The organism is Fenollaria massiliensis (assembly GCF_000312505.2).
In the GTDB taxonomy this organism is placed as follows: Bacteria; Bacillota; Clostridia; order Tissierellales; family Peptoniphilaceae; genus Fenollaria; species Fenollaria massiliensis.
The window spans coordinates 288,358-346,028 of record NZ_HG326224.1; the positions used below are offsets into that span (position 1 = coordinate 288,358).

Here is a 57,671-nt window from a genome sequence, read left to right on the forward strand (position 1 = left end):
AAACTTTTGCTTCTTCAATAAATTGTCCAGCATTAACTCTCATGATAGTACCACCTGAGAAGTCGATACCGTAGTTAAAACCATGAATGCAGAATCCTATGATACCTGCGATGATAACTATAAATGGTATTGGAGCAAAAAACTTTTTCAATTTGTTAAAATTAATCATATTTACCTCCTATGCTCCATATGCCTTTTTATTTTCATTAGATGTTATTTGAGCAAAGTTCTTTAGTAAGAATTTTGTCAATACAACTGCTGTCAATAATGAAATTACTATACCTATGATAAGTGTAATACCAAAACCTCTGATTGAACCGATACCATAAACATAAAGTACAACACCAGCTATGATAGTTGTGATGTTTGAGTCCATGATAGTTGCGATGGCTTTCTTAAAGCCTGCATCAACAGCTGATCTTACTGTCTTACCATTGATTAATTCTTCTCTAATTCTTTCATATATAATACAGTTAGCATCTACTGCCATACCTATTGATAATAGTAAACCGCATATGCCTGGTAATGATAACTTGATATGGAATACTATAAATGCTAGTAAAACTAATAGTGTATACGCAATTAATGAAATTGATGCTACTAGACCTGGAATCTTATATACTACGATTAATAGTAAACTTATTAAAAGTATTGATATAAGTATAGCCATCATTGAGTTATGGAAAGCGTCGATACCTAGTGAAGCTCCGATGATTTCTGATCTTACTTCTTTAAGTTCGATAGGAAGTGCACCGGCTCTGATTAGTGTAGCTAATTTTGATGCTTCTTCTACTGAAAATCCCTTTGAACCGCCTTCGATGATTGGCTTACCATCTGTAATTGGTGAATTTTGTACTATAGGTGCAGAAATTACTTCACCGTCTAGAACTATCTTTAAGATTTTCTTTTCAGGAACTGTTTCATTATAAAGCTTTGTTGTTGCTTCAGCGAATTTCTTTGTTCCTTCTTCGTCAAACTCCATTGAAACAACTGGTGTTGACTTACCTAAGTTATCTTGTGTATAAACAACTTTTGATTCTTTAATGTTTTTACCTGTTAAAATTACATTGTTATCTGGATCGATAAATTGTAATTGAGCTGTTTTACCTATTGTTTCGATAGCGTCTTGTGCATTTTTAGCACCAGCTAGTTCGATTGAGATTCTGTTTGAACCTTCGATAGATATGTTTGGTTCAGAAATTCCTAAACCGTCAACTCTTTGTTGAATAATTGCCTTGGATTGTTCCATAGCCTTGCTAAGCTCTTCTCCTGTTTTGTCTGTATCAGCTTCAAGAAGTACATATACCCCACCAGCTAAGTCAAGACCTAAGTTGATAGAATCTTTAGCGCTCTTAATTTGATATCCAGCAAAATCAAAGCCGAATACAGCTACTAATCCGAAGCAGGCAATTAAAATGACTGTTATCACAATCTTAAGTGTGCTTAACTTTTTCATTTTGGCCTCCTAATCTAAATTTGCAATAACTGAGATTGCACATTCTATTCTTTTTCTTTCTAATTCACAGCCTATCTCAAATACACCGTTTATGTCGCCTGTATTGTAGTATGAATTAGCATGACAGCCTCCTGAACAATAGAATTTTGCCCAGCATTCTTGGCAGTCTTTTTTATTAAATACGTTTGATTTTTTAAATTCTTCTCTTAAATCAGTTTTGGTAACGCCTTCAAAAACATTACCAACTTTAAATTGTTCTTCGCCTACAAACTGATGACAAGGATAAAGGTCTCCCTTTGGCGTTACAGCAAGATATTCGCATCCTGCTCCGCATCCTATTGCTCTTTTGATTAAGCATGGTCCTTGATCAAGGTCTATCATAAAATGGAAGAATAGAAAATCATCATCTTTTTTCTTAATCTTGATGTATTCTTTTGATAATTTTTCATACTCTTTCTTAATTCTCTCTACATGTTCTGGTCTTATGGCATAAGGTTCTTTTTGGTCTGTTACAACCGGTTCCATAGATGTCTTTTTAAAACCGTTTCTGTAGAAATCCAATACGTCTTCTGAAAAATCTAAGTTTTCTGATGTAAACGTACCTCTAATGTAATAGTCCTTATCGCCTCTTTTTTTAATAAAGCGTTTAATCTTTGGAACGATTATATCATAAGAACCTTTTCCATTAGTAGTTGGACGCATCTCATCGTTAACAGATTTTCTACCGTCTATACTTAGAACTACGTTTGACATATTTTCATTTAAATAATCAATAATTTCATCGTTTAATAAAACACAGTTTGTAGTTAAAGTGAATCTAAAATTCTTATTGTATTCTTTTTCTAAACTTCTTCCGTAAGTAACAAGCTCCTTAACAACATCAAAGTTCATTAGTGGTTCTCCTCCAAAGAAGTCAACCTCTAAATTTCTTCTATTGCCAGAGTTTTGTACTAAAAACTCTAAAGCTTTCTTACCTACTTCTACGCTCATAAGCTCTCTTTTGCCTTTAAAATCGCCTTGTGACGCAAAACAATACTTGCATCTTAGGTTACAGTCATGTGAAACATGTAGGCAAAGAGCCTTTACTATGTTGTATTTACTCAAGTCCAACTGAGTTGCCTCTATAGGCTCAGTAAATAACAACTCTTCTTTGTGTAATTCTTCTACTTCCTTAAAAGCAGTTTTAATATCACAAGCTTCATACTTAGTAGATAATGCCTTAACAGCTTCATCTAAGCCCTTAGACATGTAATCAACTAAGTCGTATATAATCTCATCTACTACGTGTACAGCACCACTATATATGTCTAAGATTACATACTTATCATTTAGATAGAACTTATGTATTAAATTAGTATCGTACATCAAAGTCTATTTATGATTTTTCTTATTTTCGCACTTTTGGTTACCAACTGTACAAGATGTCTTACAAGCTGATTGACATGAAGTTTGGCATTCGCCGCATCCGCCGTGCTTAGCTGTTTTTAATAAGTTTCTTTTGCTTAAAGTTTTTACAAATTTCATAATATCCTCCCTTTTATATAAAATATACTGTGAGCTAAGGCTCATCACAAGAAAAAACCGATGCTATTTTGCACCGGCTAGATATTCTTTAACAAGATTTGTAACTAATGATCCATCTGCCCTGCCCTTAACTTTTGACATCATAGTCTTCATGACTAAGCCAAAATTTGTTTTATTGTCTCCAAGTTCTTCGCAAGTATCTATAATCATAGTTTTTATCTCTTCTTCAGAAAGTTCCTTTGGTACGTACTCCATAAGAATTTCTATTTCTTTTTTAGTTTGTTCAACTAAATCTGCTCTATGGCCTTGTTCAAACTCAGCTATAGCGCCTTTCTTTTCCTTTATTTGCTTTTGTATTATTGCTATAATGTCTTGGTCACTTAGTTCTTTTCTTTGGTCAACTTCAACTTGCTTTATAGCTGAATTAACCATCATGATAGTGTTTTTAATGATTGTATCTTTATTTTTCATAGATTCTATATATCTACTTTTTAGTTCGTTTTTAAGGGACATCATACACCTTCTATCTTTACAAATAAATTTAAATTAAAACTTTTGATGTTTTTTCCTTCTTGCTGCTTCAGATTTTAGTTTACGTCTTACGCTTGGTTTTTCATAGTGTTCTCTTTTTCTAACTTCTCCTAAGACGCCTGATCTTGCGCATGATCTTTTGAATCTCTTAAGTGCATTATCAAGTGATTCGTCTTCTCTAACTCTTATTTCTGTCATAGTATCCCTCCCCTCATAAAACAGTTACTATCATTTATGACTAAGTTACAAATATTATACAACAAAATTAAAGCTTTTTCAAGGTTTTTTTAATCTTTTTTGCTAATTTTCTTGTTTTTAACCTGCTGGCCAATTAAGCTTTCTGCCGCCAATTAAATGCATGTGTAAATGTTTTACGCTTTGTTGACCGTCTTCACCTGTATTGATGACTAGTCTATAACCATTGTCAAGGCCCATAGTCTTAGCTATATCCTTAACTTTTAGCATCATGTGAGAAATTACTTCTTCATCGCCTTCTTTTAAATCATCAAGGGATGAGATATGCTTTTTGGGTATCATAAGCACATGAACTGGGCATGTTGGGTTGATATCTTTAAAGCAAAGCATCATGTCGTCTTCGTAAATTTTTTCAGAAGGAATGCTTCCTTCTATGATCTTACAAAATAAACAATCCATAAAATCAAATCCTTTCTACTAATATTCCGTCTCTAAATTTTTCTACTGCCTTTACTTTCATTATTTGGTTATGAAGATTTTCATCTGTCTTAAGATAAGCTCTGATGTAATTTGATGTGTAGCCTTCAAAGTATTCATCTTTTTTCTCTTCAAACAAAACTTCAAATTCATCGCCAATAAATTTATTTATAAATATATGTCTCGAGGCTTCTTGATACTCTTCTAAAATTTCTGCTCTGTCTTTTTTTACGCTCTCAGCAATTTGTCCTTTCATATCGTAAGCTTTTGTGCCTTTACGCCTTGAATATCTAAAAACATGAACCTTTAAGAAATTAACTTTTTTCACTATGTCAATGGACTCTTTAAAATCTTCATCATCTTCCTGTGGGAAACCAACGATAATGTCTGTAGTTATGGCAGAGTCCGGCATTGCCTTATATATCTTACTTGTATTTTCAATATAATCTTCTCTCGTGTATTTTCTGTTCATTAGCTTAAGCACTTTATTTGAGCCGCTTTGTAAGGATAAATGGAACTGGTGCTGCAAGTGCTTTAGTTTGGCTAATCTTTCTACTGTTTCATCTTTTAATAATTTTGGCTGAATCGAACCAAGTCTCACTCTTTCAACGCCTGGCACTTCATCTATCATTTCTAATAATTTTATTAGGTCGATGTCATTATCTTCATAATCAGTTATCTGTATGCCTGTGATAACAAATTCTTTGTAGCCATCTTTAGCAAGCGTTTCTATCTCTTTAATGATGCTATCCGCCTTTCTCGAGCGCACTCTTCCTCTTGCATATGGAATTATGCAATATGAGCAAAAATTATTACATCCATCTTCTATTTTAATAAAGGCTCTAGTGCTATCGAAATTTTTATCAAAAAGAAGCTCTTCATAATTTTTGTCAATATTATCCTCAACATAATTTTTCTTTTCGCCAAGGTTTAAATATTCTTCTAAGTAGTCAGCTATCTTGTTTCTACCTTGTGTGCCGACTATGATGTCCGCTATATCCATCTCTTCTATCTCTTTAGAATTAATCTGACTATAGCAGCCACAAATAATTATTATAGCATCTGGATTTTTCTTCTTGACTTTAGATATCATCTGCCTTGACTTTGAATCCGACTTATTTGTCACAGTACAAGTATTTATCACATAGACATCGATATCGTCAAAATCTTCCTTGACCTCATAGCCTCTTTGCTCGAAAGAATTTTTTATCGCTTGAGCTTCATATAAATTTACTTTGCAGCCCAAATTTTGTACATAAACCTTCATCATAAAAGACCACTTCCGTTAAATTCGTAGTAAAGCATAGTAAGCAGCGCAATTGGCGCTGTTTCTGCTCTAAGTATTCTCTTTCCCAGGCTAATGGATTTGTAGCCAAATTTCTTAAGCTCATCTATTTCACCTATATCGAAGCCGCCCTCAGGTCCTACGACGATGGCGATATTCTTTTTGTCTTTGATATCATAATTTTTTATGCTATTATCAAGTTCATATTCATAAGCAATTAAAACTAGATCAAAGCCATCTAAAATTTCTTTTGCTTCGCTAAGCTTCATCGCATCAGATACAGATGGTATAAACTCGCGCTTTGACTGCATCGCCGCTGCCTTTGCAATATTTTTATATCTTTCCAGTTTTTTATCTTTTATATCTTTTTTCTTTACAATTGACCTCTTAGTCTCTATAGGAACTATGCTATAAACACCCATTTCTATAGCTTTTTGTATGATAAAGTCCATCTTATCAGACTTTACCAGACTTTGGAATAAGCTTATTTTTAGCTCAGACTCATATTTTTCTTTTATTACAGAAATTATCTTAAGACTCAGTTCATTCTTTGAATATGAGTTAAGAACAGCGATATAGCCAGCGGCATCAATATAAACTTCAACTTCTTCGTCATCTTTTATTCTCAAGACGTCTTTAAAGTGCTTTATATCTTCCTTTGCTAAATATAAAAGATTTTCAGCTCTTTTTTCTGCGAAAAATCTATGCATGTTTAGCTACGATTGAAGTCCATTCGTTTAGGTCTTCGACGTTTAATATCTCAAATCCATTGGCTTCAAGTGAATCGATAACCATGGCGGACTTAACTTTTAAAATTCCTGAAGAAATGAAAATTCCGTTCTTGTTCAAAAATTTGTGTAAATCACCTGTCATTGTAACTATAACTTCTGCAAGTATATTTGAAACGACTATATCATACTTGTCTTTAACCTTTGAAAGAAGGTCTCCGACTATGAATTCAGCGTTTTTAACTTCATTTAATTTTTTGTTTTCATTGGCGATGTATACGCTCATCGGATCTATATCAACGCCTAAAACTTCGCTAGCGCCTAGCTTTGACGCTGCAATCGATAGTATGCCGCTACCTGTACCTATGTCTAGAACTTTCATTCCTGGCTTCATGTGCTCTTCAAGCTTCTTTATGCAAAGTGATGTTGTCTCGTGTGAGCCAGTTCCAAATGCCATGCCAGGCTCTAGCTTTATGATTTCTTCTCCATCTTTCTTTTCATACTCTTCCCAAGTTGGCACTATGACTATAGTTTTGTTTGGTTTTAAAACCTTGAAGAATTTCTTCCAATTATTCTTCCAATCGCTATCGTCAATTATTTCCTTAGAAAATTCTCCGCCAATTTCTTCAATGTAAGACTTAATTTTGGCTTCTCTTTCATCATTGTCAGAGATATCGTCTAGGTATATGGTAAATCTAATAAAACCTTTTTCTAATTTTATAAGGTCATCATCGTATAGGTCCCAAGCATTTTGTCTTTCTTGGAAAATCTTTAAATCTTCTGGATCTTCAATCGCCATATTGTCAATGCCTAAGTCTGATAAGAAAATTTCGACTCTTTCTTCATTTTCTTTTTTAAATTTTAATTTAATTTCTCTAAAATTCATATTAACTCCTAAAATTTTTCTTTTATTTTTTCAAAAATATTTTTCTTCTTTGGTTCGTAATCAAAATTCATGTCTTTAAAGTGCTTTATTAATGAGTCTTTTTGCTCTTCATTCAAATTCTTTGGCACATCAACCTTGACTACAACGTATAAATCGCATCTATAATTCTTGTGTAGTGGATATAGTCCCTTGCCTGCAATTTTAAACTTCGTATGACTCTGAGTTCCCTCAGGTATAGTTAATTTAACCTTGCCATCAAGCGTATCAACTTCAATTTGGTCACCTAAAACCGCTTGTAAATAATTTATGCTAACGCTTGTGTATAAATTATCGCCGCTTCTTTTGAATTTATTATTCTCTCTAATGTCTACGTAAACGTTTAAATCACCGTTTGGTCCGCCATTCTTACCAACACTTCCTTCGCCTCTTATGCTGATGACGCTATCTTCACGAACGCCCTTTGGCACCTTAACAAGTATTTTTTTCTTTTTCTTTTCAGTTCCATTGCCATGGCAATGTGGGCATTCTTCAGTAATTATCTCGCCTGTACCGTGACAGTCAGGGCAAACTTCAGTTTGAACGAATACGCCAAAAGCTGTTCTTCTCTCTCTTCTAACGCTTCCTCTGCCAAAACAAGTCTTGCAAGTCTTTTTGCTATCCTTATCTTTTGCTCCGCTTCCGTGGCAATGTGAGCACTCTTCGACTCTCTCTATCTCAATCTCTCTTTGAGTTCCATTTAAAACATCTTCTAGATCTATAGTAAGATTATATCTTACGTCCTCGCCATACATTGGACGTTTGCTTTGCGCAGCACCTGATGAAAAGCCGCCAAAACCGCCTCCAAAAATATCAAAGATATCACTAAATATATCCTCAGAAAAACCGCCGTAGCCACCAGCTCCTGTGCCTCCATTTTGAAACATCGATTCGCCGTATGTATCATATTGCTTTCTCTTCTCAGCGTTGCCTAAAACTTCATAAGCGGCAGATATCTCCTTAAATCTTGCTTCAGCCTCTGCATCTCCTGGATTTAGGTCTGGATGATATTTTTTAGCAAGCTTCCTATATTGAGTTTTTATCTCAGCTTCAGTCGCAGTTGATTCTATCTCTAAAACTTCGTATAAATCTTTCAAAACTTACACCCTTTCTAAAATGTAAAATATTTTTCATATACATTATATTATACCAAAAATGTGAGAAAAATAAAAGCCTAATGAAATTCTTTTATTTTATGTAAAAAAAGAAGAATGAAGCTTTTCTCCATTCTTCTTAATCAAAATCTAATAAATTTATTTATCGTCGTCAACTACTTCGTAGTCACCATCAACTACGTCATCGTCACCTTTGTGTTCTTCAGAGCCTTGTGCGCCTGCTTCAGCTCCAGCTGCACCTGCTTCTGCATTTTGTTTATAAAGCTTTTCAGAAACTTTATAGAAGGCTTGTGTTAAATCTTCTGTCTTCTTCTTCATATCGTCATAGTCTGAGCCTTCGCTAGCTTTCTTAAGATCAGCAAGTTTTGCTTCGATGTCTTTCTTTTCATCTTCAGAAATTTTGCCTTCTAGGTCCTTCATAAGTTTTTCTGTTTGATATATCATTTGATCTGCGTTATTCTTTACTTCAATATTTTCTTTTTTCTTCTTATCTTGTTGAGCAAATTCTTCTGCTTCTTTAACTTTTTTATCAATATCTTCTTTTGATAAGTTAGATGAAGCTGTGATAGTAATCTTTTGTTCCTTACCTGTACCTAAATCCTTTGCTGATACATTAACAATACCATTAGCATCGATATCAAATGTTACTTCGATTTGAGGGATTCCTCTTGGTGCTGGTGCTATACCTTCTAGTTGGAAGCGGCCAAGTGTTGTATTGTCGGCTGCCATCTCTCTTTCACCTTGAAGTACATGTATATCAACTGATGTTTGTGAGTCAGAAGCTGTTGTGAATATTTGTGATTTCTTTGTTGGAATAGTTGTGTTTCTTTCGATAAGTCTTGTAGTTACTCCGCCAAGTGTTTCTAGACCAAGTGATAGTGGTGTTACGTCTAGTAATAATAAGTCTTTAACTTCGCCTGTTAATACACCGCCTTGGATTGATGCACCGATGGCAACGCATTCATCTGGGTTGATGTCCTTTTGAGGATCCTTGCCGATGATTTGTTTAACTGCTTCTTGAACAGCTGGGATTCTTGTTGAACCACCAACTAATAATACTTTGTCGATGTCTTTTGCTTCAATACCAGCGTCTTTTATAGCCATTCTAACTGGTTCAGTAGTTTTTTCAACTAAGTCATGAGTTAGTTCATTGAACTTTGCTCTACTTAAGTCCATGTTCAAGTGAAGTGGACCAGCTGCTGTAGCAGAGATGAATGGTAAGTTGATGTTTGTTGTCATTGTAGTAGAAAGCTCTTTCTTAGCCTTTTCTGCTGCTTCTTTTAATCTTTGCAAACTCATCTTGTCTTGAGTTAAGTCTACGCCATTTTCCTTTTTAAAGTTTTCTGCTATATAATTTATAATTCTTTGGTCAAAGTCGTCTCCACCAAGCTTGTTATTACCCCTAGTTGCTAGTACTTCGAAAACGCCGTCACCTACTTCTAGTATTGAAACGTCGAATGTACCTCCGCCTAGGTCATATACCATAATCTTGTGTTGACCATGTTCCTTATCCATACCATAAGCAAGTGCTGCTGCTGTTGGCTCGTTTATGATTCTCTTTACTTCAAGGCCAGCGATCTTACCAGCGTCCTTTGTAGCTTGTCTTTGAGCGTCTGTGAAATATGCAGGAACAGTGATAACTGCTTCTGTAATTTTTTCTCCCAAATAGCTTTCTGCGTCTGATTTTAATTTTTGTAATATCATTGCTGATATATCTTGTGGTGTATAGTCTTTTCCGTCTATGTCAATCTTGTAGTTACTGCCCATCTCTCTTTTAATTGATGATATAGTTCTGTCTGGATTTGTTATAGCTTGTCTTTTAGCTGTTTCTCCTACTAATCTTTCTCCGTCTTTTGTGAAAGCAACTACTGATGGAGTAGTTCTGTTACCTTCAACGTTAGGAATGATTATAGCTTCTCCACCTTCCATTACTGATACACAAGAGTTTGTTGTACCTAAGTCAATACCAATTATTTTTCCCATAATATATTTCCTCCTTAATAATTTTCTTATTTATTTACAATAACCATGGCATGGCGAATAACCTTGCCATTGTATTCATAACCTTTTAATAAAACTTCTATGACTTGATTTTCTTTGTATTCATCGTTGTGGCCCATAGATACCGCTTGATGAAAATCTGGATTGAAGTCCTCGCCTAGTGCTTTTAACTCAACTATGCCCTTTGCTTTGAGAGCATTTTTTTAATCCTTCGTAAATAAGCTCCATGCCTTCCTTAAACGAAGCGCTGTCACCTTCATGCTCCAAGGCTCTTTCAAAGTTATCTACGACAGGAAGTATTTCATTTGCAATACTTACAACGCCTATCGATACTAGGTCGTCCTTTTCTTTTTCTACTCTCTTCTTGTAATTTTGAAAGTCTGCTTGAAGTCTTAAAAGCTTTGTTTGAAGATCATCTATTTCAGATGCTACGCCATCTTGCTCTTCACTTACAGCTTTTTCTTGACTTTCTTCAGCTTCTTCATTTATAAGCTTTTCTTCATCCATATCTATTGTTTTATCTTTTTTCATCTAATCCCTCCTAAAATAAATCATCCATATAAAAATCATCAAATATAGAAAGAACTTTTTTGTAATCAATTCTCATTGGTGCGATTAAACCAAAAGTAACTTCATTATCCAAGATGTTTACATTCTTAAGAACTAAGGCAATATTATCAAATATGTCGATATCATTCTCATTACCTATCTTAATAACAAGATCTTTATCCAAATTTTCGCTCTCAAGTAAATTTAGTAAGCCCTTTTTGTCTTCGAGAAGCTCGATTAATTCTTTTGCCTTATCAAAATTTGAATACTCTGGATAATTTAAAATCTTATTTATTCCTTCTAGGAATATGCTATTCGCATTATTCTTTTCGTCTTTTTGTGAAAACTTTTCTAAAACGCTATCTAAAATGCTTCTGTATTTAAGAAGGCTGTCCTTTTCATATTTAAGTGTGTTGAAATCAACCGAATTTATGGACTTGCCTGCTAAATTCTTATTTAAAATCTCTTTAAAATAATTAAGTTCTTCTTCATTTATATCTTCCTTAAGCGTTATCAACGTCTTGTCAATGGCAAAGTCTTCATATACAAAGATGGCAAGAATTTTATTTTCATCAACTTTTAAAAGCTCCAAGCTCTTTAACTTTGTATCGCCGCTCTTCCTTATATAAGCAAGTGATGTAAAATCAGTTAAGCTTGACAAAACTTTTGACATCTTTCCTATCATACTATCTAAGTTCTTTGACTTGTCCTTTATATCATCTAAGAAAAATTTCTTTTCTGATGAAGATAATTTTTCGAAGTCTTTTTGAAGTACCATGTCAACATACAAGCGATATGCCTTTTGCGATGGCACTCTTCCGCTAGAAAGATGAGTTTTGATTAAGTAGCCCGCTTCTTCAAGGTCTTGCATCTCATTTCTAATAGTTGCTGAGCTAAGGCCAATGGAGTCATCTTTGGCAACAAGTCTTGAGCCAACCGGTTCACCAGTTTCATTGTATGAGCTAATTATAGCTTTTAAAATCTTTAATTTTCTCTCATCCAATTGATCACCTTCCATCGTTTTTGTTAGCACTCTTACTCGGTGAGTGCTAACTCTATTTCTATTATACCCAAAATAATAAAAAAATCAAGCTTTTTTCAAAAATATTTACTTTTTTTTAAAATTTTTGCAAAATTTTTCCTAAAAGCATAAAAAAAGAACGATAAAATCGCCTTTTCTATAGATATTTATTTTTATAGCCAAGCTCATCATTTATTTCTGATAAAAATTCTTTCATAAAGCTATCTCTTTTTTGGGCGAGTCTTTTTGCTTCGTCAGTGTTCATCATGTCTTTTAATAATAATAGCTTTTCATCGAAATGCTTTAATGAGTCTTCTATACCACGTTCATGTTTACCGCTATACATAAAGGTTCTAGCGATGCCTATAGCTCCTATCGCATCAAGCCTATCAGCATCTTGAACTATGCATGCTTCAAGTGTTTTTGGCTTAGTTCCCTTGTTCTTTGTAAATGAAACTGAATTGATTATCTCAACAATATCTTCAATTGCTTCACTATCAAAATCATTTTCAACTAAAAATTTTCTTGCGTTTTCATTATTTTTATTATTAAATAACTTATGATCGTCGACGTCATGAAGCAAAGCGCCAAGATCTACATATAGCTCATTGCATTCATAAGCTTTTCTTATTAAAGATGCATTATTATAAACTCTCAGGCTGTGATCTGCGCCGTGACCGTCTGAGTTGCCATTAAAAATATTTTCTAGGTACTCAATCGCTTTTTTATTTATATCAATCATAGCCTCTCCTTATACAAAAAGTATTTCTACTTGGTTAGCAAGGTCCCTGCCAAGCTCTGTGTAAAAATATCTTCCGCCATCTTTTTTTAATAGTTTTTCATCTGTGGCTTTTTTTAATTCTTCCTTATATATATCTTCAAAATCTATATCGTATTTTTTATTGATCTCGTCTATAATTATGCCTTCATTTGTCCTTAATTTAAAAATTATATACTCAGCTATTTTATCTTCTTTACTTAAAATTTCTTCATCGTGATAAATATTTTTCTTCACATAGTCAAAGTACTCGTTAAATGTGCTCGCATTAAAAAATCTTTTGTTTTTAATAAATGAGTGCGCCGCCATGCCAAGGCCTAGGTACTCATCCATAGACCAGTACTTGTAATTATGCCTTGAGTAGCGATTGTCCTTAGCAAAGTTTGAGATCTCATATTGCTTGTAGCCAAGTTTTTCCAAGTGCTCGCTTGCTTTTCTATATATGAGCCTATCAGTCACTTGATCATTCACTCTATAAACGCCTCTGTCGACCAAAGCACTAAGTTTAGTCCCTTCCTCAAGTATAAGTGAATAAAGCGATATGTGCGAGGCGCCTAGTTCCTTTGCTATGTCAATGGAATCGATTACATCTGATAAAGTTTCTGTTGGCAGTGAAAAAATAAAATCAAGACTAAGATTGTCAAAATATTTTTTTGCTAATTTAATTTTTTCTCTCGCTTCTTCACCTGTATGAAGCCTACCAATAATTCTAAGTAGTCTATCGTTAAAGCTTTGCACCCCTATAGAAATTCTGTTTATTCCTAAATTTTTATAAGCTATTAATTTTTCTTCGCTTATTGAGTTTGGATTTGTTTCTATGGTAAATTCATAATTTTCATCTAGGTTTATAGCCTCACGTAAACTATAAACAAGACGAGTAATTTCACTTGCGCTTAATAAAGATGGCGTGCCTCCACCTATAAATATAGTATCGACAGTATAATTTTTTAATAGCTCTTTATTATTTTTTATCTCTAATAATAAATTTTCTACATAATCCTTCATTCTGTCTTGATTAAAAATAGAAGATGTAAAATCGCAATATTTACATCTTCTTTCACAGAAAGGAATATGTATATATATTCCTAATTTATTCATTATTTCTTTTCCTTGTACTTCAATACTGATAGGAAGGCCTCTTGTGGTAGTTCTACTGAGCCAATTTGGCGCATCCTCTTCTTACCTTCTTTTTGCTTTTCAAGTAATTTTTTCTTTCTTGAAATATCGCCGCCGTAGCACTTCGCAAGAACGTCTTTTCTAAGCGCTTTGATAGTTTCTCTCGCTATAATCTTTGAGCCGATGGCTGCTTGTAAAGGTATTTGGAATTGATGTCTTGGTATAACGTCCTTTAGTCCCTCAACAATTGATCTACTTCTTTCATAAGCGTTTGACTCGTGAAGTATCAAGCTGAAAGCGTCGATAAGGTCTCCGTTGATAAGTATATCGACCTTAACAAGCTCACTTCTTTGATAGCCTGAGATTTCGTAGTCAAGCGATGCATAGCCCTTTGTATTAGATTTAAGTGCATCAAAGAAGTCATATATAACCTCATTTAGTGGCATTTTATAGTGAAGTGTAACCCTTGTTTGATCAAGATATTCCATATTTATAAATTCACCACGCCTATTTTGACAAATATCCATGATGGCGCCGACATATTCCTTTGGAGTCATGATCTCAGCGTTAACAACTGGCTCTTCCATGTAATCAATTTCACTTGGGTCAGGAAGATTGGATGGATTTTGTATAAATATCGTCGAACCATCTTTTTTATGAACTTCATAAATAACTGATGGTGCAGTTGTGATTATATTTAAATTAAATTCTCTTTCAAGTCTTTCAGTAATTATCTCCATGTGAAGTAATCCTAAGAAGCCGCATCTAAAGCCAAAGCCTAAGGCAACTGAATTTTCTGCTTCAAAAACAAGTGATGCATCATTAACTTGAAGTTTTTCAAGAGCCTCTCTAACGCTGTTAAAATCTTCGCCCTCTGCTGGATATATACCGCAGTAAACCATTGGCACAACTTTTTTGTATCCGCTAAGTGGCTCAGCAGTTGGATTATCAAGATAAGTGATAGTATCACCAACTCTTGCGTCCTTCACATTTTTAATCTGTGCAGTGAAATAACCTACTTCGCCTGCTTCAAGAGTTTCTTTCTTTAATAAAGATGTGTTATTTACGCCAACTTCATCAACTTCAAATACAGAGCCTGTCTGCATCATCTTAATCTTTGTGCCTTTTTTAATAACGCCATCGAAAACTCTGATGTAGCAGATAACACCTCTGTAAGCATCATATATTGAGTCAAATATAAGCGCCTTAAGTGGCTTGTTCTTGTCACCATTTGGTGGTGGAACATTTTTAACGATGTCCTCTAAAACATCTTCTATGTTAAGTCCGCTCTTTGCGCTGATTAGAGGCGCTTCAGTCGTGTCAAGGCCTATGATGTCTTCAATCTCTTCCTTAACTTCATCTGGTCTTGCGCTTGGTAAATCCATCTTATTAATAACAGGAAGTATCTCCAAATCTTGGTCTATAGCTAAGTACACGTTTGATAACGTTTGCGCTTCAACGCCTTGAGTTGCGTCAACAACAAGTACTGCGCCTTCACAAGCCTTAAGTGACCTACTTACTTCGTAGTTAAAATCGACGTGGCCAGGAGTGTCTATCAAGTTAAAAATATAGTCCTGTCCATCTTTCGCCTTATAAATCAAGCGTATCGCCTTTAATTTAATTGTTATTCCTCTTTCTCTTTCAAGATCCATGCTATCCAAAACTTGTGATTGCATCTCTCTTTGAGTAAGTAATCCAGTCTTTTCAATGATTCTATCTGCCAAAGTAGATTTACCGTGGTCGATGTGCGCTATGATTGAAAAGTTACGTATATATTTTTGATCCATCTTATCATCCTATCTAAATAATTTTAATTTATTCAAAGGCCAAAATCTAAATAAGGCCTTACCTTGTAAATATGACTTCTTTATCGGTCCGAAGCTTCTTGAGTCGTAGGAGTTACCTCCCTCTCTATTGTCCCCCATAACAAAGTATGAGTCATCCGGTACAACCCAATGATTGCCATTTTGCTCACTAGTTTTTCTGTCTAAATACGGTTCGTCGAGCTTATCGCCATTGACATAAACATCTCCATCAATTATGTCTATAACATCACCTGGAAGACCGATTAATCTCTTGATATAGTGGTCACCGTTAGTTTTTTCGCCCCTAATAACAACAATTTCTTGTCTCTTTGGCTCCTTGAAGTACTTAAATAGCTTCCATTCGAAGACCCTATCGCCTGTATGTAGAGTCGGCTCCATCGATATGCCCTCAACCCTTGTTAGAGCAAAAACAAAGTTTACTAAAAATAAAGTGATGGCGACTGTCACTACTATTGAGAATATCCACGACTTGATGTCATCTTGTTTTGCCTTAGCCATCGCCTCTGCAGCTTCTAATACTTCATTTTCACTAGCTGCTTTTGCTTTTTCATTTATATCAATATTTTCATTTATATCAATATTTTCATTTATATTATTATCATTAAAATTGTTCTCCATAAAAAAACCTCCTTTATAATTATAACATATTTTGACCATGAATTACAAAGAATGATGAAAATTTTTATTATTATGCAAGTAGTCTCAGTTTATGTTATAATATTTATAGATTAGTAATTATAGAAAGAAGTTGATAAATTAGATGTCAATATTAAATTTAAACGATGCAAATGAAATAAAAAGATACGATGAGTTCCTTAAAAACTCTAAATATAGTTTTTTGACTCAAGACAGAGCGTGGGCGAAAATTAAAAATAATTGGTCTGAAGACTATGTTTATTTAGAAAATAATGGTGAGATAGTTGCTGCTATGAGCATACTATCTATCAAGGCAATAGATGGAAAGTGGCTTCTTTATGCCAATCGCGGACCTGTCTGCGATATATATGATAAAGATACTGTATTAGCCTTAGTAGATGAAGCGAAAAAATTAGATAAGTTTAAAGACACATTTTTATTAAGATTTGACCCAGCCATTGCCTATGATGATAAACTTACCCGTTTATATAAGGATACAGAATTAAAAATAAGAACGAGAGGCGCTGATGAACACAGCTTTATTCAGCCAAGAAGGAATGCCATCATAGATATAAGTAAAAGTGAGGACGATGTTTTAGCAGGCTTCCACTCAAAAACGCGCTACAACATACGCCTAAGCTACAGAAAAGGCGTTACTACAAGGATTTCACAAAGTGATGAGGACCTAAATACCTTCTTCGAAGAAACTAAGGTTATGGCTGAGCGTAACGGCATCACATACAGACCAAAGGATTATTTCAAGAGACTTATAGATAATTACGACGCTAAGATATTTTTATCAGACTATGAAGGAACTCCTCTATCGAGCGCAATACTCATTATGTATAAGGAATACGCTTGGTATATGTATGGCGCTTCAAACAATCTTCACAGAAATTTTATGCCAAACTATCAAATGCAGTGGGAAATGATTAAGTATGCGAAGGAGCATGGCGCTAAGAAATATGATTTCGGCGGCATTTTTAAGCTTGACGATGAAGATGGTCTATATAGATTCAAAAGAGGTTTCTTAAACGAAGAAGACTTTACCGAGTTTATAGGTGAGTTTGACTTAGTTTTAGATGAAGAAGCATATAAAAAATATTTAGAAAAATAATTTTTTCATTAAAAAGCTCTTCTCACATCAACATGAGAAGAGCTTTATTTTTATCTAAACAAATATTTTAGCAAGTATGTTCAGAATTTATTAAATAATAAAGTGTCTTAACTGGAACGCCAGTTGAGCCTTTTTTGTATTGAGCAAAGTCCTTTGAAGTATCTGAAGTTCCCGCTATGTCCATGTGTATCCATGGAGTTCCTTCCTTAACAAAGTTTTCAAGGAACATACCAGCTGTGATCATACCAGCGCCGCCAGGTACTGAATTAAGTAAATCAGTCATAGTTCCCTTAACCATGTCTTTGTACTCATCGTCATTAGGCATTACCCATAGCTTTTCATCAGCTTTTTTAGATGCTTCGTTCATTTCATTCATAAACTCATCGTTATTTGTTACAACTCCAGTTCTATATGAACCAAGTGCAACTACACAAGCGCCTGTAAGTGTAGCTAAATCAACTACTCTGTCAGCTTTAAGCTTGTCACATGCATAGTAGATAGCATCAGCAAGAGTAAGTCTACCCTCAGCGTCAGTATTAGCTACTTCTATAGTCTTGCCAGACATTGATCCGATTAAGTCGCCAGTCTTATAAGCTTTGCCAGAAATTAAGTTTTCGCATGAAGCAACGACTGCTACAACGTTCTTCTTAACTTTGTTCTTTGCAATAGCGTGCATTGCGCCTATAACTGCACCTGCTCCGCCCATGTCCATGTGCATTGTAGCCATGCCTTGTGGATGCTTGATGCAATATCCGCCTGAGTCATATGTTAAGCCCTTACCAACAAGTGCAGTAAGTTTATCGCCTGCTTCACCATTCATATATTTCATAACAATTAGCTTAGGCTCTTTGTCTGAACCAACTGCAACTGCTAAGAATGCCTTCATACCAAGTTCTTCTATCTCTTTTTTGCCATAAATTTCAACAGTAACTCCAAGCGGCTCAAGGTCTTCCTTAGCTCTATTAGCTAAAACTTCTGGATACATGTCAATTGCTGGTGTATTGACTAAATCCTTTGTTAGTGAATATCCTTCGGCAATGTTAAGAGCCTCTTCAACAGCTTCCTTAGCCTTATCTTTCTTGTTCTCAATAACTTCTATATTTATAGTTCCAAGCTTTGTTGGCTTATTATCATCAGATAAATATTTATCAAAATCATAGTCAAAGCATGCAAGGCCATCAACTATAGCTTTCATAGTAGTCTTGTAGCAAAGACCATCAAGCTTTTTATTGAAAATGATGTTTGCGTCTTTAATCTTGTACTTTCTAAGTGCCTTAGCTAATTCAAAGAAAGCTACTATAATTTTCTTTGTAGTGATCTCATTCTTTTTACCAAGACCAAGATAAATTATTTCATCTTCGCCAAGCTTTGCAAATACTTCGCTAGCCTTACCTGTAAAGTATTCTTTTTCTACTAGAGCATCAAGCCCTACTGATTTTTCAAAAAAATCTCTTTCATCTTCAAATACTGGTAATACCTTGATACCATTTTTTTCATTTAGTGTAATTTTCATTAAATCATCTCCTCTTTCTTAAATTGACTTTCTACATAATCCAAAACAAAATCATACATTTCGTCTGAATATATCTTTATAGGTGCCATCCTCTTAAGAACGGCTTCCTTTGTTATCTTGTGATCTTGCCAAGAGTGCGAGTTAAATGCAAAATGCATCAAAAGTGGTTGAAACCTATCAAGAGCATTCGCGTATTTTGCTTCATTTGTCTCAGCCGCCTCAAACTCTTCCCAATATTTTCTAAGCTCAGCGCCTAATGAATCAAGCTTTGAATATAATTTATCAGCCGCAGCACTCTCTCTTTGCTTCTTGCTCTCATTGCCCTTAGTGTCGTAGCAATATGTGTCGCCAGCGTATATCTCAATCAAATCATGATACAAAAGTAATACCGCCGTTTTATTTGCATCAACCTCAAACTTGCCCATGTTCTTAAAAACCGGCGCAAGAACTGCCGCATGAAAACTGTGTTCAGCATCATTCTCTCTTCGTGAGCCATCAGCAATCTTATTTACTCTGAAAATATTTTTCATCTCATCAAGCGTCAAAGCAAAGTCTACTTTTTTATATAGTTCCTTATGTTTTTCTTCAAGTAAGATCTTTTCCTTAATATCTTCTAAAGCTCTTTTTCTGTGCGAAAACTTATTTTTCTCTTCAGTACCTATCTCAGCATAAGTCTTGTCATGACCCTTTGGTAAAAAGAGTGGATCGTAGCCAAAACCACCTGTGCCTCTGTATTCATAAAGTATCTCACCATCGACATTGCCATGTCCATAAAAAACTTTATTGTCTTCATCTATAAAACAGATGACACTCTTGAAGTGAGCTGTTCTGTCTCTTCCCTCAAGATTTTTGAGTAAAAGATCGTTGTTCTTATGGTCATCACCGTGCTCGCCAGCGTAACGAGCCGAATAAATGCCTGGCTCGCCATAAAGTCCATCGCAGAAAAGGCCTGAGTCGTCGCTAATAACAGCGCAGTCCACCATATCACGAAGAGCCTTCGCCTTGATGTAGGCATTCTCCTCTAATGTAGTGCCTGTCTCATCGACATCGAAATCATCTATGCCAGCCTCTTTTTTAGAAAGAACTTCGTAACCTAGCTCGTGAAATATTAATTTAATCTCTTTTAATTTGTTTTGATTGTTTGTTGAAACAATAACTTTTTTCATAAATAACCTCTAATAATAATTGTTCAAATAATCTACGATGCCGTTAAATAAACCATCAACCATCTTATCAAGGTAGGCTTGGCTCTTTAAAAGTGCTAGCCCCTTCTTACTCGATAAGAATTCCATCTCAAGCAGAGCCGCCGGCATGTTCGTATTTCTTGTAACAACGTAGGCGCCTTCTTTAAGACCGCGTCCCTTGTTGCCAACAAGTTCGCCAACAGCATTTAAAATGCAATTTGCAAATTCAGTTTGCTTTCTAGTCTTGTTCTTATGCTTTGCTTCACTCGAGTAAAGAACCTCAAAGCCAGATGCAGCTGGTGAATCAGCAACATTCGCATGAATACTTATAAATACATCTGCGTTAACACTATTAGCCATCTTGGCTCTTTCGAAAATATCAACATATTCATCGATAGTATCATTAGTTTTCATGACATTGTAGCCTGCAGCCTTAAGTTTTGCCTCCAAAGCTCTAGCAACTATCGGAATAAAGTCAACTTCACTAGAACCATCAATCTTTGATACTCCTCCTGGGTCCTTTCCTCCATGACCCGGGTCAATCATGATTAGATAATCAGATGGCTTGCTATTAACTATCCTACTTAGTCTTAGACTATAGTCAGCGTCCCTGTCATCACTTTTTTCTACAAGTGCATTTCTCACTAGATTTATGGTGAATGTATATCCATTGGCCGCTTTTTCAATCACAAGCGAGCTTATAAATGGATCCTTAAATTTCTCAGTGCCAGTCTCTATATCTTTATTAGTCTCAACGCTCATGGTAATAGTTTTTCTTAAATCATCATAAGTATGCTCAGAGACCCTTCCCTCAGTATTTTTTATAGCAAAATTTCTGCCATCGTATGAATAAAAGCTCTTCATCGATTTTTTGATATAAAATACAAGTCCATCGTTCGTTTCATCAATTTGATAATCTATGGCGCTATCTTCAAGATCCATAACTATCCTAACATTCTTATCAGACTTAGATGTGTCATTGTCAGCGAATTGACTCGCTCTAATGCCTTTGATGCCATTCATTACAATACTGTATTCCCTATAAAGCTCTGGATCATCAAAGATTGCTTTTTCAAAATCAAGTACAAGCCTATCTGGATTATCAAGCTTAGTCACTTTGTACTTGCCCTTTAAGCCTTGGAATAAGACCGCGTCTTTGTCATTATATCTAGTTAAAACTACATTCGTTAGATGAGCATAGCCATCCGGATTTGGTTTTATGCTTGGATTGCCATTTGCATTAGGATTTGGTTTTATCGCATCATTGTCAGGCTTGATTTGATCAGGCTCTTCCTCGCCGCTCGGTAAGATAATAACATCATTTGTATCCTCTTCTATAATCGTATTTGTATTGATTATGGCAGTTTGAGATTTATTGTTCCATGATACATCATAGCCAAAAAGCTCAGATATAAGTCTTAGAGGAACATAAGTTCTTGCACTCCCACCACTAACTCTAACAAGTCTTGGTGTATAAGCCTTTTCAATAGCTTTTTCAGCGCCGTTAATAGTCGCCACAGCCTTGTCTATAGTCAAGACTATGCTCTTATCAGCCAAAGATATAGTAGCCGCTTGATTTTTGCTGTTCCAATCAACACTCGCGCCAAAAGTTTCAGATAAGAATCTGATTGGAACAAGAGTCCTCTTTTGATAGATAAAACTTGGCATCTCCTTACTTACCTTGTTTTCTCCATCTACCTTTACATTGATTAATGTTGCCTTATAATTTTTATTTGATATCTTTATATTAACGTTTTTTGCATAAGCACTTTTTGTAGTAAAAACGCAAAAAATAAAAATCAGTCCTAAAATAATTTTTTTCATAGCTATGCCTCCTATTAATATGTTAACATCAATGAGAGTAAATTGCAAGCATTTACGTATACTGTTACATAAATTTAATAAATTAAATTGCTTATATTAAATAATTTTAAATTATTATCCTCTTGCAATTATTTTTCTTTCAAAATTATCAATCACAAGGCATAAAAAAGACACATCTTCCAATGTGCCTTTCATGTTATACTATTAATTTAGTTTTTTATTTAATAATTCGTTTATGATTTGTGGATTGCCCTTGCCCTTCATCTCTTTCATTACTTGACCAACTAAGAAACCAAAGGCTCTCGACTTGCCATTCTTAAAGTCTTCGATTGATTGTGGGTTTGCTTCAAGAACTTTATCAACTACTGCTTCTATAGCTCCTTCGTCTGTTACTTGAACTAATCCAAGTCTCTTTACGATTGCTTCAGGATCTTCTGGCGCCTTGAACATCTCTTGTAAAACTTTCTTTCCAGCGTTATTATTAATCTTATTTGTCTTAACAAGTGTAAGTAGTTTTTCAAGGTCATTTATTGCAAATGGCATTTGATCTATGCTCTTGTTATCTTCTTTAAGTCTTCTTAGTACATCGCCTAATAGCCAGTTAAGCGCTATAGCGTTGTCGCCAACTTTCTTTGCAAGCTCTTCGTAATAATTTGCAAGGCTCACATCAAGGCTAAGTGTCTTAGCATCGTCTTTGCTAATGCCATAGTCTTTCATTAGTCTAGTGATTTTTTCATCTGGAAGCTCTGGCATTTCTTTTCTAACTGCGTCTATCATTTCGTCAGGTATATCCATTGGCGGAATATCGCCATCTGGTGCGTATCTATAGTCATTTGCCTTAATTTTTTCTCTCATCAAGATGGATTCGCCCTTAAGTTCATCCCATCTCCTTGTTTCTTTCTTAGTGTTTTCGCCTTTTTCAAGAAGTGCGATATGTCTTGATACTTCAAATTCTATGGCTTTTTCAACACCTCTGAATGAACCGATATTTTTAATTTCTGAAATATTTGTCTTAACTCCAGTTTCTGTGTCGGCCACATTGACATTAACATCGCATCTTAGTGAACCTTCTTCCATCTTACCATCAGAAACGCCTAGATAAATAACTGTTGCCTTAAGTTTTTCCAAAAATTCTCTCGCTTCTTTAGCTGAGTTCATGTCTGGATAAGTAACTATCTCTATAAGAGGGACGCCGCTTCTGTTGTAGTCAAGAAGTGTTTCGCCTTTATCAGTGTGAAGTGACTTACCTGTATCTTCTTCGACGTGTATTCTGATTAATCTAATCTTTTTGTCATTGCCATCTTCATCCTCGATATTTATATTACCTTCGTAGCATAAAGGAAGCTCATCTTGTGTTATTTGGTAGCCTTTAACAAGGTCTGCGTAGAAATAGCTCTTTCTATCGAATCTAGTGTGCTGATGAATTTTGCAGTTCATAGCAAGTCCTGCCTTGATTGCGAAATTGATTGCCTCTTTATTAACTTGTGGCAAAGCTCCTGGAAGTCCTAGACATATAGGACAAACATTGGTGTTTGCTTCTTCACCAAATTCATTCTTACAATGACAGAACATCTTTGTCTTTGTCTTTAGCTCGACGTGTATCTCAAGCCCGATTATAGTTTTATAAGCCATCTACTTCACCAACCCTTCATAAGCATAAGCAATCTTGATAAGTTTGTTGTCTTCTAAGTTATCGCATATAAATTCCATGCCTGAATTTAATATATGTTCTTTAGTGCTTGGAACGGATATGCCGCAGTTGCCTGCTATATTAACTGGCACTGTGTATTTGTCTGCGTTATACATCTTGATTGGATCGTTGATATTTGTTCCAATTTCAAATGGCATTACAGGTGATGTAGGTACCAAGATGGTATCAACCATTTTAAATGCTTGTTTAAAATCATTTATAAGAAGTGTTCTTGCCTTTAATGCGTTTTGGAAGTAGTCTCTGTCCTTATCTTGGCTAAGTATATATGTTCCAAATAATATTCTTCTCTTAACTTCAGGGCCAAAACCTTCGGCTCTAGTCTTAATATACATCTCTTCAAGGCTTTCTGCATCAAAGTCTCTAAGACCATATTTAACGCCATCAAATCTTGAAAGATTTGAACTTGCTTCTGCATTCATGATTATATAGTATGTTGCAACCGCATATTTAAGATCTTTTAAGTCAATTTCAACGATCTCTACACCATTATTCTTTAATAAATTGATACTATCTCTATATGCTTTTTCAACTTGATCATCTTTTTCATCTGCTAATACTTCTTTTGGCACGCCAACTTTAAGTGTTTTTAAATATTTTATAGCATCATCATAAGTGTAATCAATCTCATTTATAGGATTGGAAAGACTTGTTAGGTCTCTGTGATCCTTATGAGCGATGGCACTTGTGATAAGAGAAACGTCTTTTACATCGTTTGCAAATGTTGATACTTGGTCAAGTGTGTTTGATAAAGATACTACCCCGTTTCTTGAAACTGTTCCATAGCTTGGCTTAAATCCAACACACGCGCAATAACTAGCTGGTTGTCTAACTGATCCACCTGTGTCTGTGCCTAAACTTAGAGGTACTTGTCTTGATGAAACTGCTGCAGCTGAACCGCCTGATGAGCCGCCTGGAACTCTCTTTAAGTCAAGTGGATTATGAACTGGACCAAAGTATGATGTTTCGTTTGAACCTCCCATAGCAAATTGATCCATGTTTAATTTACCTATGATAATACCATTCTCTTCATTGATATGTTCAATGCAATTCGCATCAAAAACAGCTTCGTAATTTTCAAGTATCTTCGATGCACAAGTGTTTTTCATACCTTTAACAGAGATATTGTCCTTAATACCTATAGGAAGGCCAAATAATTTGCCGCTTGGATCTTTATCATCTAAAGATTTTGCTTTTTCAAGCGCTCCTTCATAATCATGCGATACGAATGAGTTGATGTCTTTATCAATCTCTTTGCTTCTATTGATAAAACTTTCTGCAATTTCAGATACTTTTAGCTCTTTATTTGCAATTTTTTCTTTTAATTGCCATGCCTTTAAATTCGTTATATCCATAAATATCTCCTATACTACGCTTCTACTACTCTTTTTAGCTTGAAGAAGCCAAATTTTTCTTCAGGCGCATTCTTTAGCGCATCCTCTTTTGATAATGAGTATTCGCTGTCAACTTCATCCTCGCTTAATAAGCACTCTTTGTACTCATTAACTTGATAAGTCTTGTCTATGTCCTTATCGTCAAGCTCATTAACAATGGATATCATCTTGATTATATCGTTAAATTTTTTGGTGAATGCATCCATGTCTGACTCGTCTATAGCAAGTCTTGCTGTATAACATAGATTTTCAATATCTTTTCTCTCCATCATATCAACTCCTTCAAATCATTTTCATGTAGTATCTTTATATTTAAAGTTTTTGCTTTTTCAAATTTTGAACCAGGATTTTCTCCAACAACTACATAGTCTGTCTTTGATGAGACAGAGCCTTGCACTTTGGCGCCTTTATTTTCAAGAATGTTTTTTAATTCATCTCTAGTGTAATTTTCAAGTGTTCCTGTCAAAACAAATTTAAGTCCTTCGAGTGATTTATCGCCGCTATCTTCTACGTCTAAAACTTTTATTCCGTGGTCAAATAGACTTTGTATAGATTTTTTACTAGTTTCGTCTGTTAAGAATGAAACTATCTCATTAGCAGTTATATCGCCCACGTCTTCGATAGCCACTAAATCATCAAAGCTTGCATTTAAGAAATTATCTATAGTTTTATAATGCTCTGCTAAATCACGGCTCGTCTTAACACCAACATTGGCGATGGATAAAGCGTAAATAAAATTTTTAAGCTCTACTGTCTTTGAATTTTGAATAGAACTAATAATATTATTTGCTTTTTTCTCTTTAAAACCTTCTAGCTTTAGTAAATCTTCTACTTTAAGGTCATATAGCATTGAAACCTGATCAATATTTAGCTTTTCTAAGAACAATTCTGCAGTTTTTTCACTGAAGCCATCTATGTTCATGGCCTCTTTCGAAGCAAAGTGAACGATGGTCTTGACTAGTTGCGGTTTGCATCCCAAAGTATTCGGACAGAAATAATGAACGCCCTCTTTATAAAGTTTGCTGTGACAATATGGGCAATATTTTGGCTGCTCTATCTCATAAACTTCCTCGTCTGTCTTTAATGGACCCATAATCTCAGGAATAACGTCATTTGATCTTCTAATCAAAACTCTTTCGTTTAAATGAAGTTTTTTCCTCTTGATGTCATCCAAATTATTAAGTGTCGCTCTCTTTATAGTAACGCCGCCTATATCAACCGGCTCAAGTAGCGCAGTTGGCGTAACTTTCGCGCTTCTACCAACATTCCACTCAACACCAATGATTCTAGTAGATGTTTCAAGTGCCTCAAATTTATATGCAATCGCAAATCTTGGGAATTTATTAGTGTAGCCCATAAGTTTTTGCGTTTTAACATCGTTTATCTTGATTACCATGCCGTCAGTAAGAAAATCTTGTTTAAGTCTTTCTTCTTTTTGCACTTCTATCTCTTTTAATAAATCTTCCATATTAGAGAATTTTTTGTGATATTTTGAAACTGGCAGTGCATTATCTTTTATAAAAGCGACTATCTCTTCCTGCGTTTTAAATTCTTTGCCTTCTATGTAAGCAATATTGTAAAGATAAGTGATTAAGTGCCTTTTTTCAGTCTCTTTTACATCAAGGTTACGAAGCGCACCAGCCGCCGCATTTCTTGCATTTTTTAACTGAACTTCGTTGTTTTCGTTATATTCTTTAAGTTTTGATAATGGCATAAGGCCCTCGCCTTGAACTTCAAACTTGCCTTTGTATTTAACCCTTAGTGGTATTGACTTAATTGTAAGGACTTGCTCATAAATCTCTTCGCCGACTTCGCCAGTGCCTCTCGTTGCCCCCATCTTCAAAATGCCTTCATCATAAGTTAGATTAATAGTAAGACCGTCGAATTTATATTCAAGTATATACTCAGGTTTTGGAAGTTTATCGCTATGCGTTTCGTTGTATCCTTCTATAAAACGAAGATTCTTCTCGTGCCAATCTCTGAGCGCATCAAAACTTTGTGCTTTATCAAGGCTCCAAAGCCTTCCAAGATGAGTATGCTTAACAAATTTATCAAGAACAGCGCCCCCTACTCTTTGTGTCGGAGAGTATGGTAAGTGAGTTCCTGTCTCGTTTTCAAGCTTCACTAGCTCATCATATAACTTGTCATATTCTTTATCAGAAACTATCGGGTCATCAAGTACATAGTAGTGGTAGTTGTATTCCTCAAGCTTCTTGATTAATTCTTCCATCCTATTCATATCAATCTATCCTTTTTATTGGTGCAAAATCAATATTCAAAATTTTAATACCCTTATTTGGAAAACTTATAGTTAAGTTCTTGCCATTGACAGAAACAACCATACCTTCGCCAAAAGCTTTGTGCTTAATCTTGTCTCCTGCCTTGATGTCTTTTTTATCGCTCGGTGCACTATCTGTGCCTACATATGATTTAAAGCGTGAAACAGTTTTATCAAAGCCTCTTTCCTTATAAACGCTCTTATTTAGGCTAGCATTTTCAAGTATAGGTCTTTCGTCAAATTTATCTGATCTGTAGCTCACTACTTTGATTGCGTCCTCTGCCTCATCTATGAACCTCGATGGTTTTGAGATAATACTTTGACCATAAACCCTTCTTTCCTTTGCTAAACTTAAGAATAGTTTTTTCATTGCTCTAGTTAAAGCAACGTAGCAAAGTCTTCTCTCTTCTTCTAGACTACCTTCTTCTATGGCTCTTTCGCTTGGGAAGAGGCCATCTTCCATGCCAACTATGAAGACTATATTATATTCAAGACCCTTGGCGCTGTGCATAGTAATCATGGTTACTGCATCGCCGCCTTTGTCCTCAGTCTTGTCAAGGTCAGTTAAAAGTGATATCTCTCCTAAAAAGTCCTTAAGAGTGATATTATCATAATTATCTTCATAATCAAGTAATAGGCTTCTAAACTCATCTAAGTTTTCTATCCTAGTTCTTGCTTCAACAGTATTTTCTCTCTCTAGTGCGTTTAAATAATCAGTCCTATCAAGAACTAAATCATATAGCTCCGACAGAGTAACATTGTCCTTAAGCTTTTTGATTGACTCAATCACTTCAAAGAATTCTTTTATCTTTTTATTCGTGCTAATCGATAGTGCATCATAAAGGCTGATATTTTTACTAATCATATCACCCGTGATGCTCTCAATGCTTTTATCACCAATACCTCTCTTTGGTGTATTGATAATTCTTTTAAGAGAGATAAAATCATTTGTATTATCTAAAAATTTAAAATAGGCAAGTATGTCCTTAATTTCTTTTCTGTCATAGAACTTTACTCCGCCAACAATATTATATTTTATTCCAAATTTTAAGAACATATCTTCAAAGGATCTTGACTGAGCGTTTGTTCTATAAAGAATGGCAAAATCGCTCTCTTTGTATCCCTCATCCAATAGCTCTTTTATTTTTTGTGCTACAAAGTAACTCTCTTCAACATTGCTTTGTGTTATGTAGCAGTAAACATCGTCTCCGTCTTGATTGTCAGTCCAAAGATTCTTCTCTTTTCTCTCGTCATTGTTCTTGATAATCTTGTTTGCTGCCTTTAAAATATTCTTAGTAGATCTATAATTTTGTTCAAGTAGTATGGTCTTGACATTCTTATAATCTTTTTCAAAATTTAAGATGTTTCTTATGTCAGCGCCTCTCCAGCCATATATACTTTGGTCAGCATCGCCAACCACGCAGATGTTTTTGTACATATCTGAAAATAACTTTGCCATCTTATATTGCATAAAATTTGTATCTTGATACTCATCGACAAAAACGTATTTAAATCTTTCTTGATAGATTTGTCTTACGTCTTCATTTTCTTCTAAAAGTCTTACACAATTTACTATCATATCGTCAAAGTCCATCGCATCGTATTCAAGCATCTTCTTTTGATAACGTCTATAAACTTCTGCATCAGTTTTCTTTCTATAGCTATCAGAAACGCTTTCATATTCGTCAGCATCCATATTTTGCATCTTTAAATTAGATATAAGCGCTATGAAATATGATGGGACATAAGTCTTAGGATCTAATTCAAGCTCCTTTAGTATGTCCTTAATAAGTGTTATTTGATTGTCTCTATCATAAATAGTGAAGCTGTTTGTGTATCCAACAAGGTTTGCGTGGCGTCTAAGTAGTCTTAGCGCTATCGAGTGAAAAGTACCTATCCACATTGGGCTTACATCCTTATTTAAAAATGATGCCACTCTATCTTTCATCTCTTTTGCCGCTTTGTTCGTAAATGTTATCGCAAGTATTTCATTTTCACTCGCAAAACCATTCTCAATAAGATAAGCTATCTTATATGTTACAACTCTTGTTTTTCCCGATCCAGCTCCAGCCATGATTAATAAGGGACCACTGTTATATAAAACAGCTTCCCTTTGGCTCGCGTTTAGTCTGTCTAAAATATTATTCATTACCTTTATTAACTAATTCCTTTATTTTATCAAATGTAACTTGGCTTATAACGTGCTCAACCCTACAAGCATCATCATTTGCAGTCTCATGGTCAACGCCAATATTTTCAAAGAAAGTTCTAAGTGTACAGTGCCTATCATAAACAAGTTTTGCTAGCTTTTCGCCTTCCTTTGTAAATGTTAGTTCGCCATCGTCTTGAACTTCGATATAACCATCTTCTTTTAATATACCAACTGCTCTACTAACGCTTGGCTTAGAAAAATCAAGGGCCTTCGCAACGTCTGTACTTCTAACCTTAATGCCTTTGTTTTGTAGCATTAGTATCATCTCTAAATAATTTTCTCTTGATTCGCCGATTTCCATTTGCTTACCTCCTAGATTTTATACTTTCTATCAATACTTCTTTTAATGTCTTTTTCTCTTTGGCTCTCTCTTTTGTCATAAAGTTTTTTACCTTTAGCAAGTGCTATCTCAAGCTTGGCTCTGCCATTCTTAAAATATAGTCTAAGCGGAACTACCGTAGCTCCAGCTAGTTTCACCTCTTGAGAGATTCTTCTAATTTCACTTTTATTTAACAATAGCTTTCTCGTTCTTAATGGGTCTTCGTTAAATATGTTTCCTTCTTTATAAGGACTCACATGCATACCAAATACAAAGATTTCGCCATCTTTCACTATGACATAGCTTTCTTTTAAATTCACTCTGCCTTGTCTTATGGATTTAACCTCTGTTCCCTTAAGAACTAAGCCTGCCTCATATATCTTTTCAATAAAATAATCGTGTCTTGCTTTTTTATTATTAGCTACAACTTTTAAATCTTCGTCTTTCATTCAACCACTCCAAGAATTTTAAAATCAATAGTTCTTGTCTCTTTTGATGCGTCAACGACTGCCACCCTAACTTTCATGCCTATCTTGTATTCATTTAAAGAGTCCTTGCCGATAACTTTGTATTCTGTTTCATCAAAATAATAAAAATCATCGTCCATATTTGAAAAGTGACAAAGTCCTTCTATAGTGTTTTCAAGCATTACATAGACGCCAAATGATGTTAGTGAAGATATTTCTCCGACATATACATTGCCAATTTTATCTTGCATATACTCAGCGCACTTCATTTGAACTATATCGCGCTCTGCCTTTTCTTGAACTAATTCAGTCTCAGATATATGTTTTGTCATTTGATCAAGATTTTTCTCGTAATAAACGATTTTACTTTCCTTAAGTCTACCATTGATAAAATCTTTGATAATTCTATGAATAATAAGGTCTGAGTATCTTCTGATAGGCGATGTAAAATGCGAGTAATATTTTGATGCAAGACCAAAGTGTCCAAGCTCTTCATAAGTGTATCTTGCCTTTTGCATAGTTCTTAGAACGATATTTGATATAAGTGCCGACTCTTTTTTTCCCTTAAGCTGATTTAATACGTTTGCTATATCAGCTGGACTAACATTATCTGGATTAATGTATAAATCGAAGCGCTTCAAAAACTCAGCTAAGTAGAACATCTTCTCTCTCTTTGGCTTTTCATGCACTCTGTATACGAATGGCAAATCTTTCATAAAATATTCTTTAGCCACAGTTTCATTAGCAGCTATCATAAACTCTTCGATAATCTTGTTAGCAACACGTCTTTCTTCTGGTTTTATATCAATAACTTTGCCTTTTTCATCTAAAATAACTTTTGTCTCAACTATATCAAAATCAATGTTGCCTCTTTTATTTCTTTTTTCATTGAGAATATTCATTAGCTCTTGCATATTCTTAAGAGTCTCTTCTAAACCTTCAAGTCCAAGCTCCTCAGCCTTCTTCTTGCCTTCTAAAAAGTCAGAAACTTGTGGGTAATTAAGCCTATGATCAGAATTAATTATTGCTTCCGTAATCTTATGGCTAAGGACTTCACCGTTTTCATCAAAGTCTATCCTAACTGAAAGAGTTAATCTATCTTCATTTGGATTAAGTGAGCAAATTCCGTTCGAAAGCTCTTTTGGTAGCATTGGTAAGACCCTATCAAGCAAGTAGTAGGAATTGCCTCTTAAGTAAGCTTCCTTGTCTAAATAAGTGCGCTCTTTGACATAGTTTGCTACGTCAGCGATATGCACATACAAAGTATATTTATCATCATTTTTCACTAAGCTGATGGCATCATCTAAATCTTTTGAGTCAACGCCGTCTATAGTAATAGTTAATAAGTCTCTGTAATCGACTCTGCGGGCTATCTCATCTGAATTTATCTCATAATTTATTTCATCTAATTCATCTTTTACTCTATTTGGAAAATATTCTCTAAGGTCATAAGACTTAATTATCGAAGTTATGTCAATGCCTGGATCATCTTCTTTGCCGATGATTTCAACGACTCTTCCTTCTGGATTTTTATTTTTGTCTGGATACTTAATAATCTCGGCAACTACTTTATCGCCATTCTTGGCGTTTTTCGATGCGCTTTTATTGATAAAGACATCATAAATTATCTTTACATCGTCACATCTAATAAAACCAAAGCTATCATTATCTTGATAAGTACCGACAACTCTCTTAGTTGCTCTATTAAGTATCTTAATGATTTTGCCTTCGAAATTGCCATCTGGCTTTTTATCCGTAATTATCGCGCATACCTCATCAGAGTCCATGGCGTACATTGAATTTTCAAATCTAATAAATACATCAAATTCATCGCCAATAACAAAACCAAATCCACGCTTATTAGCCTCATACTTTCCTGTAATAATACGGGAACTATTGTAAGTGTAATATTTATTGTTGCTGCAAATAATTTTTTTATCTTTTTCTAATGATTTAAGTAATTTTTCAAATATTTTTTTATCTTTCTTCGTAATCTTAAAAGTTCTTAATAAATCCTTCTTGCTTTGTGGAACGTAGTCCTCTCTGCTAAAATAATTCATTACAAGTTCCCTAATTTTCATTTTATCACCTATAATTTCTTTCCATATTGGATACGTTTAAAGAGCTCTGCATCGTAAGAGTAAACAGTTTCCTTCTTCATAGTGTCAACTGCTTGAGCTATCTCTAGCATCTTTGTTATAAGATCCTTAAACGAATATCCTTTTGGCTCCCATAGATAAAAGGCAACTGAACCAGGTATTGTGTTTATTTCATTGATATAAACTTTTCCAGTATCCTTAGATACAAGTAAATCAACTCTTGCATTACCTGATGCATCAATGGAAGTAAATGCCTTAGTAGCTAGTCTTTCTAGCTCTTCTCTTAGCGGTTCATCCTTTTTAAGTAAATTTCTGTTTACCTTTGTGCCAGGAGTCTTTTTATTTGATACATATTTATCATCAAATGTTAATAGTTCTTTAAAATCTAATGGCTCTTCCAATTCTGATGTTTCTACATTTTCTTCGTAGCCCATTACAGCACAGTTAATTTCTCTTGCGTTTTCAACTGATTCTTCAACTATAACTTTTTTGTCATAGCTAAAGGCTATCATCAAAGCTTCTTCAAGATTGTCCTTGTTCTTAACCTTCGATATACCGATTGAAGAGCCAAGGTTTGATGGCTTTATAAATAATGGATAATTTAAATTCTTTTCAATATCTGCCATAACTTCTTCTTTTGAGCTTCTCCACTTGCTTCTATAGTAGTATTTGTAATTAACTACAGGAAGGCCATTGGCTCTATAAACGTCCTTCATTATAACCTTATCCATGCCAACTGATGAGCTTAAAACATTTGTTCCTGTATATGGAAGTCCAACTGTTTCAATAAGTCCTTGGCATGATCCGTCCTCACCATTGGTTCCATGAAGAGCAAAGAAAACCATATCTAATGTTTCATAAACTTTTTTATCAAACATAGACTTTGATTCTGGATTTATATAAAGATTAAAATCGCCATAGTCACAGCCAAGCATAACGTTCTTAGCTGAAGAAAAGTCTCCATCTTTAAAAGTTTTAAAATTTTTGAAGGATTCGGAGCTTAGCCACTTACCTTCTTTTGTAATATAAATTGGAATTGGAAGAAATTTTTCTTTATCCATGTTCTCAATAACTTGCATTCCTGTAATTACTGAGACTTCATGTTCTACGCTTCTCCCGCCAAATATAACGCCTACTTTTAGCATTCTATCAACTCCTAATAATTATCAGGCAAATCGTTTTCGAATAAAATCACGTCGCCTGCTTGACATATTTTTTGTAAAATTAATTGTGCATCACTTAAACTTGCTGCCTCATGTATAAATCTTTCATCGAGGCCACCATCTATAAGGCCGTCTTTAATTGCTTTTTTATTTACTTCTGCAACTATGATGAAGTGATCTACAACAGCTGCTGCATTATTTCCAAATTTTTTATTCTCTTCATATTGTAAATCTCCTAGCTCAACCATGCCAGGCGATATAACAATCTTTTTACCCTCTTTAAACTCACTAAGTACATCGAGAGCCGCTTGGGCACCGCTTGGGTTACTGTTAAACGCATCGTCAATGATTATGAGATTATTTGGATTTTCTACTAAAGATAGTCTATGCTCAACTTGATTAACATCAAGAACCGCCTTAACTATCTCTTCCATGGACATACCTAATTCGTGAGCTGCAGCCACGGATAAAAGTACATTGTAAATATTGTGCTTACCAAGTAATTTTGTCTTTAATTTATAATCATTATTTTTGTAAATAAGAGTAAATTCAGTACCAAATTCGCCTACGCTTATATCTTTAGCAAAATAATCACAAGCGTCGTCTTCAAGTGAGATGTAAACCTTTCTAGTCTTGACCTCAGCCGCTTTTTCTTTAATATATGGATTATCGTAGTTAAATATCGCTAGACCGCCTTCTTTAAGCGAATCGATAAGCTCAAACTTAGTCTTGACAATGTTTTCCATAGAGCCAAAAGTTTCTATATGACATGGACCGATGTTTGTGATGATGGCGATGTCTGGCATAACAAGATCAGCTACTTCCTTAATCTCACCCACATATCTTGCTCCAAGCTCAGATATAAAAACTTCAGTTCCGCTCTCAAGCTCATTGTTAATTACTTTTGAAATACCCATAGGTGTATTGAAAGAACTTGGTGTTGCATATGTCTTTAAACTATTCTTCACTATGTCATTTAAAACAAGTTTTGTCGATGTCTTGCCATAGCTGCCAGTTATTCCAACAACTTTTAATTTATTTTCTTTTTCTTTTTTAATTTTATTTTGTGCCTCGACGTAAAAACCGTGATTAATTTTATTTTCAATTGGAAGTGCTAGTATATTTGCACATTTAACGCTTCTTGCTCTTATGATATATAAAAGAAAGGCAAGTACTAGTAAATATGCTAACGCTATTTTTTCTCCAAATATTAGATAAGCGATGATTGATGTATACATGATAATTACATTAAATAAAGCAAATATCTTCATCATCCTCTTCATCCTATCAGTAAAGACTAAAGGCTTTTTATCGCCAGGTTTTAATTTTTTTAAAGCGTTCTTTAGCCAGCCAAAATTTTTAAGCCAAGCTTCGTATTCGCTTGAAATATACATATTTAATTGCATTATTTGGAAAAATGCTAAAGAGTGTATATATATTAAAACTGTTAATAAAATTGGCAAGAATATAAATATAGCTATCATAGTTCCTCCTTACTAAGATAAGATCTAATTACTCGTGAAAATATTTGATAATCATCTGCATAAGAGAAGTGTCCACCCTCAAGTTCAACCAGAGCAGAATTTTTTATCTTCTCATTCATAATTTTACCCATATATAATGGAGTTGTATCATCATCTTTGCCCCACAATATAAGGGTATCATTCTTGATAGAATCCAGCCTATCAAGAAGAGACTCGTTAACGACCTTGACAAAAGTCTTCCTCATGATGCCACTTGTATTTTTGTAATCGTCAGAGCCAAATTTCTTTGAAAGCTTTTTCATAAGCTCTTCTTCACTCTTGTAAAAAAAGATTAGCCTATAAAGCTTTTTAAAGAATTTATATGTATAAACTTTTAAATAATATGAAAGACTTCTCTTAGGAAGTATCCCTGAAGCGTCTATAAGAACCATCTTATCAAGTCTTTCATAGCCTTCAGAAGCGATTTGTATCAAAGTTTTGCCGCCAAAGCTGTGACCGATGGCGTCAAATTTTTTAATACCAAGCTTCTCAACAAAGGCCTTAACAATGTTTGCATAGTCTTCTCCGCCAAAAACTCTATCTGGTTCAGATGACTTGCCATGACCTGGTAAATCTATGGCGATAACTCTTCTTGTGTCCTTCAAAGCGTTCACTATGCCCATGACTGCTTCGATTGAAGCGCCCCAGCCATGAAGTATAATTACAGGCTTTTCTGATTCACCTTCTATTATGTAATTTATTTTAATATTGTCAATTGTTATTTCCATAAAATCACCCATATTATAAATGAAGCTCCCCTTATTTAATAGCATCGCTCATTAAAATCAAGGGGAGTCCAATTACAATTTTATCTTATTTTATAATAAGTCCACCGTAGCTAACAAATACTTGTGCAAATACTAATGCTACTATTGTCATTAATTTAATTAGTATATTTAGAGATGGTCCTGATGTATCTTTGAATGGGTCACCAACAGTGTCTCCTGTTACTGCTGCCTTGTGAGCATCTGATCCTTTTCCACCATGAACTCCTGATTCAATATACTTTTTAGCATTGTCCCAAGCTCCGCCTGCGTTTGACATGAAGATTGCCATTAGAACGCCTGTTACTAATGAACCAGCAAGTAGACCGCCTAGAGCTTCTGTTCCTAGAAGTACACCAACAAGTACTGGACATACAACAGCTAGAAGACCAGGGATAACCATTTCTCTAAGAGCTGCCTTAGTAGAAATGTCTACGCACTTGCCATAATCAGGTTTTGCAGTTCCTTCCATGATACCAGGAATTGATTTAAATTGTCTTCTAACTTCTTCAATCATTTGGTTAGCAGCTTTACCAACTGCATCCATAGTTAATGATGAGAATAAGAATGGTAGCATACCACCGATGAATACACCTGCTATTGTTAATGGATTTGTTAAGTCAATCTTTTCAAGTCCAACTGCTTGTGTATATGAAGCGAATAATGCTAGAGCTGTAAGTGCAGCTGAAGCGATAGCAAAACCTTTACCAACTGCTGCTGTTGTGTTACCAACTGAGTCTAGCTTATCTGTGATATCTCTTACGCTTTCTGGAAGACCGCACATTTCAGCGATACCACCAGCGTTGTCAGCAACTGGGCCGTAAGCGTCAACTGCGATAGTTGTAGCAGCTGTTGCTAATAGACCTATAGCTGCTAGTGAAATTCCGTAAAGACCATTTACTGGGCTTGCTGCGCCGCCTGCTAGGAAGAATGCAACTAGTATACCTATTGAAATAACTATCATAGGGATAGCTGTTGACATCATACCTACTGATAAACCAGCGATAATGTTTGTTGAAGCACCTGTTTCTGATTCTTCAGCAACTTTTTGAACTGGCTTATATTCAGCAGCTGTATAATATTCTGTTACTTTTGCTATGATTAATCCAACAACAACACCTGCTACTATAGCATAGAATGGTTGGATTGAGCCTAATATCTTTGTAGATAAGAAGTAAGAAGCGATTATAGTGATTAATGAACTTCCCCAAGTTGCCATATCAAGAGCTTTTTGAGGGTTCTTATCGCCTTTTACAAATAATGTACCGATGATTGATGCAACGATACCAACTGAGCATAGTGCTAATGCGAATGAAATACCATTGTCGCTAAATGCTAGTGCACCTAAAGTAATAGCTGAAATAATTGCTCCAACATATGATTCAAATAAGTCAGCGCCCATACCAGCAACGTCACCAACGTTATCACCAACGTTATCAGCGATAACAGCTGGGTTTCTTGGGTCGTCTTCTGGTATACCAGCTTCAACCTTACCAACTAAGTCAGCACCAACGTCTGCAGCCTTTGTATAGATACCGCCACCAACTCTTGCGAATAATGCGATTGATGAAGCACCTAAACCAAAACCTGTAACGATGTTTGCATCTTTGAATATCATCCAAACAATGCTAGTACCTAGTAAACCTAAACCTACAACGCACATACCCATAACAGTACCGCCTGAGAAAGCAACGTTTAGAGCCTTGCCCATACCGCTTTCCTTAGCTGCGTTTGCAGTTCTTACGTTAGCTTTAGTAGCTACTGTCATGCCGATGTATCCAGCACAGATTGAGAATACAGCACCTATTAAATAACATACAGCTGTACCGATGTTGATTAATAGAGCTAGAATTACAAATAATACAACGATAAATATTGCTAAATATTTGTATTCTCTTGTTAAAAATGCAAGAGCGCCTTCTTGAATGTAACCAGCAATCTCTTTCATTCTTTCGTTACCAGCTTCTTGCTTAGTAACAAATAGAGCTTTAACTAAAGCAAATAATAGTGCTATAGCTCCGACTATAGGAGCTATGATTAAAATTTTGTCCATTTCTTCCTCCTATTTTATTATTATAAAGCTGCTAATATCAAAGTTGTTACCATGAACACAACTGATGAAACTGTTGTTATTCTTTTTAAAACAACATTTCTTGTAGGATTTTTAGAGCCCCAAATACTTTCAGAACCGCCTAATGCTTGTAAGCCTTGATCATCCCCTTCAGTAGCTGCTACTGATATAGTTAATACTAAAGCTGAAATTGCAACTAGTGCATACAATACGTAATTCATACACACACCTCCATTCTCTCTTATAACATATTTATTTTACCACAAGAGCATTTATTTTGCAATGCTTTTTTCTTATTTAATATGATTTATAATGAATTCATTTTTTATTATTTTATGCTGAAGTGAATATCGTATTACGCGTAAAACGACTTTTGTAAAATTTATAAAAAATGGCATTAGCATTCATCACTTTCTGCAATATCTCCTGGAATTTCAATGTAATCTGCTATTACGGTATTTATCGCGCTAAAAAACGGCATCGTGAAAATCACGAATGCCGTTATATGACTCTATATTAAATTCACTCCTTTTTAATTTGCTAATGATGCACTATAATAATTTCCAATTGATAACGTTTTGCAATTATACTTTACACTATTTGACTTTTCTTTAATTGATATATCAGGTATATCTATAAAGTATACTCCACTAGCTTTTGAAATCATAACTTTATCTATTATAAAGTCCCCATATTTTTTTGTATATTCCTTTGCATCTAGCCAATCTATAATAGCTCCATCCTTAGTTATATAGTATGCAGGGTCATAGGAAAAAATTAGATTTTTACCAGTCTCATGATTAAAGTATCCTATTACAGATATGTTTAGTGATCCAGTTGCATCATATATCTTATCCATAGACTTACATAAAAAGTCTGCCTCATATAAGCCATTTTTACTTGATTTTTTTCTATTTAAATTCTTATGTTGTTTTTTATACTCTTCTTTACTTATTTCAGTATATTGATTTTTATATTCATTAATAATATTATCATTTAAAGAAAATATACTAGAATAATCTCCATTTAAGCACAGTCTTTCCATTTTTTCCATTTCTTTATCATATTCAGGATGTCCTTTAGTTACAATAGCAGTTCCAACTCTGGTATCGTTTTTATTTGAGGTAAATATACTCCAATTAGATGGTCTTGGTCCTATATTATCAACTTTTTTAAAAGGCGCTTGCGTTGTATACTCAAGTACAGTTCCTTTAAAATATGTTAAAGAGCCATCCGGATTGTGTGTTAAATCTGCTGCTTTCGGAAATATTTTATACAAACTATTAGGGTCAAGTGTTTTATCTTTTCCATACTTAGTTTTTGGTAGCTCTTCTGGTTTTGGTATTTTTTGTCCACTTGCTGTTACCCATGCTAAATTACTTTGTTCAGCTTTTTCTTCATTAAGAGTTCCTGCTGTTAAAACTACTTCCTTTGCCTTATTGTCCCAATCAACTTTGAAACCCAATGTCTCTGCTATGTTTCTTATAGGTAAGAACGTTTTTGATATTGCTGGGTCGATTTGTGCTGGAACATCTATCGTTACTGCTTTGCCATCTGCCCACATAAGTGGTTTGCCAACTGGGTATGATATTGTCTTGCCAGCATATGTGATGTCGACTATGTGGTTAGTGCCGTCCCACTCAACTTTTGCTTCTTCGATTGCGTTTACAAGGTCTCTTACTCCTACGCATGTTCTTCCACCCACAACTCTTAAGCCGTCTGTCATCTTTTGATCGACTCTTTGTTTTTCTCCATCTTTCATTATGAATATTTTAACTTCATCTTTAAATTTTTTTACTTCTTGTTTAAGTGATGGTGCTTTTTTAAACTCTTCTATCGCTTCATCTGTCGCTGCAAGAGCTGTTGCTGTTAATATTTGTGAAGCAATTAAAGCTCCTAAAAGTACTTTTTTAAGTTTCATACTACTACATCCCCCTTTGATATTGTTCTTTATCTTAATTATACAATATATTTGTATAATTTTCTAGCTATTTTAAATAAAAAATAGGATGAGCATAAAGTGCCCATCCCATGTAAAATATTTTATTAAATTATTTTTTTAGTATGCTCTTGCCAGCGTAAACTGCTGTATCATCAAGCATATACTCAATTCTTAGAAGTTGATTGTATTTAGCAACTCTTTCTGATCTAGCTGGTGCACCTGTTTTGATTTGTCCTGTGTTTAGTGCAACTGAAAGGTCTGCGATTGTTGTGTCTTCTGTTTCGCCTGATCTGTGTGAAATAACTGCTGTGTAATGATTTCTGTGAGCCATTTCGATTGCTTCGATAGTTTCAGTTAATGTGCCGATTTGGTTAAGCTTGATCAAAACTGAATTTGCTGTGTGTGTTTCAATACCTTTTTTGATTCTCTTTGTGTTTGTAACATAAAGGTCGTCACCAACTAATTGAATCTTATCTCCTAATCTTTCAGTTAATTTCTTCCAGCCGTCCCAGTCATTTTCATCTAAGCCGTCTTCGATTGAGTAAAGTGGATACTTATTAACTAATTTTTCGTAGTAATTAATCATTTCTTCGTCTGTTAGCTCTGCGTTATCGCTCTTTAGATAATATTTTTTAGTATCTGCGTTATATAATTCGCTCGCAGCAACGTCAAGAGCTAGATAGATGTCCTTGCCTGCTTCATAACCAGCTTTTTCAATAGCTTCGATTATAGTTTCGATTGCTTCTTCATTGCTTGATAAGTCTGGTGCATAACCACCTTCATCACCAACGCCTGTAGCTAATTTTCTTTCTTTAAGAACATTCTTTAAGCTGTGATAAACTTCTGATCCCATTCTAAGCGCATCTCTAAATGTTTCTGCGCCTATTGGCATAATCATAAACTCTTGTATGTCTACGTTATTATCAGCGTGTTGACCGCCGTTTAAAATGTTCATCATAGGTACTGGTAAAACTTTTGCGTTAGTTCCGCCGATATATCTATAAAGCGGCATATTTAGTTCATTTGCAGCGCACTTAGCAACTGCTAGTGATACGCCAAGCATAGCGTTTGCACCAAGTTTGCCTTTATTTTCTGTTCCGTCAAGATTTATCATCAATTTATCTATTGATACTTGATCTGTTACTTCCATATCAAAAATTTCAGGTGCGATAACGTTGTTTACGTTGTCAACTGCCTTCAATACGCCTTTTTTGGCGTATCTCTTTGGGTCTCCATCTCTAAGTTCTACGGCTTCGTGTTCGCCAGTAGATGCTCCTGATGGGACTATAGCTGATCCGATTGCTCCTGATTCAGCTAAAACTGTTACTTCTACAGTTGGGTTAGATCTTGAATCTAAGACTTCCATAGCAAATACATCAATAATTCTACTCATTTTATTCCTCCGATACCAATAGGCTCTCGCCTGTCATTTCTTTTGGCTTTTCTATATTTAATATATCTAATAGTGATGGTGCTAGGTCAGCTAGTACGCCATCTTTAAGCTTATGCTTTCCGTCGTTAAAAAGTATTACAGGGACAGGATTTGTCGTATGTGATGTGATTGGTTTACCATCTTCATCAAACATTGCCTCGCAGTTGCCGTGATCAGCTGTGATTATGGCTGTAAAACCACATTCCTTTGCCTTTGCTAACAGTTTTGCAAGGCATGTATCAACTGTTTCTACCGCTTTGATTATGGCTGGAACAACTCCTGTGTGTCCGACCATGTCTGTGTTTGCATAGTTTAATATAATTAAATCATAATCTGCCATAACGCTCACTAATTTATCTGTAAGCTCATAAGCGCTCATCTCAGGTTTTAAATCGTATGTCGCTACCTTTGGTGAATTTATCAAAATTCTGTCTTCATCAGCAAATTTTTCTTCGCGGCCGCCATTGAAAAAGTATGTTACATGAGCGTATTTCTCTGTTTCGGCTATACGAAGCTGTTTTAAGCCATGTTTTGAAACAACTTCTCCAAGTGTGTTCACTATCTCTTCATCTTTATAAGCGATATGAACATTTTTAAAGCTTGAGTCATAATTTGTCATGCACACATAATAAATGTCATCCAAAAACTTTCTTTCAAATCCAGAAAAATCTTTATTAGTGAAAGCATCTGTAATCTGTCTTGCTCTATCCGGTCTAAAATTAATAAAGATAATGCTGTCTCCTGATTTTATTTCATTCACTTCACCAGCATTTTTAATTGCGCATGGCAAAATGAATTCATCTGTGACATCTTTTTCGTAAGATTTTTTAATCGTATCTATAGCATCATCCGAAACAAGTTCAGGCGTCTTAGATGTGACAGCTTTGTAATATTTTTCTGTTCTGTCATAGCGCTTATCTCTGTCCATAGCATAGTATCTGCCGCTGATTGATGCAAGGTGAGCGCATGAATTATTTTTCATGTAAGCAATAATTTCGCTCACATCGTTCTCACCTGAGTGTATGCCTACATCTCTTCCATCTAAGATCGCGTGTAGATAAGTTCTATCGCCCACGCCCTCTTTTTTGCATAAATCAAGAAGCGCCTTTATATGATCGATGTGCGAGTGAACTCCCCCATAGCTTAGTAGACCCATCAAATGAAGATTTGTATTATTTTTCTTTGCGTGCTCAATCGCCTTAAGAAATTCTTCTTTTTTAAAGAAATCTCCGTTCTTAATGTCTCTATTGATCATAGAAAGATCTTGATAAACAACTCTTCCTGAACCTATGTTTAAGTGACCAACCTCGGAGTTACCCATCTGTCCAGCGGGTAGGCCTACATATTCGCCGCTCGCTTGTAATTTTGCATGAGGACAATCTTTAAATAATTTATCGATTGTCGGCGTATTGGCTCTATATACAGCGTTTGCGTCGTTATCTTTACCGATTCCGAAACCATCTAATATTATTAATATAGCCTTTGACATCTTATATCTCCTTAGCAATGGCTTCAAAAGACTCAGTCTTTAGTGAAGCGCCACCGATTAAGAATCCATCGATATTTTCTTCTTTAGATAAATCGGCTGCGTTTGCCTCTTTTACGCTGCCGCCATAAAGCACTCTAAGCTTTGCTTCAAGATTTGGATTCATTTCCTTAACTTTTTCTCTAACGAAGCGGCACATTTCCTCAGCATCTTCCTTAGAAGCGCTCTTGCCTGTGCCTATTGCCCAGATTGGCTCGTAGGCGATGGCGAAGTTATCTAATTTAGCTGCGTCCACACCAACAAGATCAGCCTTTAATTGTTTTTCAATCTTTTCAAAGTGCTTTCCGTCTTCTCTTTCAGACAAAGTCTCTCCAACGCATAGAATCACTTCTACACCATCTTCAATCGCCTTAAGAACTTTTTTATAATCATCTCATCGCACTCTGCAAAAATTTCTCTTCTTTCAGAGTGACCGATGATGACAAAATCCGCTCCGCATGATTTAATCATAGAAGTACTAATTTCGCCAGTAAAAGCTCCCTTGTCTTCAAAGTAGATGTTTTGAGCACCTATCTTTATTTCATTAAATTTTTTTGTTTTATTTGCTAAATAAATATCTGTAAATGGAACTGCGACATAAACGTCATAAGAGTCATTTGGCTTTAGGCTCAAATCCTTGAAAAAGCTTTCTGTCTCTTTTACGTCCATATTCATCTTCCAGTTTGCAGCAAGTAAAAATTTTTTCAAATTTGTCTCCTTATTTATCATTAATAGCAGCTATGCCAGGAAGCACTTTTCCTTCCATTAGCTCAAGTGAAGCGCCTCCGCCAGTTGAAACATGTGTAATTTTTTCTTCGTAGCCAGCTTTTTGAACAGCGCTCGCACTATCTCCTCCGCCGACTATGGTAGTAGCATCAGAGTTTGCAAGTGCCTTAGCGATAGCATTAGTGCCGTTTTTAAATTTATCCATTTCAAATACGCCCATAGGTCCATTCCAAACTATAGTTTTTGCTCCCAATAATTTTTTAGTAAAAACATCGATAGTTTCTGGTCCTATGTCAAGGCCCATCATATCATCTGGTATATGATTTACTTCATAGCATTCAGCTTCAGCATCTTCTTTTATCTCTTTAGCGCATAAAGCATCAACTGGTAAAACCAAATCAACTTTCTTTGCATCAGCCTTTTCTAATAGTTCAAGTGCAAGATCTAACTTGTCGTCTTCAACTAAGCTCTTGCCAACGTTCATGCCCTTTGCCTTTAAGAATGTAAATGCCATAGCGCCGCCAATAAGTATCTTATCAGCCTTATTTAATAAATTTTCTATTACGCCAATCTTATCAGATACCTTTGATCCGCCAAGTATAGCGATAAATGGATGCTTAGGCTCGTCAAGCTCTTTCGCCATGATATTCATTTCTTTTTCAACTAAAAAGCCTAGTGCTGATGGTAAAAATTTACTTACACCAACGTTTGATGCGTGAGCTCTGTGTGAAGTGCCGAAAGCATCATTAACATAGATATCCGCAAGGTCTGCTAGCTCTTTAGAAAAAGCTTCGTCGCATTTTTCTTCTTCTTTTCTAAATCTAGTATTTTCTAGTAAAAGAAGCTCTCCTTTTTTAAGATTTTTAGCTGCTTCTCTAACTTCGTCATTAACTACTTCAGGGCAAGAGATGAATTTTACATCTCTTCCAAGAAGTTTTTCAATCTCGTCCCTAACTGGCTCTAAAGTATATTTTAAATTATATTCGCCCTTTGGTCTACCCAAGTGGCTCATCATAATTACTTTTGCGCCATGATCAAGAAGGTGCTTGATTGTAGGAAGAGACTCAAATATACGTTTATTGTCAGTGATAACGCCATCCTTCATTGGTACGTTAAAATCACATCTCAATAAAACTGTTTTATCATCAAAATTATAATCTTTTAATGTTTTTTTCATTATTTTATCCTTTTATAATAATTATTCTTGATCAGCAATGTATTTTGCTAGGTCAACTACTCTGTGGCTGTAACCATATTCATTGTCATACCATGAAACTACCTTAACTAAGTTGCCATCTATAACTAAAGTTAAGAATGGATCAAAGATTGATGAGTGTCTGTCGCCAACGTAGTCAACAGAAACAAGTTCTTCTTCGGCGTATTCAAGTATGCCCTTTAATTCGTTTTCGCTCGCTTTTTTAACAGCTTCGTTGATTTCTTCCTTAGTAACGTTTTTGTTTAATTCGAAAACAACGTCTGTAAGAGAAACTGTTGGAACTGGCACTCTAACAGCGTATCCTGTTAATTTATCCTTTAGTGAAGGGATAACTAATGCAACTGCCTTTGCTGCCCCTGTTGTTGTAGGAACCATAGACATAGCTGCTGCTCTTGCTCTTCTGATGTCTTTGTGCTTGTGGTCAAGTAAAACTTGGTCAGAAGTATAAGCGTGGATAGTTGTCATAAGACCTCTCTTAATACCAAAATTATCTTCTATAACCTTTGTTAATGGTGCAAGACAGTTAGTTGTACAAGATGCATTACTGATAACATTGTGTTTAGTCTTGTCATATTCTTTTTCGTTTACACCCATAACGATAGTTTTATCGATTTCGCCCTTTGCAGGTGCAGTTAAAATAACTTTCTTTGCTCCGCCCTTTTCGATGTGTTTGTAAAGAGTTTCGTTGTTTTTAAATGCTCCAGTAGAGTCGATAACTATGTCTACACCATAGTCCTTCCAAGGAATTTCTGCCGGATCTCTAAATTGAGTGTTTGTAACCTTCTTGCCGTCTATCATGAAACCATCTTCACAAGCTTCACAAGAAACTGATAGTCTACCATATAGAGAATCATTTCTAAATAGATGAGCATGTGTTTTTAAATCACCTGAGGCATTGATGTGAACTAATTCTAAGCCGTTGTTCTCTTCAACAAGAATTCTAGCTACATCTCTACCAATCCTACCAAAACCATTAATACCAACTTTCATTTGTTGACCTCCTTAATTATTATTAAAATATTTTTTATCTTCTAAACCTTCAGGCAAATAATTTTGCTCAGGCTTTTTATCCTTATAATTGTGCGGATATTTGTAGTCCGCGTGATCGCCAAAAACCTTCTTGTCGTTGTTGTGCGCATCTCTTATGTGCAGAGGAATTTGGAATTCTTTGATCTTATCGACGTCCGCCATAGCCTTGTTAATGGCGACATAGGTCGAGTTATTCTTTTTGGCCAGTGCCATGTATATGGCTGCGTTACTCAAAATGATGCGCGCTTCTGGCATGCCAATGGCTTTAACCGCATAAAATGCTGACGTCGCTAGCGTTTGTGCATTTGGATCTGCAAGACCAATGTCTTCTGAAGCAAATATCACTATGCGTCTTGCTATGAATAAAGGATCTTCGCCATTGTTTAACATGTGAGCTAAATAAAAAACTGTCGCATCTGGATCTGAGCCTCTCATGCTCTTGATAAAGGCTGAGATTGTGTCGTAATGCATGGTCGAGCTTTTATCATACGAGTGAGCTCTTTCAAAAACTAAGCCCTTGACGTCCTCGTACATTATATGACGAGTTAAATCAGCCTCTGGATCTTGGCTTAAAACAGCTATCTCTAAAAAATTTAGCATGTTTCTCGCATCACCATTAGAAATTCTAACTAAATACTCAAGTGCGTCGTCATCTATGCTTGCCTTTAATGAAGCAAGTCCACTCAGCTCATCTCCTAGAGCTTTCTTAGCAAGCTTAATTAAATTTTCTTCGCTCATTTTTTCTAGTCTAATTATGAAGCATCTTGATATAAGTGCGCTATTGACCTCAAAATATGGATTTTCAGTCGTTGCACCTATGAGAGTCACGGTCGAATCTTCAATGTATGGAAGCAAAAAATCCTGCTGAGCCTTGTTAAACCTGTGTATTTCATCAACAAAGAGTATGGTTTTTTTATTCTCCTCTAAAAGTCTCTTGGCTTCTTCAACTGCCTTCTTTAAATCGCTCACCCCACTACCCACAGCACTAATTTTGATAAAATTCGATTTGCTCGTGTTAGCAATAACGTTCGCAAGTGAAGTTTTACCAGTGCCTGCCGGTCCATATAGTATAAGCGATGGAAGTCTATCGGCCTTGATAGCTTTGTATAGAAAAGAGTTTTTATTAAGTACCTTCTCCTGACCAATATAGTCATCAAGACTCTTCGGCCTAAATCTTTCAGCTAAATTTTGACCCAGTTTTAAATTTTTTTCTCTTTCCATGTCAAACAAATTCATTTTCTCACCTTTTTTATTATATCAAATAAGCTTCAATATGTCCACTCTTAAATTATTTAATTTTAAACTTAATAATTTTAAGTAAAATATAAATATTTTTAAAATATTTTAAAAAATATATTGACATAATTAATTTATAGATGTATAATCTTAATAAAGGAGGACCTTATGATTAATAAAGCATTAAATGAATGTCCTGTTTGCGGTTCAAAACTATACATAGAAAGGCTAGTTTGTGACAATTGCAACACGACTATAGAAGGAAGATTTGAAAATAATTCATTTTACAAGCTCAGCAGCGAGCAAATTGACTTTATCAAAACTTTCTTATTAAAGAGAGGCAATATTAAAGAGATTGAAAGAGCCTTGGGTATTTCCTACCCTACTGTAATTAAAAAACTCGATCAAATCAACGAGATTATCTCTGATCAAAAGAGTTCTACTAGCGAGAAAGAAATTCTTGAGCTCTTAAATAGCGGTACAATTACAAGTAGTGAAGCTGAAAAGATGCTTCTAGATTTAAAGGAGGTTTAAAATGTCTGAAGAAAAAATTATGATCCTTAAGATGTTAAAGGACGGCAAGATTAGTGAAGAAGAGGCGCTAAAACTTCTTAACGCTGTTGGTGAAAAGAAAGGCGAAAAAGCTTATAAGCCAAATAAAAAAAGAAATGAAATTCATATCGAAGCAGATGACTACGATGTCTTCGATGCATCGGATAAATTTGCTAGCAAAATCTCAAACTTTGTTAATAAGATAGTAAGTAAATCTTTACAAACTGCTGAAGAAGGTATGAGAAATGGCCGTGTATACGCAAACTTTAGCTTTGATGATAGCAAGAGCTTTAAAAATAAAAAATTTGCTACACTTAAGCTAGACTTAGATAAAAATAAAAAATACAATTTAATTATAAATAATACAAATGAAAAGATAGAGATACTTCCATCAAGCTCTGATCAAATTGAAGTCTATGGCAAAATTTATTATACAAATAAAAAAGATATTCCAGAAAATTATGAGTTTATTAACTGCTTTATCGATGATAAAGAAATACTTATCGAACCAAACTACTCAGAGCTAACAAAAAAAGATTTTGCTGTTAGTCTAAAAGTTTTAGTGCCTGCACAAGACTTTGCCACTGTAAAAGCAAGCACAAGCAACGATAAAATTAAACTTGACTCAATTATCTGCGATGAGCTTTATTTAACAACAAGTAACGACTATATCAAAATTGAAGACTCCATCATTGGAAAATCAGAGCTAAAAACTACTAATGATTCAGTAAAAATTAAAGACTCAAAGTTTAGTGACTTGCTTATAAATACAACAAATGCTGAAATAACTTTAAATAACACTCCATTCGTTAATTTAGAAGCGCATACAACAAACGCTTATGTCGATGTTAAAGACATTTTTAACTCTGCTGAAAATATCATAGTTACTAATAGCAATGGACCTGTTACACTTGAATTAGAAAGCGTAAGTAAAAATGTTAAATTAAATTTAAGAGGCCTTAATAAATACACATGTCCAGTCATCTTTGATGACGACAGATTCAAGCTTGACAAAGACAATGACGAGCTTACAACTGCCTCACTAAATAACGATTCAGAACTTACTCTATTTGGTGATATAAAAACAAGTAACGGACCTATCATTATAGAGTAGGTCAAATATTCCCATCATTATCCTGGCCATAAATTGGTCAGGATTTTTCTTTATAAATCATTTCAAATCTGTTAAATCTCTTGTAAATCTAAATCTTTTAATGTATAATTATAATGTTAAAATTAAAAAGATATAAAATATATAGGAGTAAAATGATGAAGATAAAAAGAATAACAAAAATTAATATATTTGTGCTTTTACTAGTCTTAAGCGTGCTAACACTTGTTTTAAGCTTTAAAAATACAGCTTATGCAGAGGAAACTAAGGAAACTGAGGAAACTAAAAAATCCGAGGAAACTAAAGAGACTAAAGACGATGGCTTTGAATTTAATGGTGCCAAACTTAAATTTATCACAGGCACTTTTGATGGCAAAGACAGTTTAGATATTGATTTTCCAATTGAAATAAAAGATGCAAACGCTGAATATATCGATGAAAAAGCAAAAATAATCAATACAGAAAAAAAAGCTTTTACTCTTAAAAATCCAAACATACTTGTTTTAAATAACGGCGAAAAATACTATGTAATCACAGCCATCAACGCATATAAAGATGTTCAAGACAATATTATTGATAAAGTAAATATTGATAGTGAAATTTTATATGACAAATCAAAGCTACAAATAAAATTAAAGCTAAAAGATATAAAAGATGAACAAAAAAATATTAAATATAGCATTTGTTACTCTAGCATGGATGAAAAAGCTTTTCAAACGCCTGAAGCATTTAAGCTTGTTGATTCGAAATTTAGAATTTCTAAGCACTGTATAACACCTGATGGATACTTCTACCAAATGAATCCGCGCTCAGTGCCATACAAAGAAAGCTATTTCTTTATGCAAGGCGCTATATACATTGCAAACACTCTTTTAGATGTTATTGATAGTAAATTTGCTCAAGTGATAACAGCAAAACTTGTTGACGACACAGCAAAAAAGCTAAATGAAGACGGCTACTATCCTATCCCTTATAGAAGCGAGTGGCTAAAGGCTGACTACAACATCGGCAAAGGCTACTTCGACACGAGATGGAACCTTGATTACGCTTACATTTGCTTAAGAATGTATAGTATGTTTAAGGATGAAAAATATATAAATATCGCGGACAAAGTTTTAACGTATTATAAGAAATATGCTGAACAAAATGCGATTAAAGTCCCATATATCGATGATGCATTTCTAGTTATGGACTACGGCGCTGAATATTACATCGGCATGACGCACTCATCACTAAACCATCACTTAATGGGTCTAAAGGCTTTAATGTATGAAGATATTCTTAAAAAAGAAAATAATAACAGCGCATTTATTAAAAAGATGATAAAAGGTGTTGAGGCAACTTGCGATATGTGGATTAAAAAAGATGGCAATCTTGAATATGCAAGATTTGTTGATGGTACTTATGGACTTAAAGATTATCCAGATTTAACTCTAAATGATTTAAAGGACTGTCAAGCACTTCATGAAAATCTTTATAAGTGCAAAAATGCAGTTTTCGAAAAACTGATAAATTCAAAACAAAAATGGTACGACAATGTATATCTAAAAAATAAATAAATTAAATAAATATTATTATAAATAGAAAATGCCTTTCCTGGAAACCCAAGAAAGGCATTTATTATTTAATTATTTTGTTCGTCTATTATCTTTTGGAGCTCTTTCATAAATGATTGAGTATCTTTAAACTCTCTATATACTGAAGCAAATCTTACATAAGCTACTTGGTCTATCTCTTTAAGGCCTTGCATAATAAGCTCGCCTACTTCGTTAGATGAAACTTCTTTTTTCATAGTACTCATAAGCTTTTCTTCAACACTATCTGCCAAGCCTTCAATTTGGCTTAAGCTAACAGGTCTTTTTTCGCAAGATTTGATTACGCCCTTTAATATCTTACTTCTGTCAAATGTCTCTCTGTCTCCGTTTTTCTTGACAACTATTAAAGGTGTTTCTTCAATTTTTTCGTATGTTGTAAATCTTTTTTTACAGCGAAGACACTCTCTACGTCTCCTAATCGCAGTACCCTCATTAGTAGGTCTTGAATCTAGTACTTTTGAATCTTCGTAAGAACAAAAAGGACACTTCATAATTAATTATTCTTTAAAAAATCAGGTACTAATAAAGAATCGTCGAAGCTTGAAGTATTTTCACTTCTCTTTTCTTCGTGCTTTTCTTCTACTTCTTCAGAATCCTTGTTTGAATCTTTTTTAGCAGGTTTAGATCCATCTTCAAATTCTGTAGCGATAACAGTTATCTTAATAGAATCGCCAAGGCTTTCATCGATACCAGCACCGAAGATGATGTTTGCATCGTCAGCAACCGATTGTCTGATTAAGTCTGCAGCTTCATTTACTTCGAACATACCAAGGTCAGTACCACCAGTGATATTTAATAGAACAGACTTAGATCCTTCTATAGATGTTTCTAGTAATGGTGACTTGATTGCAAGCTTAGCTGCATCTGTTGCTCTGTTGTCTCCTTGAGCAAAACCTATACCCATGTGAGCAATACCCTTTTGTTCCATGATAGTCTTAACGTCAGCAAAGTCAAGGTTAATTAGGTTTGGTACACTAATTAAATCAGATATACCTTGTATACCTTGTTTTAATACTTCGTCAGCCATGATGAATGCATCTTTTAATGATGTTTTCTTGTCAGCTATTTGAAGAAGTCTATCGTTTGGTATAGTTACTAGTGTATCAACTACTTCTAGTAATTGGCTAATACCTTGAGATGCGTTTTTAGCTCTCTTCATACCTTCAAAACCAAATGGTCTTGTAACAACGCCTACAGTTAATATGCCTTGTTCCTTAGCTAATTGCGCAATGATAGGTGCAGCACCAGTACCTGTTCCACCGCCCATACCAGCTGTGATAAATACCATGTCTGTGCCTTTAAGCATTTCAGTAATGCCTTCTTTATCTTCAAGAGCTGCTTGTGAACCAACTTCTGGATTTGCTCCAGCGCCTAAGCCCTTTGTAACCTTATCTCCTATTTGAATCTTATTTTGTGCCTTTGATGATGCTAAAGCTTGTCTATCTGTGTTAACAGCTATAAACTCAACGCCTTTTACGCCTGCATCAACCATTCTGTTAACAGCGTTGTTTCCTGCTCCACCAACACCTATAACTTTAATTTTGGCAAATTGGTCAATTTCTACATCAAAATCAATCATTTACGAATCCTCCTTTTATACTAAGTATTTAATTATTTACTCTATTATTTATATTCTACCACAAAAATTACATTTTGTTTAGTATTTTTCTTCTAATTGTTGCAAAATTGTTAAAAATTCTTCCTCCGAAGACGAAAATCGCTGCATAATATATAGGTATACTAAGAATATCTCCAAGCCAGGTTAATAATGCAGCTATAATTGAGTTACCTATAAGGCCTGATAAAAATAGTTTATTGTTAAAATTGTTATCCATATAAGCATTTAGTCCGCCAAAGACTGAGTCAATTGCAGCAAGCAGTGCCATGGATATATATAATGAATAATATGGATTGTAGCTATATGGAACAACATAGCCAATAATTATCCCAATTATTATACCTATGATTGCAATAATCATTTTTTATCATCTCCTGTTATGTTCTGTGAGTATATAATTTTATCGTCGTCTATCTTTTTCTTCACTAAAACTTTTTCGCTTTGCTTTATATCTAGCGTAATAGGATTTATGGTCTCTAGGATGCTAGCAAAAGTGCCTGGCGACTTAAGTGCTGAATAAAGCTTATCGCCATTACCTATAGCGTTGATAACAAAAGGCGCTCCCTTTGTTCTGCCATTGAGCCTAACAACTGGTCCGTTGCACTTAACACCAGTCCTCGAATAAACTCTCAAATCGTTTATAGATATAGCCTCAGCACCAGATGCTCTTAGATCGTTGATTATCCTTAATAGGTCACTATCATGAATAACATCAGTCCTCTTAACTGGTCTATCTACAATATCTTCAGTGATTGTCACTACTATGCCTGGTCCTTCAAGATCAACGTCACCCGATATCATCTTATAAAAAAGCATTTCGCCTTTTAAAAATTCTAGAAAATCGCTGTCATTTTTAACAAGTTTATCCAAAGTTTCAAGCTTTTTATTTTGTTTATCAAGCTCATCGTTTATGCTTTTTATCTCAGCCTTTAAATTTTTTATCTTTATGCTCGTCTCTTTCATTTTATTTATACTTAGAGGCTCGAAAAATTCTTTGTCTGTCTTTAAGTATAAGCCTAGAAACACACCTATAATCAAGTAAATAATGACAAGCACTACTTTTTTAATCTTATGCATCATTCTTGCACTTCATAAACAGGTTTTGCATATAGAAAATCTATGCTCTTCTTATATCTTGGTATAACTATGTCATCTCTAACAGTTAAAACGACTTGATAATTATAGTTTTGCAATTCATCCTTAATTCCGCCTTTAAACTCAATAGCTGATTGCATTGTGCCTGCGTCTCCTATAGCCTTTATAACAATAGGTGCAGATGTGCTAACTCCGCCAACTTCTATGTGTTTACCTGCGCTAACTATCTCAGTAAATGATGTGTATCTCACTTCGTTTATAGATATAGCCTCAGCTCCAGCACTATTTAAAATGCTTATTGCACTTAAAAGCAAATCTATATCGTTTTGTATACCAAAGCTCACTTCTCCATCGGCAAGTTTTGGTTCATCAATAGTTAGTATTATGCCCTTGCCTTTTAAATCAGTGTAGCCAGCTATCATTTTATATTTTTCAGTTTCTTCGTATAATTTTTTTGCTACCTCGTTATTACTCGATCCAGGTTTTTCATACTCTCTAAGCTTATCCTCTGCATTGTCAAGCTTTTGCATTAGGCCGTCTCTTTCCTCTTCAAGCGATTTTACTCTTTGAGCAAGCTCTTGAACCCTCTTTACATTGAGAGGATTACCAACAGTTTTTTTCACTGTTTTAAGCTGCATAGTTATTGCAAGACCTATAAGTATACAAGAAACAAATAATAATATCTTTTTCTTATCAATTTTCATCTATTCACCCACTACAACAGGCGCCTTGCCCTTGTTAAACATAATCATCTTAGGTACTATTCCTTTGTCTTGAAGCTTGATCATAAGCTCATTTAAGACCTTCATCTTGTATCTAATATCCTTTAATTCGCCTAGCTGAACAACAAGCCCACTCCTATAGTTCATAGAAACTTCTAAATCAGCATTCTTTTCTATAGTCTTGATATCTTTAACTAAATTATTCGCGCTTATCTCAGTTATGAGCTCTTCAAGTGTAGCGCCAACCTCAGTATTATAAAAGTTTTCGCCTTGTTCAAGATGAGTCTTGTCAAAATTCTTTATAAGCGGATAGCCTTCCTTATAAGATGTGCTATTCTCAAGAACTGTGCCTTTATCGTCAATATAGATATATTTTAAATCGCTAAAAAATTCTGCCGCTATCAATCTTTCCTTAACCTCAATCGTTACAGTATCCTTTGAAGATCTAGATAGATGAACATCATCTACATAAGGATTTGTCTTGATTTTAGCTTTTGCTTCAGTTAAGCTTTGCTTAAGAATGTTCTCGCCAATTTCAAGTTCACTCGCCTTAATAATGTTATCAGCAGATAAGTTTTTATTGCCAACAACTTTTATATGCTTTAGCCCAAAGAGTTTTGTATTGAATATAAATAGAATAAACGCAAAAACAATAACACTTATTACGAAAAATCTCATCAGACTTCTCCTTCTTTGTCTTTGTCTTCTTATTCTGTTTCTCCTTATATCCTTTTTACTCATTGGTTCCATAATTTCACCTTTAAACAGTTTTTATAATTATATCATATATTTCATCAATTGCGTTTTTGTGAAATATCTTTTTAAGTCCTTCTTGCATTGATTTGTAAATATCGTCGTTATGAAGTATTTTATTGACCTCATCAAAAAGCACTTCTTCGTTAAGATCTTTTTCTAAAATCATCTTCGCAGCGCCCATATCTTCAAAATAGCGTGCATTGTACTCTTGGTGATTTTCAACAACATAAGCCTTTGGAATGATTATGACTGGTTTAGCTACGCATGAAACTTCATTAAGAGTAAGTGCTCCAGCGCTTGTGATAACCATATCAGCGTCGATTAAAGCCTTAGGCATGTCATATAAATACTCGCCAACACGAACATTTGATTTTGTATAATCAATCCCGTCCTTTTCTAGTTCTTCCTTAAACCAGCTGTACGAATATGTTCCGCTCACGTGGAAAATGTTGAAATCCATATCTTTGTAATGCTTCTTGATCATATCAAGAACATTTTCATTAATGGATTTTTGTCCACCGCTTCCGCCGAAGGATAAAACTACTTTTTTATCATTGTCAAAATCATAATAAGACTCATGACTAGCTTTACTATGAATGTCATCAAATTCTTCTCTAATCGGTATGCCAACTATATTTGTAATATCTTCTTTATTAAGAAGCTTTTTTGTATTTTCGTTAGTAACAAGTATTCTACTCGCTCTCTTCTTTAAAAGCCTTGTAGTTATACCTGCATGAACGTTTAGTTCAAATATCATTGATTTTATCTTTTTCTTTTGTGCAGCATAAACAAGCGGACCTGAAACGTATCCACCTGTTCCTATTACAAGGTCGGGCTTAAAATCTTTGATTATCTTTTTACATTCGCCAAGAGATTTGAAAAGCAGTCTCAAAAACCTAAAAGCATCCTTTGGATTTTTCTTAGGTATTTTAACTATGTCAATGCCTTTAAACTCAATATTCTCTTTAGCTACAAGTCTTTCCTCAAGACTTCCCTTTCTGCCAACGTATATAACATCATGATTATTTTCAATTAATTTCTTTGCTATGGTCATGGCTGGGTATATGTGTCCACCAGTGCCACCACCAGTTACGATAAATCGCATTATTTCACCTCTGAATTTGCATTCTTAGAAATATTTAACAGTACCGCTGTTAATACCATGTAAATGATTAGTGATGTGCCTCCATAGCTTATGAACGGAAGTGTTATTCCTTTTGAAGGAACTAAATTTACTGATACTGCTGCATTGATCCAAAATTGTATCGCTATCAAAGAGCTGATACCACTTGCTAGCATTAAGCCATATCTATCTTTTGTTCTAGCAGCTGTTAAATATCCTTTAATAATTATAACAGAAAATAGGGCAACAATGCAAATCATTCCTAAAAATCCTAATTCTTCGCCGCAAACAGCCAAGATATAGTCATTATAAACTTCTGGTATATAAAAGAATTTTTGTGTGCTATGACCGATGCCAACACCCGATAGACCGCCATTGGCATAAGCAAATAAACTTTGCGCTGGCTGCCAACCAGTATCTTTGATGTTTTTAATTGGATCTAGATAAGCAAAAAATCTATTTCTTCTAAATTCATTTCTATATATCGCTAAATATATACCAATACCAGCAAGTCCAAGTGCTGGTGGTATTATTCCTAGTGGCGCTCCGCCTATGAAGTACATAATTGATAAGGCTCCAGCAACTGTAACAGCCGTGCCCAAATCTTTTTGTATGTATATTAATAAAGTAAAGAATAATATGATAGCTACTGGTACTACGACGATGTTTTGTAAATTTCTTCTGCGTAAATTAATTTTGCTCATGTATGATGCCATGCAAAATACTGCCGCTACTTTGATTATATCGGATGGCATAAATGAAAAACCGCCTAAATTAATCCATCTTCTTGATCCTTTACCAAAGTCTGTACCTAGTGGTGTAAACTTTAGTAGTAATACTAAGACTATACTCGATATAATCATAAAACTAACAAAAAATCTTGTATCATACTTTTTGTAGTCAATCCTATAAGCAATTAAAGATAGTATTGCCCCTGCCAAAACAAAGACTAAGTGCCTTGTAAGGAAGTATACGCCGCCATATTTACCGCCTTCAAGCTTGTAGCTGTAAGGGTATGAGCTTGTATACACAAGTATGATACCTAAAATTATTAGGCATACTACAGATATTAAAATGTGATAATCAGGTGCATTACTTTTTTTCATTTATTTCAACTCATTTACTAATTTTTTAAATTCTATTCCACGTTCTTTATAATTTTTATATATTCCCCAGCTAGCGCATAAAGGTGATAGTAAAACTATATCTCCTTTTTGTGCGTGTGATCTAGCTACTTCTACAGCTTCACTCATATTTTTAACCATAGTTATATTGTCATAGCCTACATTTGTGAAGGCTTCTTTAATTTTGTCCTTAGTTTGTCCAAATAAAATTAGGCTTCTAAGTTTATTTTTTGTTTTAAAGGCAAAATCTTCAAACGGTATGTTTTTGTCATAACCGCCTGCGATTAAAACTATGCTTTTATCAAAGGCTTCAACCGCCTTAAGCGAAGCATCAGGATTAGTTCCCTTGGAGTCATTGTAATAACTTATTCCATCAAGTTCCCTAACAAATTCAATTCTATGTTCAACGCCTTTAAAATCTTTTATCTCTTTAACAATATCTTCTCTTTTTACTCCAAAAACTTCTAGCGCAAGTGTCGCTGCCATGAGATTCTCATAGTTATGGCGTCCCTTTATAAATATATCGTCCTTGTTTATAACAATGTTTTTATCTTTATCTACAATGTTTGGTGCGATATAATTCATATCCACTATATCTTTTTCTTTTGATGAGAAATATAGTATATTTGTATCTTGCTCTACCTTATTTAAGGCGATATCGTCATAATTAAGTATCAAATATGAAGATTTGTCCATATTTTGATAAATTTTCTTTTTTGCTTCTTCATAAGCCTTGAATGAGCCGTGCCAATCCAAGTGATCTGGTGTGATATTTAGTATGATGGCGATATTTGGCTTAAAATCTTTTGTGTACTCTAGTTGGAAACTTGATGCTTCTATGACATGTGTATCATAATTAGCTGCCTCAAGTAAAGGTGAAACGCCGATGTTGCCTATAACATTGACATTGTATCCAAGGTCTTTTAAAACTTTTCCAATAAAGGTCGTTGTAGTTGTCTTGCCATTGGTTCCAGTAATAACTATAAACTTATGATTTTTAAAATCTCTGTATAAAATTTCTATATCAGAGACTATCTCAACGTTTTTGTCTACAAGGTAGCGAATTATATCTG

At 34.7% G+C, this 57,671-nt stretch carries 54 protein-coding genes and 1 pseudogene (2 of these 55 only partly in view); 4 read left to right on the forward strand and 51 right to left on the reverse strand.

Annotated elements, in window-relative coordinates:
* The 19 genes from secF to lepB all read right to left on the reverse strand — a co-directional run.
* Positions 1-169, reverse strand: the beginning of a protein-coding gene (gene secF / locus BN30_RS01420) for a protein translocase subunit SecF (RefSeq protein WP_019213749.1). It extends 713 nt beyond the left edge of the window; 169 of the gene's 882 nt are visible here — the first part of the coding sequence; its start codon is at positions 167-169; its stop codon lies beyond the left edge, outside the window.
* A 9-nt stretch (positions 170-178) separates the two neighbouring features.
* Entirely contained in the window at positions 179-1,456 is a 1,278-nt protein-coding gene (gene secD, locus BN30_RS01425; protein ID WP_019213750.1) for a protein translocase subunit SecD, read from the reverse strand.
* A 9-nt stretch (positions 1,457-1,465) separates the two neighbouring features.
* Positions 1,466-2,821 carry a thioether cross-link-forming SCIFF peptide maturase gene (scfB, locus tag BN30_RS01430; RefSeq protein WP_019213751.1) on the reverse strand — a complete coding sequence of 452 codons (1,356 nt, stop codon included), beginning with the start codon at positions 2,819-2,821 and terminating at the stop codon, positions 1,466-1,468.
* Between the two features lie 6 nt (positions 2,822-2,827).
* Positions 2,828-2,980, reverse strand: a complete 153-nt coding sequence (gene scfA / locus BN30_RS08685; RefSeq protein WP_019213752.1) for a six-cysteine ranthipeptide SCIFF — start codon at positions 2,978-2,980, stop codon at positions 2,828-2,830.
* A 63-nt stretch (positions 2,981-3,043) separates the two neighbouring features.
* A complete protein-coding gene (locus BN30_RS01440; RefSeq protein WP_019213753.1) occupies positions 3,044-3,493 on the reverse strand; it encodes a GatB/YqeY domain-containing protein in 450 nt (149 codons plus the stop codon).
* Positions 3,494-3,526: 33 nt separating this feature from the next.
* Entirely contained in the window at positions 3,527-3,709 is a 183-nt protein-coding gene (rpsU, locus tag BN30_RS01445) for a 30S ribosomal protein S21 (RefSeq protein WP_019213754.1), read from the reverse strand.
* Between the two features lie 117 nt (positions 3,710-3,826).
* Complete coding sequence (locus BN30_RS01450) at positions 3,827-4,165, reverse strand: histidine triad nucleotide-binding protein (RefSeq protein ID WP_019213755.1); 339 nt, start codon at positions 4,163-4,165, stop codon at positions 3,827-3,829.
* 4 nt (positions 4,166-4,169) lie between these two features.
* Positions 4,170-5,453 (reverse strand): tRNA (N(6)-L-threonylcarbamoyladenosine(37)-C(2))-methylthiotransferase MtaB, encoded by a 1,284-nt coding sequence (gene mtaB, locus BN30_RS01455; protein ID WP_019213756.1) that lies wholly within the window; start codon positions 5,451-5,453, stop codon positions 4,170-4,172.
* Positions 5,450-6,178 (reverse strand): RsmE family RNA methyltransferase, encoded by a 729-nt coding sequence (locus BN30_RS01460; protein WP_019213757.1) that lies wholly within the window; start codon positions 6,176-6,178, stop codon positions 5,450-5,452. The genes mtaB and BN30_RS01460 overlap by 4 nt, the downstream gene beginning before the upstream one ends.
* Positions 6,171-7,082 (reverse strand): 50S ribosomal protein L11 methyltransferase, encoded by a 912-nt coding sequence (prmA, locus tag BN30_RS01465; RefSeq protein ID WP_019213758.1) that lies wholly within the window; start codon positions 7,080-7,082, stop codon positions 6,171-6,173. The genes BN30_RS01460 and prmA overlap by 8 nt, the downstream gene beginning before the upstream one ends.
* Before the next feature lie 8 nt (positions 7,083-7,090).
* Entirely contained in the window at positions 7,091-8,215 is a 1,125-nt protein-coding gene (gene dnaJ, locus BN30_RS01470) for a molecular chaperone DnaJ (RefSeq protein WP_019213759.1), read from the reverse strand.
* 156 nt (positions 8,216-8,371) lie between these two features.
* Entirely contained in the window at positions 8,372-10,216 is a 1,845-nt protein-coding gene (dnaK, locus tag BN30_RS01475) for a molecular chaperone DnaK (protein WP_019213760.1), read from the reverse strand.
* A gap of 26 nt (positions 10,217-10,242) precedes the next feature.
* Entirely contained in the window at positions 10,243-10,413 is a 171-nt protein-coding gene (locus BN30_RS09780) for a nucleotide exchange factor GrpE (protein ID WP_084691340.1), read from the reverse strand.
* Positions 10,406-10,765: a nucleotide exchange factor GrpE gene (locus BN30_RS08690; RefSeq protein WP_019213762.1), complete on the reverse strand. Its 360-nt coding sequence runs from the start codon at positions 10,763-10,765 to the stop codon at positions 10,406-10,408. Before BN30_RS08690 ends, BN30_RS09780 begins: the two co-directional genes overlap by 8 nt.
* A 10-nt stretch (positions 10,766-10,775) precedes the next feature.
* The gene (gene hrcA, locus BN30_RS01490) at positions 10,776-11,786 is read right to left on the reverse strand and encodes a heat-inducible transcriptional repressor HrcA (RefSeq protein ID WP_195890964.1); all 1,011 of its coding nucleotides are present in this window, start codon (positions 11,784-11,786) and stop codon (positions 10,776-10,778) included.
* Positions 11,787-11,961: 175 nt separating this feature from the next.
* The gene (locus BN30_RS01495) at positions 11,962-12,546 is read right to left on the reverse strand and encodes an HD domain-containing protein (RefSeq protein ID WP_019213764.1); all 585 of its coding nucleotides are present in this window, start codon (positions 12,544-12,546) and stop codon (positions 11,962-11,964) included.
* A 9-nt stretch (positions 12,547-12,555) separates the two neighbouring features.
* Positions 12,556-13,680: a radical SAM family heme chaperone HemW gene (gene hemW / locus BN30_RS01500; protein WP_019213765.1), complete on the reverse strand. Its 1,125-nt coding sequence runs from the start codon at positions 13,678-13,680 to the stop codon at positions 12,556-12,558.
* Entirely contained in the window at positions 13,680-15,485 is a 1,806-nt protein-coding gene (lepA, locus tag BN30_RS01505) for a translation elongation factor 4 (protein WP_019213766.1), read from the reverse strand. Before lepA ends, hemW begins: the two co-directional genes overlap by 1 nt.
* A gap of 9 nt (positions 15,486-15,494) precedes the next feature.
* The gene (gene lepB, locus BN30_RS01510; RefSeq protein ID WP_019213767.1) at positions 15,495-16,142 is read right to left on the reverse strand and encodes a signal peptidase I; all 648 of its coding nucleotides are present in this window, start codon (positions 16,140-16,142) and stop codon (positions 15,495-15,497) included.
* 142 nt (positions 16,143-16,284) lie between these two features.
* Here lepB and BN30_RS01515 point away from each other — a divergent pair, with 142 nt between their 5' ends.
* Positions 16,285-17,277: a lipid II:glycine glycyltransferase FemX gene (locus BN30_RS01515; protein WP_019213768.1), complete on the forward strand. Its 993-nt coding sequence runs from the start codon at positions 16,285-16,287 to the stop codon at positions 17,275-17,277.
* 67 nt (positions 17,278-17,344) lie between these two features.
* Here the strand turns inward: BN30_RS01515 and BN30_RS01520 are convergent, their stop codons facing one another.
* The 23 genes and pseudogenes from BN30_RS01520 to BN30_RS08705 all read right to left on the reverse strand — a co-directional run bounded on the left by BN30_RS01520 (position 17,345) and on the right by BN30_RS08705 (position 46,902).
* Positions 17,345-18,790 carry a leucyl aminopeptidase gene (locus tag BN30_RS01520; protein ID WP_019213769.1) on the reverse strand — a complete coding sequence of 482 codons (1,446 nt, stop codon included), beginning with the start codon at positions 18,788-18,790 and terminating at the stop codon, positions 17,345-17,347.
* On the reverse strand, positions 18,790-19,956 hold the full coding sequence (gene rdgB / locus BN30_RS10445; RefSeq protein ID WP_019213770.1) for an RdgB/HAM1 family non-canonical purine NTP pyrophosphatase: 1,167 nt from the start codon (positions 19,954-19,956) through the stop codon (positions 18,790-18,792). Before rdgB ends, BN30_RS01520 begins: the two co-directional genes overlap by 1 nt.
* A 9-nt stretch (positions 19,957-19,965) precedes the next feature.
* Positions 19,966-21,798: an N-acetylmuramoyl-L-alanine amidase gene (locus tag BN30_RS01535; protein WP_019213771.1), complete on the reverse strand. Its 1,833-nt coding sequence runs from the start codon at positions 21,796-21,798 to the stop codon at positions 19,966-19,968.
* Positions 21,799-22,002: 204 nt separating this feature from the next.
* Positions 22,003-23,430, reverse strand: coding sequence for an Asp-tRNA(Asn)/Glu-tRNA(Gln) amidotransferase subunit GatB (gene gatB, locus BN30_RS01540; protein WP_019213772.1), 1,428 nt, complete (start codon positions 23,428-23,430; stop codon positions 22,003-22,005).
* Positions 23,431-24,861, reverse strand: a complete 1,431-nt coding sequence (gene gatA, locus BN30_RS01545; protein WP_019213773.1) for an Asp-tRNA(Asn)/Glu-tRNA(Gln) amidotransferase subunit GatA — start codon at positions 24,859-24,861, stop codon at positions 23,431-23,433.
* 14 nt (positions 24,862-24,875) lie between these two features.
* Positions 24,876-25,169 (reverse strand): Asp-tRNA(Asn)/Glu-tRNA(Gln) amidotransferase subunit GatC, encoded by a 294-nt coding sequence (gene gatC / locus BN30_RS01550; protein WP_019213774.1) that lies wholly within the window; start codon positions 25,167-25,169, stop codon positions 24,876-24,878.
* The gene (ligA, locus tag BN30_RS01555; RefSeq protein WP_019213775.1) at positions 25,169-27,139 is read right to left on the reverse strand and encodes an NAD-dependent DNA ligase LigA; all 1,971 of its coding nucleotides are present in this window, start codon (positions 27,137-27,139) and stop codon (positions 25,169-25,171) included. The genes gatC and ligA overlap by 1 nt, the downstream gene beginning before the upstream one ends.
* A 1-nt stretch (position 27,140) precedes the next feature.
* Positions 27,141-29,327, reverse strand: a complete 2,187-nt coding sequence (locus BN30_RS01560) for an ATP-dependent helicase (RefSeq protein WP_019213776.1) — start codon at positions 29,325-29,327, stop codon at positions 27,141-27,143.
* The gene (locus BN30_RS01565; protein WP_019213777.1) at positions 29,320-29,691 is read right to left on the reverse strand and encodes a metal-dependent transcriptional regulator; all 372 of its coding nucleotides are present in this window, start codon (positions 29,689-29,691) and stop codon (positions 29,320-29,322) included. The genes BN30_RS01560 and BN30_RS01565 overlap by 8 nt, the downstream gene beginning before the upstream one ends.
* Before the next feature lie 11 nt (positions 29,692-29,702).
* Positions 29,703-30,158, reverse strand: coding sequence for an SsrA-binding protein SmpB (smpB, locus tag BN30_RS01570; protein ID WP_019213778.1), 456 nt, complete (start codon positions 30,156-30,158; stop codon positions 29,703-29,705).
* The gene (gene rnr, locus BN30_RS01575; protein ID WP_019213779.1) at positions 30,155-32,257 is read right to left on the reverse strand and encodes a ribonuclease R; all 2,103 of its coding nucleotides are present in this window, start codon (positions 32,255-32,257) and stop codon (positions 30,155-30,157) included. The genes smpB and rnr overlap by 4 nt, the downstream gene beginning before the upstream one ends.
* Positions 32,258-32,265: 8 nt before the next feature.
* Positions 32,266-33,420 carry a D-alanine--D-alanine ligase family protein gene (locus tag BN30_RS01580; protein WP_019213780.1) on the reverse strand — a complete coding sequence of 385 codons (1,155 nt, stop codon included), beginning with the start codon at positions 33,418-33,420 and terminating at the stop codon, positions 32,266-32,268.
* An 11-nt stretch (positions 33,421-33,431) separates the two neighbouring features.
* Entirely contained in the window at positions 33,432-34,922 is a 1,491-nt protein-coding gene (locus tag BN30_RS01585; RefSeq protein WP_019213781.1) for a UDP-N-acetylmuramoyl-tripeptide--D-alanyl-D-alanine ligase, read from the reverse strand.
* A complete protein-coding gene (locus BN30_RS01590) occupies positions 34,919-35,689 on the reverse strand; it encodes an alpha/beta fold hydrolase (protein WP_034450212.1) in 771 nt (256 codons plus the stop codon). Before BN30_RS01590 ends, BN30_RS01585 begins: the two co-directional genes overlap by 4 nt.
* Positions 35,690-35,774: 85 nt before the next feature.
* Complete coding sequence (locus BN30_RS01595; protein WP_019213783.1) at positions 35,775-37,778, reverse strand: sodium-translocating pyrophosphatase; 2,004 nt, start codon at positions 37,776-37,778, stop codon at positions 35,775-35,777.
* Positions 37,779-37,798: 20 nt separating this feature from the next.
* Positions 37,799-38,017 carry a preprotein translocase subunit SecG gene (gene secG, locus BN30_RS01600; RefSeq protein WP_019213784.1) on the reverse strand — a complete coding sequence of 73 codons (219 nt, stop codon included), beginning with the start codon at positions 38,015-38,017 and terminating at the stop codon, positions 37,799-37,801.
* A gap of 311 nt (positions 38,018-38,328) precedes the next feature.
* Positions 38,329-39,717 carry a copper amine oxidase N-terminal domain-containing protein gene (locus BN30_RS01605; RefSeq protein WP_019213785.1) on the reverse strand — a complete coding sequence of 463 codons (1,389 nt, stop codon included), beginning with the start codon at positions 39,715-39,717 and terminating at the stop codon, positions 38,329-38,331.
* A gap of 130 nt (positions 39,718-39,847) precedes the next feature.
* Positions 39,848-41,131, reverse strand: a complete 1,284-nt coding sequence (eno, locus tag BN30_RS01610) for a phosphopyruvate hydratase (protein ID WP_019213786.1) — start codon at positions 41,129-41,131, stop codon at positions 39,848-39,850.
* 1 nt (position 41,132) lies between these two features.
* Entirely contained in the window at positions 41,133-42,659 is a 1,527-nt protein-coding gene (gene gpmI, locus BN30_RS01615) for a 2,3-bisphosphoglycerate-independent phosphoglycerate mutase (RefSeq protein WP_019213787.1), read from the reverse strand.
* A 1-nt stretch (position 42,660) separates the two neighbouring features.
* Positions 42,661-43,424, reverse strand: a pseudogene (gene tpiA, locus BN30_RS10525) (triose-phosphate isomerase).
* A complete protein-coding gene (locus BN30_RS01625; protein WP_019213790.1) occupies positions 43,414-44,598 on the reverse strand; it encodes a phosphoglycerate kinase in 1,185 nt (394 codons plus the stop codon). Before BN30_RS01625 ends, tpiA begins: the two are co-directional and overlap by 11 nt.
* 21 nt (positions 44,599-44,619) lie before the next feature.
* Positions 44,620-45,627 (reverse strand): type I glyceraldehyde-3-phosphate dehydrogenase, encoded by a 1,008-nt coding sequence (gene gap, locus BN30_RS01630; RefSeq protein ID WP_019213791.1) that lies wholly within the window; start codon positions 45,625-45,627, stop codon positions 44,620-44,622.
* A gap of 12 nt (positions 45,628-45,639) precedes the next feature.
* Positions 45,640-46,902 carry a replication-associated recombination protein A gene (locus BN30_RS08705; protein ID WP_019213792.1) on the reverse strand — a complete coding sequence of 421 codons (1,263 nt, stop codon included), beginning with the start codon at positions 46,900-46,902 and terminating at the stop codon, positions 45,640-45,642.
* Between the two features lie 168 nt (positions 46,903-47,070).
* Here BN30_RS08705 and BN30_RS01640 point away from each other — a divergent pair, with 168 nt between their 5' ends.
* The 3 genes from BN30_RS01640 to BN30_RS01650 all read left to right on the forward strand — a co-directional run bounded on the left by BN30_RS01640 (position 47,071) and on the right by BN30_RS01650 (position 50,124).
* Entirely contained in the window at positions 47,071-47,436 is a 366-nt protein-coding gene (locus BN30_RS01640) for a DUF2089 domain-containing protein (protein ID WP_019213793.1), read from the forward strand.
* Position 47,437: 1 nt separating this feature from the next.
* The gene (locus BN30_RS01645) at positions 47,438-48,568 is read left to right on the forward strand and encodes an SHOCT-like domain-containing protein (RefSeq protein ID WP_019213794.1); all 1,131 of its coding nucleotides are present in this window, start codon (positions 47,438-47,440) and stop codon (positions 48,566-48,568) included.
* Positions 48,569-48,723: 155 nt separating this feature from the next.
* Complete coding sequence (locus BN30_RS01650; protein ID WP_019213795.1) at positions 48,724-50,124, forward strand: hypothetical protein; 1,401 nt, start codon at positions 48,724-48,726, stop codon at positions 50,122-50,124.
* A gap of 65 nt (positions 50,125-50,189) precedes the next feature.
* Here BN30_RS01650 and nrdR read toward each other — a convergent pair whose 3' ends face one another.
* The 9 genes from nrdR to murD all read right to left on the reverse strand — a co-directional run.
* Complete coding sequence (gene nrdR, locus BN30_RS01655; RefSeq protein ID WP_019213796.1) at positions 50,190-50,651, reverse strand: transcriptional regulator NrdR; 462 nt, start codon at positions 50,649-50,651, stop codon at positions 50,190-50,192.
* Between the two features lie 2 nt (positions 50,652-50,653).
* A complete protein-coding gene (gene ftsZ / locus BN30_RS01660) occupies positions 50,654-51,739 on the reverse strand; it encodes a cell division protein FtsZ (RefSeq protein WP_019213797.1) in 1,086 nt (361 codons plus the stop codon).
* Positions 51,740-51,806: 67 nt separating this feature from the next.
* Complete coding sequence (locus tag BN30_RS01665) at positions 51,807-52,139, reverse strand: small basic family protein (protein WP_019213798.1); 333 nt, start codon at positions 52,137-52,139, stop codon at positions 51,807-51,809.
* The gene (locus tag BN30_RS01670; RefSeq protein WP_019213799.1) at positions 52,136-52,858 is read right to left on the reverse strand and encodes a DUF881 domain-containing protein; all 723 of its coding nucleotides are present in this window, start codon (positions 52,856-52,858) and stop codon (positions 52,136-52,138) included. Before BN30_RS01670 ends, BN30_RS01665 begins: the two co-directional genes overlap by 4 nt.
* On the reverse strand, positions 52,855-53,577 hold the full coding sequence (locus BN30_RS01675; protein ID WP_019213800.1) for a DUF881 domain-containing protein: 723 nt from the start codon (positions 53,575-53,577) through the stop codon (positions 52,855-52,857). Before BN30_RS01675 ends, BN30_RS01670 begins: the two co-directional genes overlap by 4 nt.
* Positions 53,578-54,345 (reverse strand): cell division protein FtsQ/DivIB, encoded by a 768-nt coding sequence (locus tag BN30_RS01680; RefSeq protein WP_019213801.1) that lies wholly within the window; start codon positions 54,343-54,345, stop codon positions 53,578-53,580.
* A gap of 10 nt (positions 54,346-54,355) precedes the next feature.
* A complete protein-coding gene (gene murG / locus BN30_RS01685; RefSeq protein WP_019213802.1) occupies positions 54,356-55,456 on the reverse strand; it encodes an undecaprenyldiphospho-muramoylpentapeptide beta-N-acetylglucosaminyltransferase in 1,101 nt (366 codons plus the stop codon).
* Positions 55,456-56,580: an FtsW/RodA/SpoVE family cell cycle protein gene (locus BN30_RS01690; protein WP_019213803.1), complete on the reverse strand. Its 1,125-nt coding sequence runs from the start codon at positions 56,578-56,580 to the stop codon at positions 55,456-55,458. The genes murG and BN30_RS01690 overlap by 1 nt, the downstream gene beginning before the upstream one ends.
* Positions 56,581-57,671, reverse strand: partial view of a UDP-N-acetylmuramoyl-L-alanine--D-glutamate ligase gene (gene murD / locus BN30_RS01695; protein ID WP_019213804.1) — the 3' portion only. The gene runs 235 nt beyond the window's last position; 1,091 of the gene's 1,326 nt are visible here — the last part of the coding sequence; its start codon lies off the right edge, out of view — the gene reads right to left on this strand; the stop codon is at positions 56,581-56,583. It abuts the gene before it with no gap.

What these genes read in the sequence shown, in the direction of transcription:
- BN30_RS01515 (WP_019213768.1), top strand. Translation starts at nt 16,285, where the DNA reads ATGTCAATATTAAATTTAAACGATGCAAATGAAATAAAAAGATACGAT.
- BN30_RS01665 (WP_019213798.1), bottom strand. Translation starts at nt 52,139, where the DNA reads ATGATTATTGCAATCATAGGTATAATAATTGGGATAATTATTGGCTAT.
- mtaB (WP_019213756.1), bottom strand. Translation starts at nt 5,453, where the DNA reads ATGATGAAGGTTTATGTACAAAATTTGGGCTGCAAAGTAAATTTATAT.
- rnr (WP_019213779.1), bottom strand. Translation starts at nt 32,257, where the DNA reads ATGAAAATTAGGGAACTTGTAATGAATTATTTTAGCAGAGAGGACTAC.
- gpmI (WP_019213787.1), bottom strand. Translation starts at nt 42,659, where the DNA reads ATGTCAAAGGCTATATTAATAATATTAGATGGTTTCGGAATCGGTAAA.
- hemW (WP_019213765.1), bottom strand. Translation starts at nt 13,680, where the DNA reads ATGAATAAATTAGGAATATATATACATATTCCTTTCTGTGAAAGAAGA.
- gatB (WP_019213772.1), bottom strand. Translation starts at nt 23,430, where the DNA reads ATGGCTTATAAAACTATAATCGGGCTTGAGATACACGTCGAGCTAAAG.
- BN30_RS01675 (WP_019213800.1), bottom strand. Translation starts at nt 53,577, where the DNA reads ATGAAAATTGATAAGAAAAAGATATTATTATTTGTTTCTTGTATACTT.
- prmA (WP_019213758.1), bottom strand. Translation starts at nt 7,082, where the DNA reads ATGAATTTTAGAGAAATTAAATTAAAATTTAAAAAAGAAAATGAAGAA.
- smpB (WP_019213778.1), bottom strand. Translation starts at nt 30,158, where the DNA reads ATGAAAGACGAAGATTTAAAAGTTGTAGCTAATAATAAAAAAGCAAGA.
- BN30_RS01640 (WP_019213793.1), top strand. Translation starts at nt 47,071, where the DNA reads ATGATTAATAAAGCATTAAATGAATGTCCTGTTTGCGGTTCAAAACTA.
- murG (WP_019213802.1), bottom strand. Translation starts at nt 55,456, where the DNA reads ATGCGATTTATCGTAACTGGTGGTGGCACTGGTGGACACATATACCCA.
- BN30_RS01690 (WP_019213803.1), bottom strand. Translation starts at nt 56,580, where the DNA reads ATGAAAAAAAGTAATGCACCTGATTATCACATTTTAATATCTGTAGTA.
- scfB (WP_019213751.1), bottom strand. Translation starts at nt 2,821, where the DNA reads ATGTACGATACTAATTTAATACATAAGTTCTATCTAAATGATAAGTAT.
- ligA (WP_019213775.1), bottom strand. Translation starts at nt 27,139, where the DNA reads ATGAATAGGATGGAAGAATTAATCAAGAAGCTTGAGGAATACAACTAC.
- BN30_RS08690 (WP_019213762.1), bottom strand. Translation starts at nt 10,765, where the DNA reads ATGAAAAAAGATAAAACAATAGATATGGATGAAGAAAAGCTTATAAAT.
- BN30_RS01565 (WP_019213777.1), bottom strand. Translation starts at nt 29,691, where the DNA reads ATGGAAATCGGCGAATCAAGAGAAAATTATTTAGAGATGATACTAATG.
- scfA (WP_019213752.1), bottom strand. Translation starts at nt 2,980, where the DNA reads ATGAAATTTGTAAAAACTTTAAGCAAAAGAAACTTATTAAAAACAGCT.
- BN30_RS08705 (WP_019213792.1), bottom strand. Translation starts at nt 46,902, where the DNA reads ATGAATTTGTTTGACATGGAAAGAGAAAAAAATTTAAAACTGGGTCAA.
- BN30_RS01670 (WP_019213799.1), bottom strand. Translation starts at nt 52,858, where the DNA reads ATGATGCATAAGATTAAAAAAGTAGTGCTTGTCATTATTTACTTGATT.
- BN30_RS01650 (WP_019213795.1), top strand. Translation starts at nt 48,724, where the DNA reads ATGAAGATAAAAAGAATAACAAAAATTAATATATTTGTGCTTTTACTA.
- BN30_RS01450 (WP_019213755.1), bottom strand. Translation starts at nt 4,165, where the DNA reads ATGGATTGTTTATTTTGTAAGATCATAGAAGGAAGCATTCCTTCTGAA.
- BN30_RS01580 (WP_019213780.1), bottom strand. Translation starts at nt 33,420, where the DNA reads ATGCTAAAAGTAGGCGTTATATTTGGCGGGAGAAGCGTAGAACATGAA.
- nrdR (WP_019213796.1), bottom strand. Translation starts at nt 50,651, where the DNA reads ATGAAGTGTCCTTTTTGTTCTTACGAAGATTCAAAAGTACTAGATTCA.
- eno (WP_019213786.1), bottom strand. Translation starts at nt 41,131, where the DNA reads ATGAGTAGAATTATTGATGTATTTGCTATGGAAGTCTTAGATTCAAGA.
- gatC (WP_019213774.1), bottom strand. Translation starts at nt 25,169, where the DNA reads ATGGAGAGAAAAGATATTGAAAATCTATGTTATACAGCAAGACTTGCT.
- BN30_RS01590 (WP_034450212.1), bottom strand. Translation starts at nt 35,689, where the DNA reads ATGGAAATAACAATTGACAATATTAAAATAAATTACATAATAGAAGGT.
- BN30_RS01520 (WP_019213769.1), bottom strand. Translation starts at nt 18,790, where the DNA reads ATGAAAATTACACTAAATGAAAAAAATGGTATCAAGGTATTACCAGTA.
- BN30_RS01605 (WP_019213785.1), bottom strand. Translation starts at nt 39,717, where the DNA reads ATGAAACTTAAAAAAGTACTTTTAGGAGCTTTAATTGCTTCACAAATA.
- BN30_RS01595 (WP_019213783.1), bottom strand. Translation starts at nt 37,778, where the DNA reads ATGGACAAAATTTTAATCATAGCTCCTATAGTCGGAGCTATAGCACTA.
- dnaK (WP_019213760.1), bottom strand. Translation starts at nt 10,216, where the DNA reads ATGGGAAAAATAATTGGTATTGACTTAGGTACAACAAACTCTTGTGTA.
- BN30_RS01440 (WP_019213753.1), bottom strand. Translation starts at nt 3,493, where the DNA reads ATGTCCCTTAAAAACGAACTAAAAAGTAGATATATAGAATCTATGAAA.
- lepB (WP_019213767.1), bottom strand. Translation starts at nt 16,142, where the DNA reads ATGGAGAACAATTTTAATGATAATAATATAAATGAAAATATTGATATA.
- BN30_RS01625 (WP_019213790.1), bottom strand. Translation starts at nt 44,598, where the DNA reads ATGAAAAAAACATTAAAAGATTATAATTTTGATGATAAAACAGTTTTA.
- BN30_RS01535 (WP_019213771.1), bottom strand. Translation starts at nt 21,798, where the DNA reads ATGAAAAAAATTATTTTAGGACTGATTTTTATTTTTTGCGTTTTTACT.
- BN30_RS01585 (WP_019213781.1), bottom strand. Translation starts at nt 34,922, where the DNA reads ATGATAGCTATATTTATATTCTTGCCAATTTTATTAACAGTTTTAATA.
- gatA (WP_019213773.1), bottom strand. Translation starts at nt 24,861, where the DNA reads ATGGATATAACGAATTTAAAGGCATGGCAATTAAAAGAAAAAATTGCA.
- BN30_RS01680 (WP_019213801.1), bottom strand. Translation starts at nt 54,345, where the DNA reads ATGGAACCAATGAGTAAAAAGGATATAAGGAGAAACAGAATAAGAAGA.
- BN30_RS01645 (WP_019213794.1), top strand. Translation starts at nt 47,438, where the DNA reads ATGTCTGAAGAAAAAATTATGATCCTTAAGATGTTAAAGGACGGCAAG.
- secG (WP_019213784.1), bottom strand. Translation starts at nt 38,017, where the DNA reads ATGAATTACGTATTGTATGCACTAGTTGCAATTTCAGCTTTAGTATTA.
- gap (WP_019213791.1), bottom strand. Translation starts at nt 45,627, where the DNA reads ATGAAAGTTGGTATTAATGGTTTTGGTAGGATTGGTAGAGATGTAGCT.
- lepA (WP_019213766.1), bottom strand. Translation starts at nt 15,485, where the DNA reads ATGGATCAAAAATATATACGTAACTTTTCAATCATAGCGCACATCGAC.
- secD (WP_019213750.1), bottom strand. Translation starts at nt 1,456, where the DNA reads ATGAAAAAGTTAAGCACACTTAAGATTGTGATAACAGTCATTTTAATT.
- BN30_RS01460 (WP_019213757.1), bottom strand. Translation starts at nt 6,178, where the DNA reads ATGCATAGATTTTTCGCAGAAAAAAGAGCTGAAAATCTTTTATATTTA.
- BN30_RS01560 (WP_019213776.1), bottom strand. Translation starts at nt 29,327, where the DNA reads ATGAATAATATTTTAGACAGACTAAACGCGAGCCAAAGGGAAGCTGTT.
- rdgB (WP_019213770.1), bottom strand. Translation starts at nt 19,956, where the DNA reads ATGAAAAAAGTTATTGTTTCAACAAACAATCAAAACAAATTAAAAGAG.
- rpsU (WP_019213754.1), bottom strand. Translation starts at nt 3,709, where the DNA reads ATGACAGAAATAAGAGTTAGAGAAGACGAATCACTTGATAATGCACTT.
- BN30_RS01495 (WP_019213764.1), bottom strand. Translation starts at nt 12,546, where the DNA reads ATGATTGATATAAATAAAAAAGCGATTGAGTACCTAGAAAATATTTTT.
- ftsZ (WP_019213797.1), bottom strand. Translation starts at nt 51,739, where the DNA reads ATGATTGATTTTGATGTAGAAATTGACCAATTTGCCAAAATTAAAGTT.